Origin of the sequence: Flavobacterium sp. N502536, from assembly GCF_025947345.1 — a bacterium.
Lineage (GTDB): Bacteria > Bacteroidota > Bacteroidia > Flavobacteriales > Flavobacteriaceae > Flavobacterium.
Window position 1 is genome coordinate 1,268,771 of record NZ_CP110011.1, and the last position, 57,671, is coordinate 1,326,441.

53 protein-coding genes and 6 pseudogenes (2 of these 59 running past the window's edge) are annotated in these 57,671 nt (G+C 36.0%); 29 read left to right on the plus strand and 30 right to left on the minus strand.

Annotated elements, in window-relative coordinates; genetic code table 11:
* Together OLM61_RS05730 and OLM61_RS05735 are read right to left on the minus strand one after the other, a co-directional pair.
* On the minus strand, positions 1–99 hold the start of the coding sequence (locus tag OLM61_RS05730) for a deoxycytidylate deaminase (protein WP_264525460.1). 333 nt of this gene lie to the left of the window's left edge; the window shows 99 of its 432 coding nt (coding positions 1–99); the start codon lies at positions 97–99; its stop codon lies beyond the left edge, outside the window.
* 5 nt (positions 100–104) lie between these two features.
* Positions 105–698 carry a HupE/UreJ family protein gene (locus OLM61_RS05735; protein ID WP_173965953.1) on the minus strand — a complete coding sequence of 198 codons (594 nt, stop codon included), beginning with the start codon at positions 696–698 and terminating at the stop codon, positions 105–107.
* Positions 699–870: 172 nt separating this feature from the next.
* On the opposite strand from OLM61_RS05735, the gene OLM61_RS05740 reads away from it, so the two are divergent.
* Positions 871–1,302, plus strand: coding sequence for a TerB family tellurite resistance protein (locus tag OLM61_RS05740; RefSeq protein WP_264525461.1), 432 nt, complete (start codon positions 871–873; stop codon positions 1,300–1,302).
* A gap of 177 nt (positions 1,303–1,479) precedes the next feature.
* Here OLM61_RS05740 and fbp read toward each other — a convergent pair whose 3' ends face one another.
* A complete protein-coding gene (fbp, locus tag OLM61_RS05745) occupies positions 1,480–2,487 on the minus strand; it encodes a class 1 fructose-bisphosphatase (RefSeq protein ID WP_264525462.1) in 1,008 nt (335 codons plus the stop codon).
* A gap of 171 nt (positions 2,488–2,658) precedes the next feature.
* On the opposite strand from fbp, the gene OLM61_RS05750 reads away from it, so the two are divergent.
* Entirely contained in the window at positions 2,659–3,147 is a 489-nt protein-coding gene (locus OLM61_RS05750; protein ID WP_264525463.1) for a GNAT family N-acetyltransferase, read from the plus strand.
* Between the two features lie 169 nt (positions 3,148–3,316).
* Complete coding sequence (locus OLM61_RS05755; RefSeq protein WP_264525464.1) at positions 3,317–4,576, plus strand: aspartate kinase; 1,260 nt, start codon at positions 3,317–3,319, stop codon at positions 4,574–4,576.
* Positions 4,577–4,626: 50 nt separating this feature from the next.
* Here OLM61_RS05755 and OLM61_RS05760 read toward each other — a convergent pair whose 3' ends face one another.
* Positions 4,627–5,001: a helix-turn-helix transcriptional regulator gene (locus tag OLM61_RS05760; protein WP_264525465.1), complete on the minus strand. Its 375-nt coding sequence runs from the start codon at positions 4,999–5,001 to the stop codon at positions 4,627–4,629.
* A gap of 322 nt (positions 5,002–5,323) precedes the next feature.
* Between OLM61_RS05760 and OLM61_RS05765 the strand changes: the two genes are divergently transcribed.
* A complete protein-coding gene (locus OLM61_RS05765) occupies positions 5,324–6,247 on the plus strand; it encodes a hypothetical protein (RefSeq protein ID WP_264525466.1) in 924 nt (307 codons plus the stop codon).
* Positions 6,248–6,350: 103 nt separating this feature from the next.
* On the opposite strand, the gene OLM61_RS05770 is transcribed toward OLM61_RS05765, so the two are convergent.
* Positions 6,351–6,701 carry a helix-turn-helix transcriptional regulator gene (locus tag OLM61_RS05770; RefSeq protein ID WP_264525467.1) on the minus strand — a complete coding sequence of 117 codons (351 nt, stop codon included), beginning with the start codon at positions 6,699–6,701 and terminating at the stop codon, positions 6,351–6,353.
* Between the two features lie 377 nt (positions 6,702–7,078).
* Here OLM61_RS05770 and OLM61_RS05775 point away from each other — a divergent pair, with 377 nt between their 5' ends.
* From OLM61_RS05775 to OLM61_RS05795, 5 genes are all read left to right on the plus strand, one after another.
* Complete coding sequence (locus OLM61_RS05775) at positions 7,079–7,309, plus strand: DUF5808 domain-containing protein (RefSeq protein WP_264525468.1); 231 nt, start codon at positions 7,079–7,081, stop codon at positions 7,307–7,309.
* Between the two features lie 45 nt (positions 7,310–7,354).
* Positions 7,355–7,525, plus strand: coding sequence for a hypothetical protein (locus OLM61_RS05780; RefSeq protein WP_264525469.1), 171 nt, complete (start codon positions 7,355–7,357; stop codon positions 7,523–7,525).
* Between the two features lie 180 nt (positions 7,526–7,705).
* The gene (locus tag OLM61_RS05785; RefSeq protein ID WP_264525470.1) at positions 7,706–11,137 is read left to right on the plus strand and encodes a hypothetical protein; all 3,432 of its coding nucleotides are present in this window, start codon (positions 7,706–7,708) and stop codon (positions 11,135–11,137) included.
* A 63-nt stretch (positions 11,138–11,200) separates the two neighbouring features.
* Positions 11,201–11,791, plus strand: coding sequence for a hypothetical protein (locus OLM61_RS05790; protein WP_264525471.1), 591 nt, complete (start codon positions 11,201–11,203; stop codon positions 11,789–11,791).
* Positions 11,792–12,030: 239 nt separating this feature from the next.
* Positions 12,031–13,107: a glycosyltransferase gene (locus tag OLM61_RS05795; protein WP_264525472.1), complete on the plus strand. Its 1,077-nt coding sequence runs from the start codon at positions 12,031–12,033 to the stop codon at positions 13,105–13,107.
* Here the strand turns inward: OLM61_RS05795 and OLM61_RS05800 are convergent.
* The 3 genes from OLM61_RS05800 to OLM61_RS05810 form a co-directional block, all read right to left on the minus strand.
* Complete coding sequence (locus OLM61_RS05800; RefSeq protein WP_264525473.1) at positions 13,104–14,414, minus strand: OprO/OprP family phosphate-selective porin; 1,311 nt, start codon at positions 14,412–14,414, stop codon at positions 13,104–13,106. The genes OLM61_RS05795 and OLM61_RS05800 overlap by 4 nt on opposite strands.
* A gap of 173 nt (positions 14,415–14,587) precedes the next feature.
* Entirely contained in the window at positions 14,588–15,667 is a 1,080-nt protein-coding gene (locus tag OLM61_RS05805) for a sensor histidine kinase (protein ID WP_264525474.1), read from the minus strand.
* Between the two features lie 241 nt (positions 15,668–15,908).
* Positions 15,909–16,592, minus strand: a complete 684-nt coding sequence (locus OLM61_RS05810; RefSeq protein ID WP_017496206.1) for a response regulator transcription factor — start codon at positions 16,590–16,592, stop codon at positions 15,909–15,911.
* Positions 16,593–16,822: 230 nt separating this feature from the next.
* Between OLM61_RS05810 and OLM61_RS05815 the strand changes: the two genes are divergently transcribed.
* The 4 genes from OLM61_RS05815 to OLM61_RS05830 all read left to right on the plus strand — a co-directional run bounded on the left by OLM61_RS05815 (position 16,823) and on the right by OLM61_RS05830 (position 22,631).
* Positions 16,823–19,597, plus strand: a complete 2,775-nt coding sequence (locus OLM61_RS05815) for a TonB-dependent receptor (protein ID WP_264525475.1) — start codon at positions 16,823–16,825, stop codon at positions 19,595–19,597.
* Between the two features lie 208 nt (positions 19,598–19,805).
* Positions 19,806–20,939: a hypothetical protein gene (locus tag OLM61_RS05820; protein WP_264525476.1), complete on the plus strand. Its 1,134-nt coding sequence runs from the start codon at positions 19,806–19,808 to the stop codon at positions 20,937–20,939.
* A 237-nt stretch (positions 20,940–21,176) separates the two neighbouring features.
* Positions 21,177–21,515 carry a T9SS type A sorting domain-containing protein gene (locus tag OLM61_RS05825; RefSeq protein WP_264525477.1) on the plus strand — a complete coding sequence of 113 codons (339 nt, stop codon included), beginning with the start codon at positions 21,177–21,179 and terminating at the stop codon, positions 21,513–21,515.
* A 135-nt stretch (positions 21,516–21,650) separates the two neighbouring features.
* Positions 21,651–22,631 (plus strand): acyl transferase, encoded by a 981-nt coding sequence (locus OLM61_RS05830; protein WP_264525478.1) that lies wholly within the window; start codon positions 21,651–21,653, stop codon positions 22,629–22,631.
* A 110-nt stretch (positions 22,632–22,741) separates the two neighbouring features.
* On the opposite strand, the gene tyrS is transcribed toward OLM61_RS05830, so the two are convergent.
* Complete coding sequence (gene tyrS, locus OLM61_RS05835) at positions 22,742–24,037, minus strand: tyrosine--tRNA ligase (protein ID WP_264525479.1); 1,296 nt, start codon at positions 24,035–24,037, stop codon at positions 22,742–22,744.
* A gap of 203 nt (positions 24,038–24,240) precedes the next feature.
* Here tyrS and OLM61_RS05840 point away from each other — a divergent pair.
* Positions 24,241–25,241 (plus strand): annotated as a pseudogene (locus tag OLM61_RS05840) (NAD-dependent epimerase/dehydratase family protein).
* Between the two features lie 3 nt (positions 25,242–25,244).
* Here the strand turns inward: OLM61_RS05840 and OLM61_RS05845 are convergent.
* The 3 genes and pseudogenes from OLM61_RS05845 to OLM61_RS05855 all read right to left on the minus strand — a co-directional run bounded on the left by OLM61_RS05845 (position 25,245) and on the right by OLM61_RS05855 (position 27,805).
* Positions 25,245–25,715: a DUF4296 domain-containing protein gene (locus OLM61_RS05845; protein WP_264525480.1), complete on the minus strand. Its 471-nt coding sequence runs from the start codon at positions 25,713–25,715 to the stop codon at positions 25,245–25,247.
* A gap of 9 nt (positions 25,716–25,724) precedes the next feature.
* A pseudogene (locus OLM61_RS05850) lies at positions 25,725–27,065 on the minus strand (dihydroorotase).
* A gap of 10 nt (positions 27,066–27,075) precedes the next feature.
* Positions 27,076–27,805: pseudogene (locus tag OLM61_RS05855) on the minus strand (polyprenol monophosphomannose synthase).
* A gap of 104 nt (positions 27,806–27,909) precedes the next feature.
* On the opposite strand from OLM61_RS05855, the pseudogene OLM61_RS05860 reads away from it, so the two are divergent.
* The 3 pseudogenes from OLM61_RS05860 to OLM61_RS05870 all read left to right on the plus strand — a co-directional run bounded on the left by OLM61_RS05860 (position 27,910) and on the right by OLM61_RS05870 (position 30,108).
* A pseudogene (locus tag OLM61_RS05860) lies at positions 27,910–28,579 on the plus strand (DUF4271 domain-containing protein).
* Positions 28,580–28,593: 14 nt separating this feature from the next.
* Positions 28,594–29,340, plus strand: a pseudogene (locus OLM61_RS05865) (uroporphyrinogen-III synthase).
* 300 nt (positions 29,341–29,640) lie between these two features.
* Positions 29,641–30,108: pseudogene (locus tag OLM61_RS05870) on the plus strand (Lrp/AsnC family transcriptional regulator).
* Positions 30,109–30,328: 220 nt separating this feature from the next.
* Here the strand turns inward: OLM61_RS05870 and OLM61_RS05875 are convergent.
* The 12 genes from OLM61_RS05875 to OLM61_RS05930 all read right to left on the minus strand — a co-directional run bounded on the left by OLM61_RS05875 (position 30,329) and on the right by OLM61_RS05930 (position 36,411).
* Positions 30,329–31,015, minus strand: coding sequence for a zinc metallopeptidase (locus OLM61_RS05875; RefSeq protein ID WP_264525481.1), 687 nt, complete (start codon positions 31,013–31,015; stop codon positions 30,329–30,331).
* 202 nt (positions 31,016–31,217) lie between these two features.
* On the minus strand, positions 31,218–31,745 hold the full coding sequence (locus tag OLM61_RS05880) for a hypothetical protein (RefSeq protein ID WP_264525482.1): 528 nt from the start codon (positions 31,743–31,745) through the stop codon (positions 31,218–31,220).
* 18 nt (positions 31,746–31,763) lie between these two features.
* Positions 31,764–32,204 (minus strand): RNA polymerase sigma factor, encoded by a 441-nt coding sequence (locus OLM61_RS05885; protein WP_264525483.1) that lies wholly within the window; start codon positions 32,202–32,204, stop codon positions 31,764–31,766.
* A gap of 181 nt (positions 32,205–32,385) precedes the next feature.
* Positions 32,386–32,703: a hypothetical protein gene (locus OLM61_RS05890; protein ID WP_264525484.1), complete on the minus strand. Its 318-nt coding sequence runs from the start codon at positions 32,701–32,703 to the stop codon at positions 32,386–32,388.
* A complete protein-coding gene (locus OLM61_RS05895) occupies positions 32,694–32,840 on the minus strand; it encodes a hypothetical protein (protein WP_264525485.1) in 147 nt (48 codons plus the stop codon). Before OLM61_RS05895 ends, OLM61_RS05890 begins: the two co-directional genes overlap by 10 nt.
* A gap of 28 nt (positions 32,841–32,868) precedes the next feature.
* Positions 32,869–33,051, minus strand: coding sequence for a hypothetical protein (locus OLM61_RS05900; RefSeq protein ID WP_264525486.1), 183 nt, complete (start codon positions 33,049–33,051; stop codon positions 32,869–32,871).
* A gap of 498 nt (positions 33,052–33,549) precedes the next feature.
* On the minus strand, positions 33,550–33,897 hold the full coding sequence (locus OLM61_RS05905) for a class I tRNA ligase family protein (protein WP_319800551.1): 348 nt from the start codon (positions 33,895–33,897) through the stop codon (positions 33,550–33,552).
* Complete coding sequence (locus tag OLM61_RS05910) at positions 33,821–34,147, minus strand: hypothetical protein (protein ID WP_264525487.1); 327 nt, start codon at positions 34,145–34,147, stop codon at positions 33,821–33,823. The genes OLM61_RS05905 and OLM61_RS05910 overlap by 77 nt, the downstream gene beginning before the upstream one ends.
* Positions 34,138–35,439: a hypothetical protein gene (locus OLM61_RS05915; RefSeq protein WP_264525488.1), complete on the minus strand. Its 1,302-nt coding sequence runs from the start codon at positions 35,437–35,439 to the stop codon at positions 34,138–34,140. Before OLM61_RS05915 ends, OLM61_RS05910 begins: the two co-directional genes overlap by 10 nt.
* A complete protein-coding gene (locus OLM61_RS05920) occupies positions 35,436–35,522 on the minus strand; it encodes a hypothetical protein (RefSeq protein ID WP_264526363.1) in 87 nt (28 codons plus the stop codon). Before OLM61_RS05920 ends, OLM61_RS05915 begins: the two co-directional genes overlap by 4 nt.
* 5 nt (positions 35,523–35,527) lie before the next feature.
* The gene (locus OLM61_RS05925) at positions 35,528–35,779 is read right to left on the minus strand and encodes a hypothetical protein (RefSeq protein ID WP_264525489.1); all 252 of its coding nucleotides are present in this window, start codon (positions 35,777–35,779) and stop codon (positions 35,528–35,530) included.
* Between the two features lie 83 nt (positions 35,780–35,862).
* Positions 35,863–36,411 (minus strand): class I tRNA ligase family protein, encoded by a 549-nt coding sequence (locus OLM61_RS05930; protein ID WP_319800544.1) that lies wholly within the window; start codon positions 36,409–36,411, stop codon positions 35,863–35,865.
* A 169-nt stretch (positions 36,412–36,580) separates the two neighbouring features.
* On the opposite strand from OLM61_RS05930, the gene OLM61_RS05935 reads away from it, so the two are divergent.
* From OLM61_RS05935 to OLM61_RS05955, 5 genes are all read left to right on the plus strand, one after another.
* Positions 36,581–37,456 (plus strand): cell division protein FtsX, encoded by an 876-nt coding sequence (locus OLM61_RS05935; RefSeq protein ID WP_264525490.1) that lies wholly within the window; start codon positions 36,581–36,583, stop codon positions 37,454–37,456.
* An 80-nt stretch (positions 37,457–37,536) separates the two neighbouring features.
* Positions 37,537–37,788, plus strand: coding sequence for a DUF3098 domain-containing protein (locus OLM61_RS05940; protein WP_173965985.1), 252 nt, complete (start codon positions 37,537–37,539; stop codon positions 37,786–37,788).
* Positions 37,789–37,890: 102 nt separating this feature from the next.
* Complete coding sequence (locus OLM61_RS05945) at positions 37,891–38,688, plus strand: undecaprenyl-diphosphate phosphatase (RefSeq protein ID WP_264525491.1); 798 nt, start codon at positions 37,891–37,893, stop codon at positions 38,686–38,688.
* A complete protein-coding gene (truB, locus tag OLM61_RS05950; RefSeq protein ID WP_264525492.1) occupies positions 38,688–39,383 on the plus strand; it encodes a tRNA pseudouridine(55) synthase TruB in 696 nt (231 codons plus the stop codon). The genes OLM61_RS05945 and truB overlap by 1 nt, the downstream gene beginning before the upstream one ends.
* 86 nt (positions 39,384–39,469) lie before the next feature.
* On the plus strand, positions 39,470–40,768 hold the full coding sequence (locus OLM61_RS05955) for a DUF2268 domain-containing putative Zn-dependent protease (protein ID WP_264525493.1): 1,299 nt from the start codon (positions 39,470–39,472) through the stop codon (positions 40,766–40,768).
* 819 nt (positions 40,769–41,587) lie between these two features.
* Here the strand turns inward: OLM61_RS05955 and OLM61_RS05960 are convergent.
* A complete protein-coding gene (locus tag OLM61_RS05960; RefSeq protein ID WP_264525494.1) occupies positions 41,588–42,025 on the minus strand; it encodes a phytanoyl-CoA dioxygenase family protein in 438 nt (145 codons plus the stop codon).
* Complete coding sequence (locus OLM61_RS05965; RefSeq protein WP_264525495.1) at positions 42,025–42,639, minus strand: thioredoxin family protein; 615 nt, start codon at positions 42,637–42,639, stop codon at positions 42,025–42,027. The genes OLM61_RS05960 and OLM61_RS05965 overlap by 1 nt, the downstream gene beginning before the upstream one ends.
* Before the next feature lie 188 nt (positions 42,640–42,827).
* Between OLM61_RS05965 and pyrH the strand changes: the two genes are divergently transcribed.
* The 3 genes from pyrH (at position 42,828) to OLM61_RS05980 (ending at position 46,873) form a co-directional block, all read left to right on the plus strand.
* Positions 42,828–43,535, plus strand: a complete 708-nt coding sequence (gene pyrH, locus OLM61_RS05970) for a UMP kinase (protein ID WP_264525496.1) — start codon at positions 42,828–42,830, stop codon at positions 43,533–43,535.
* Positions 43,536–43,695: 160 nt separating this feature from the next.
* Positions 43,696–44,259: a ribosome recycling factor gene (frr, locus tag OLM61_RS05975; protein ID WP_264525497.1), complete on the plus strand. Its 564-nt coding sequence runs from the start codon at positions 43,696–43,698 to the stop codon at positions 44,257–44,259.
* Between the two features lie 118 nt (positions 44,260–44,377).
* Positions 44,378–46,873 (plus strand): DUF5686 and carboxypeptidase regulatory-like domain-containing protein, encoded by a 2,496-nt coding sequence (locus tag OLM61_RS05980; RefSeq protein WP_264525498.1) that lies wholly within the window; start codon positions 44,378–44,380, stop codon positions 46,871–46,873.
* A 420-nt stretch (positions 46,874–47,293) separates the two neighbouring features.
* Here OLM61_RS05980 and OLM61_RS05985 read toward each other — a convergent pair whose 3' ends face one another.
* The 4 genes from OLM61_RS05985 to OLM61_RS06000 all read right to left on the minus strand — a co-directional run bounded on the left by OLM61_RS05985 (position 47,294) and on the right by OLM61_RS06000 (position 51,605).
* The gene (locus OLM61_RS05985; protein ID WP_264525499.1) at positions 47,294–49,564 is read right to left on the minus strand and encodes a cation:proton antiporter; all 2,271 of its coding nucleotides are present in this window, start codon (positions 49,562–49,564) and stop codon (positions 47,294–47,296) included.
* Positions 49,565–49,793: 229 nt separating this feature from the next.
* Positions 49,794–50,513: a LytR/AlgR family response regulator transcription factor gene (locus OLM61_RS05990; RefSeq protein ID WP_264525500.1), complete on the minus strand. Its 720-nt coding sequence runs from the start codon at positions 50,511–50,513 to the stop codon at positions 49,794–49,796.
* Positions 50,476–51,234, minus strand: a complete 759-nt coding sequence (locus OLM61_RS05995; protein ID WP_264525501.1) for a sensor histidine kinase — start codon at positions 51,232–51,234, stop codon at positions 50,476–50,478. The genes OLM61_RS05990 and OLM61_RS05995 overlap by 38 nt, the downstream gene beginning before the upstream one ends.
* Before the next feature lie 41 nt (positions 51,235–51,275).
* Complete coding sequence (locus OLM61_RS06000; protein WP_264525502.1) at positions 51,276–51,605, minus strand: DMT family transporter; 330 nt, start codon at positions 51,603–51,605, stop codon at positions 51,276–51,278.
* A gap of 178 nt (positions 51,606–51,783) precedes the next feature.
* On the opposite strand from OLM61_RS06000, the gene OLM61_RS06005 reads away from it, so the two are divergent.
* From OLM61_RS06005 to rpoN, 4 genes are all read left to right on the plus strand, one after another.
* Entirely contained in the window at positions 51,784–54,150 is a 2,367-nt protein-coding gene (locus OLM61_RS06005; protein ID WP_264525503.1) for an efflux RND transporter permease subunit, read from the plus strand.
* Positions 54,151–54,188: 38 nt separating this feature from the next.
* A complete protein-coding gene (locus OLM61_RS06010; protein WP_264525504.1) occupies positions 54,189–55,037 on the plus strand; it encodes a hypothetical protein in 849 nt (282 codons plus the stop codon).
* A gap of 281 nt (positions 55,038–55,318) precedes the next feature.
* Positions 55,319–56,767, plus strand: coding sequence for an asparagine--tRNA ligase (asnS, locus tag OLM61_RS06015; RefSeq protein WP_264525505.1), 1,449 nt, complete (start codon positions 55,319–55,321; stop codon positions 56,765–56,767).
* A 134-nt stretch (positions 56,768–56,901) separates the two neighbouring features.
* On the plus strand, positions 56,902–57,671 hold the 5' portion of the coding sequence (gene rpoN, locus OLM61_RS06020) for an RNA polymerase factor sigma-54 (RefSeq protein WP_264525506.1). The gene runs 691 nt beyond the window's last position; 770 of the gene's 1,461 nt are visible here — the first part of the coding sequence; the start codon lies at positions 56,902–56,904; the stop codon falls past the right edge of the window.

Sequence of the window (57,671 nt, forward strand, 5' to 3'; positions counted from 1 at the left end):
AGCACCTACCTGCTTTCGTTTACAATACGACAATAAACTCCACTCTTTGGCAATCCTCAGATAAGCTTTGTCGTATTTATTTAATTTTTTTATCTCCATTTATTTTATCTGTTCCAAATTGGGCTTTCGATAATCATCGGCACTACCACTCCGATAATGAAAGCCGACATTACAAGTGCCCAATCGCGTTTTGAAAAGCGAAATACGGTTTGTACAATATAGGATAGTATCAAAACCACAAACACCACAACCAGCTGTGCCGCTTCAATTCCTAAAGCAAACTCGCCTAAAGGTAGTAATTTTGAACCAGCCGACCCTCCTAAAATTGTTTTGAAATAATTCGAGAATCCAAGTCCGTGAATAATTCCAAAAAACAAGGTCACAAAAAACACCAAATTCAAACCATCATTCTTAGAATTCTTTCCGGCAGTAAAGAGATTAAAGACCGCAGTTATTAAAATCGTTATCGGAATTAAAAACTCGACGGTATTGACTTTTATCGCAATAATTCCGTAAACAGAAAGCAATAATGCCAGCGTATGACCAATTGTAAAAACAGAAACCAGCAGCAAAATGCGTTTCCAGTCTTTGAACAAATAAGGGGTTGTTAAGGCAATTAAAAAAAGAACGTGATCGTAAGCATTAATATCTAAAACATGCTTCAATCCTATTTGAAAATAAATCCAAAATTCTGACATAAGGGTACTACTATTATAATGATTAGGGGTTGTAAACTTACGATTTATTTTGAAAAATCATTGCGGTCTTAAACTAAAACAATGCATAAAAATTAAGTTAAATTTTATGAGAACTTTAAAATTAATAGTTTAAAATAAAAATTATCTTTGTAGGATAAAAAAAACCATAATTATGTCATTTTCAGATTTATTTGATAGCGAATTCAAACAAAGAAACAAAGGTCACTTTTCAGCTATTGTTCGTGTAGCATTAGCCGATGGAATTGTGCATCCTGAGGAAAAAAATTTCTTGGACAAATTGGCTGCACGTTTAGAGATTTCAGAAACTGAATACGAAGAAATTCTTAACGACCCATTAAAATATCCTATCAACCCACCTTATTTGCACGTACAGCGTTTAGAGCGTTTGTATGATTTAACCCGAATGGTACACGTTGATCATCATCTTGAAGACCAACAAGAAGTGATGTTAAGAAAATTAGGTATCGCTTTAGGTTTTACACCAAGCAACGTAAATTATATCATTGCAAAAGCATTATCATTAGTCGACAAAAAAGTAGACGGTGACACTTTTGTTTACGAAATGCAACATATGCATAAATAGTATTCAGTCGCAATTTTCAGTTTTCAGACTGATCGTTAAAACTAAATAAAAAATAAACCCGACAGGTTTTTGAAACCTGTCGGGTTTTGTATTTTTAATCGAATCTAAAATTTACCCAAAAAGAAACCCGACAGCTTTTTGAAACCTGTCGGGTTTGAATTAAAGGGAAAACAGAGATTACTCCTTTTCTGCCATAAATTCTTCTGCTTTTTCTACCATGTTGTAGCTTCCACAGAAAAACGGAACTCTTTGATGTAATTCAGTTGGCTGTATTTCCATAATTCTTCCAAAGCCGTCTGTTGCTTTTCCTCCCGCCTGTTCTGCGATAAAAGCCATCGGATTGCATTCGTACAACAATCTCAATTTTCCTTTTGGTGCTTTTGAACTGGTTGGATAAATATAAATTCCGCCTTTGATCATATTTCGGTGAAAGTCAGAAACTAAACTTCCAATATATCTTGAAGTATAAGGTCTGTCTTCTTCTTCTCTCTGACAATATTTAATGTAATTTTTTACTCCTTGTGGAAAGTGAACGTAATTCCCTTCGTTTACAGAATAGATATTTCCGTTTTTTGGAAACTTCATATTCGGGTGTGACAGATAGAATGTTCCAATCGCAGGGTTTAAGGTAAAACCGTTTACGCCATGACCTGTGGTGTATACCAACATCGTCGACGTTCCGTAAATTACATATCCTGCTGCTACCTGATTCACTCCCGGTTGTAAAAAATCCTCGCTTGTAACCGGAGTTCCGATAGGTGTAATTCTTCTAAAAACCGAAAAAATGGTTCCCACAGATACATTCACATCGATATTTGAAGATCCGTCAAGCGGATCCATTAAGATCACGTACTTATTATTATGACTGTTGTCGCTCCCCTGAACAGTAATAAAATCGTCGTTTTCTTCTGAAGCAATACCACAGACAATCTCACGGTTAATTAACGTCTGAATAAATACTTCGTTTGCATATACATCTAATTTTTGCTGGTCTTCTCCCTGAACATTTTGTTCGCCTGCAGCGCCAATGATATCCACTAATCCAGCTTTATTTACTTTATAGTTAACAACCTTGGCCGCTAAACGTATAGAATTGATAATTCGGGAAAGCTCCCCCGACGAATATTGAAATGCTTTTTGGTTCTCAATAATAAACTCTCCCAGTGTTTTATTGCGTTCTTCCATTACTAAATCGTTGTAGTTTTGTTTTTAAGTCACAAATATCGTTTTTTTTGTGAGAATGGTTTAAAAATTATTTCGTTAGTTTGCCACTATTGTATATTTGCTAATTAAACCCCTAAAGTTCCGAATAAAAGAATGCTTTTTTGGCTAATAAACACTTAATAATAAGAATATATGAATATTAGAAAAGGGAATCCTGAAGACATGAAATCGGTTCTGGGATTAATACAGGAGTTGGCAATATTCGAAAAAGAACCAGACGCTGTTGTTATAACCGAAGCCGATTTAATACGCGATGGTTTTGGTGAAAAACCACTTTTTCATGTGTTTATCGCAGAAATTGATTCTGACGAACATGAGAAAGAAATTGTTGGAATTGCTTTGTACTATTACCGCTTCTCGACCTGGAAAGGAAAAACAATACATCTTGAAGACCTCATCGTTAAAGAAAAGATGAGAGGAACTGGTTTGGGATCGGCTCTGTATGCCGAAATCATGAAACAGGGAAAAAGAGATAATGTTCGCAGAATTGACTGGAATGTACTGGACTGGAACACTCCTGCGGTAAAATTTTACGAGAATTCGGGAGCAAAAATTCTTGAAGGCTGGCAAGTTGTTCAAATGGACGAAAAAGGAATTGATTCGTTTTTAGAAAAACTATAAAAATATATTTAGCCACAGATTAAAATGATTTGCAAATCTTTTTAATCTTAATAAGCTGTGGCAAAAAAAAAGACGCACTGCAGTGTGCCTCTACAATTGCCATTCCAGGAAAATTGGAGTTTGGAATTTAAAAAATTGGAATTTTATAAAAAACAGTATATATAACAAAATGAGAGTATTTAAATTTGGTGGAGCCTCTGTTAAAGATGCCGAAGGAATTAAAAACGTATACGACGTTTTACAAAAAGTAGGTTATGAAGATGTCATTTTGGTTGTTTCGGCAATGGGAAAAACCACAAATGCTCTTGAAGTGGTGATCAAAAATTACTTTGACAAATCATCAGAGCTGAACTCTTCGGTACAGGAAATAAAAAAATACCACAATCAAATCTTACTGGATTTATTTGAAAACGAAGAACATGAGGTTTTTGCTGCGGTAAAAGCATTGTTTTCAGAGTTAGAATATTTCCTGGCACATAATAAATCTCCAAATTACAATTTTGTTTACGATCAGATTGTGAGTTTTGGAGAGTTGATTTCGACTACGATCTTAAGCCACTTTATGAATTTCATGGGGATTCAGACACAATGGCTTGATGTTAGAAACTTCATAAAAACCAATGCCAATTATCGTGATGCTGAAGTAGACTGGGAAATTACGCAACAAAACATCAGTAAAAATGTACCCCGCAAAATTCTAAACATCACTCAGGGATTCTTGGGTGCCGACGAGAACAATTTTACTACAACTTTGGGTCGTGAAGGTTCTGATTATACCGCCGGAATTTTTGCATACTGCCTAAATGCCGAAAGCGTTACGATCTGGAAAGACGTTCCGGGGGTTATGAATGCTGACCCGCGTTATTTTGAAAATGCCAGTTTATTGAACCAGATTTCTTATCGTGAAGCGATCGAATTGGCGTTTTACGGAGCAACCGTAATTCACCCGAAAACTTTACAGCCGTTACAGAAAAAGGAAATTCCATTATATGTAAAATCTTTTATCAATCCGCTTTTAAAAGGAACCTGTGTTTCTAAAGGTGTAGATCTGGAACCGCAATATCCTTGCTTTATCGTAAAAAGAAACCAACTTTTGATTTCATTATCATCTATCGATTTTTCTTTTATAATGGAAGAAAACATTAGCGAGATTTTTGCTTTGTTTCACCAATTCAAAATAAAAGTAAATCTGATTCAGAATTCGGCGATTAGTTTTTCGGTTTGTGTGGAAGATAAATTTGAAAACTTCAATGAACTGAATGCCATCCTTTCGAAAAAATTCAAAGTAGATTTTAGCGAAAACGTGACTTTGTATACCATTCGTCACTTTACAGAACAAGCGGCACAAACCGTAGAGGAAAACAAAGCCGTTTTACTAAAACAGGTAAGCCGCGAAACAATGCAGATTGTGACCAAAGAAATCGACTAAACTTCTTTGTTTATAAAGTTAATTATATCAATTCAGCACATTTAAAGGTTTCACTTCGTTGTGAAGCCTTTTTTGTTTATACCTTCCTTTAAATGGTTTACTATAGTTTTCAGATCTTCGATCTGCAATTCATATTTCTTTAAAATTTCCTGATAAACACTAAACATTACCTGTTCAGTTCGTTGATTGCTGTTCACTAACCTCCCATAACTCTCGGCAGCTGTCTCTTTTCGAACCAGTTCTTCGGGAGTTATTTCAAAAACCTGACAAATTCTATTAAAATGAGTAGCCCAAGAAGTACTTTCTCCCCGCTCCATTCTGGCGTACGCTGACTGAGAGATTTTTAAATGATCGGCCACCTGCTCTTGTGACATACTTTTTGCTTTGCGCAATATTTTTAAATTATTTCCTACGGTTTTATTCATAACAAAGATTATTACAAACATAAAACTAAGAAATATTTTACAATTATTCGAATTTAGGTTTTAAATAACCGATTTTCGACTAAGACAACAGCTCCGTAAAATTATATCTTCGAACTTGGATAAACCACTCCATTAATATCCGACAGGCACTGCTAATTGAACATCCTGACTGAAAGCAAAAACAATATTCCTTCCTCTTTAATTAGTGCCCTCAAGAACTAATTAATTGTAACCTACAATTCCTTTATCAGCTACTATTTCATATTACAATTGATAAACCGGAAGAATAAAACTTTTTTGCAAACCGAAAAATATTCAAGTCATGAAATCAACTATTCTGAACCAACTATTGTTCCTGATCCTAACCCTCCACTCCTTAAATGCGGTGTCGCAAAACAGAGCAGAATTATCTCAGGAAGAAACTAATGCCAGATTATTAGCTACTGCAAAAGAAAGAAGTGGTCAGCTTGCCATACTGCCGTTTGATTATATCTCTAACGAAAACTCAAACAATATGGATATTATGGCTTTAAAACTACAAGGAGATTGTTACCAAACGCTTAGAGAGCATACTTCAATGTTGGAAATACAAGATCCAGTTACTACAATTGCTATTTTACAAAAAGCGGGATTAGGACCGGTTGAAATAAAATCTAAAACACCAAAAGAACTAGCCCTTATTCTGAATGTACAATATGTTGTTTACGGCCGTGCAATGATTGATAATGTTGGCGTTTCCTCGACCTCACACGGGTGGGAAACCACTACAGGTTCGCAAACAGTCCACAAACCAAACAATACAAAATCGCAAGAAAAGCAAAAATCAAACACCCCAAACCTTTACACAAGAGGCTTTGATAATTATCAATTCTCCTATGATGCAGGAAACAACAAACTCAAAGAAGCTGTTACTACCAACTACGGAAATTTACAGGCAACGAATGAATATGAGAATGGACAGCTGGTAAAAAATCAACTTTCTTTTAACTCTAATACTGCTCCCTTAAATTACAGAAAAGATATTCCGCAACAAACGACAAATTACTCTAGTACATCACAAAATTTCTCCAACAATTCTACAGTTGTCAATTACAATAGCGTTATTGACCTTAGCTTTTATGATGATAGTGGACGTGTTTTATACTCTAAAACAAGAAAAGCATTTGGTAGCGGCATCGATTCTTATATGGCAACTTTAAAGTACCTTATAAAAAGGTGTCCCTTTGGCGAAAAACATAAAAAGTAAAGCTTTTTGCACCTAATATGCTATATTGGAAATGGGTTTTATGATTTTTTTACAGCGTCAGCTGCTTATAAAATTGAGAAACATTTGCTACTAATCAAAAGCCTTACTTTGACTTTCGTTCCTTCTTCAGCTTCTTAATTATTTTTCTCAACTCTTTTATTCGCTGTTCATATTGCTCGATTACTTTATCAGACAAATGAGTCCCGGTTTCTCTGGAAGGATCTTCTTTTCGATCTGCATCCGGTGTTAAATCCTCTACTTTCAATAATTCTTCGGGAAATATTGCAAAAACCTCACAGATTTTTAAGATATAATTGGCCCATGAACTGCTTTCCCCGCTCTCCATTCTCGCATAAGCGGATTGTGATATACCAAGAAAGTCTGCCACTTCTTCCTGCGACATTTTTTTATTCTTCCGAAGTATTTTAAGCTTGTTTCCTACAAGGTTATTCATGATTAAGCAAAGTTTTCCGTCCAAAACAATAGAGGACAACTTTTCCAATTTATACTCACAAAAAACACATTTTTTTTAAAATAAAAGAAACACACCCCAATTTCTTATTAAAATACCCGATATTCACATAATATAAAACCTTACAAAACACTAAATTAGTCGCACCAAAAAAACAAATAAATCATGTAGCGTTCATCAGACCAACCAGCTGATCAACACTAAAACCAAAAAAACCAAAAAACTATGATCCGTTCTGTCTTACTACTAACGCTTTTAATTGTTATTATAGCCTTAGGGTATCGCTTTAGCAAAAAAAACACCTAGATTATTTTATCACAGTTGCCCCGCCTGATAAAAAACTTAGCCCCTTAAAACATATGGATTTCAATACTAAACCTACAAAAGAGACCCAAAAAAAATGGAACCGTGATCCTAACAATTGGATTTTGGGAATTTTCTATTACAACCCTCACGACAAAAGATTGTTCCCTGCCAAAAGAATGAAACTACTTGGATGGACTATCAATTTTGCAAACCCTAATTCAATATGCACCGCTATTGCAGCAATCGCCTTTGTATTGATTCTCATCGGAGATTCTAAACCATAACCCCAAAACTACTAACCGCTATTTTACTTAACCTTCATTGAAAACATGAAATTCTTTATTTTCAAATACAGTATTGCAATTGCAAGCTGTCTTTATCTGGCCTACTTTTTTTACAATCCGGAGCGTACGGGTAACATGATCAAAATGGGCACTGCGCTTGTTTTGGCGCTTTCTATTTTTATTAGCATGTACAATCAGCTCAAAAGCAGGAGATAGTCTCTGGACACAAGTATAAAAAGTAACACGAATTACACGAATTGTCACTAATTTGTGCTCAGCCGTTAGTTCCTATTGTCGTCTTTTACAATTGAACTGGCATGCTCGGGGGCTGGAATCACAGACGCTTTATTTCCCAATTATAAATACTACTTTTGATTTTTGAGAGTTAAAGTATTTATGTTGAAAAAATTACTGGTTCTAACATTTTTGATTTGGTTTTCCGGGCTCCAGGCTCAGGAAACGATATCATCGTACAAAACCAAAAAAATAATTGCCAGCCGCGATACTATTCGTCTCGAAGAAGTAAGTATCAATTCGGGATTCTTTCAGCTTTTCAATACCAAAAACGAACCTCTCGATTCCACCTATTATAAGGTTGATTTTAAAAAAGGAACTTTACTTCTCAATGAAAAACTCGCCACAACAGGTGATACTTTACTCGTCAATTATTTAAAGTACCCCGATTTTCTCACCAGGGAATATACTTTATACAAATCCAATCAGGTGGTATCAAACGACATTGGCTCTGAAAAACTGTACAAAATTGACAACGCTGTCGCTAAAAAAGTAACTCCTTTTGATGGTTTGAATACTTCCGGAAGCATCACCAGAGGTGTCACCGTTGGAAACAATCAAAATACCGTTTTGAACTCCAATCTGGACCTGCAGATTACGGGAAAAATATCAGATAAAATTAGTTTGCGGGCTTCGTTGCAAGACAGCAACATTCCGCTTCAGGATGGTGGTTACTCTCAAAAACTGGATCAGTTTGACAATATTTTCATGGAGCTTTTTACAGATGACTGGAACATCCGGGCAGGAGATGTTTTTTTAGAAAACAGAAAAACCCAGTTCTTAAATTTCAATAAAAAGGTTCAGGGACTTTCGGCCAATTTTAACTTTGGCGGAGAAGAAAACAAAACCAATATTTTCGCTTCGGTCGCTTTTGTAAAAGGACAATATGCCAAAAGTACGTTTACGGGTCAGGAAGGAAATCAGGGACCTTATAAATTAAAAGGACAAAATGGAGAATTGTATGTACTTGTAATTTCCGGTTCGGAGCGTGTTTATGTAAATGGCGTTTTATTGAAACGCGGAGAAAACAACGATTATGTGATCGATTATAATGCCGGGGAGATTACTTTCACCTCGCTTTTTACGATTACTTCCGAAATGCGAATCAATGTAGAATATCAATATTCCGAGCGAAATTACAACAGACTCGTGACCTATGCGGGCGGAACACATGAAAGCAAAAACTGGAGTTTTGGAGGTTATCTCTATTCGGAGAATGACATGAAAAATCAGCCTTTACAGCAAAACCTGTCAACAGCACAAGTTCAGGTTTTAAGTCAGGCCGGAGACGATCCGAATTTAATGAAAGCCCCGTCAGCCTATGAAGATACTTATGCCGATACTAAAATATTGTATAAAAAAATACTGCTCAATTCCGTTGAATATTATGAATATTCAAAAGATCCGACTGCTGTTTTATACAATGTAAAATTTAGTCTTGTTGGAAACAACAGCGGTAATTACATCATTCAGAACAATAACTCGGTAGAACGTATTTACGAATATGTACCGCCCGTTAACGGAATTTTGCAAGGAAATTACGAACCAATTGTAAATCTGATTGCACCAATTAAATTACAGGTAGCGACTTTTTTAGGAAAGTACAATCCGGATGAAAAGACTTTGGTTGACTTTGAAATTGCGATAAGCAACAACGACAAAAACCTGTTTTCGAAAATAGATGACGCCAACAATGACGGTATCGCTCTTAAAACCAATATTAAAAAACGTCTTTTTACACGCAACTGGACTTTAGATGCCTTTGCCAATTATCAATTTGTTCAGGAAGATTTTCGATCTGTAGAGCGTTTGTACAATATCGAGTTTAATCGCGACTGGAACTTAAACGAAACACTTTTGGGAAACCAAAGTATGTTAAGCACCGGACTTAACTTTGATTTATTTGCTAAAAAGGAAACCTCTGACATTGGTTTGTTTACCTATCAATTGGAGAAGCTCGATTATTCTGAAAGTTATTCCGGATCCCGTCATACTACAACGGCATTGTTTAAACTACGGCATTGGACCATCGAAAATCAGGGCAGTTTCCTGAAGTCAGATGCCACAAGTTCTACTTCCAAATTTATTCGAAATCAAACCAGAGCTAAATATCATTTTGGTAAAAACTGGATTGGTGCAAGTATGCAGCTGGAAGACAATCAGCAGAAAAATAAAATCACCCATCAGTTTTCGGCATTAAGTCAACGATTCTCTGAATATGGTGCCTTTATTGGTCGCGGTGACAGTACTAAGGTTTTTGTGGAAATTGGCTATCTGCAACGTCGAAACGACAGTTTGCAAAATGGACTTTTACAACACGTAAACAACTCTCAAACCTATTTCTTAAAATCGAAATTGATTCAGAATAAAAAAACAGATCTGGCCGTATATGCCAGCTATCGCAAATTAGATTTTACGGATGAAGCCCGAAAAAATGAGCCTTCCTTAAATTCAAGAATACTTTATAACGATCGTTTTTTCAATCAGCTGCTGCAAATTGGCAGCGCTTATGAAACCAGTTCGGGAACAATTGCCCAACAGGAATTTACGTATATTGAAGTTCCAACGGGGCAGGGAGTTTATACCTGGAATGATTATAACGGAAACGGAATTCAGGAACTCGAAGAATTTGAAATTGCCGCCTTTCCAGATCAGGCGCGGTTTATCCGAATCTTTCTGCCCAATCGGGTTTACATCAAAACCAATCAAAATAAATTCTCCCAATCTATGGCTCTAAATCCATTGCAATGGCAGAACGAAACCGGTTTTAAAAAACTCCTGTCCTACTTTTACAATCAGACTTCCTTTATTATGGACCGAAAAGTAAAAAGTCAGGGAGAACGTTTGGAGCTCAATCCTTTTAATTCTTCAGAGGAAAATATACTCGGACTCAATTCGAGTTTCAGAAATAGTTTATACTACAATCGCGGCAAGCAAAAACATTCCGTAACCTACACTTATCTTGTCAACAAAGGAAAAAACCTGCTTTCGATTGGGTCACAAAATGTTCAGAACAATTCTCATCAATTGCAATACACCCATCTCTATCAAAAAAGCTGGCTGTTTAATTTCTTCACCAAAACGATTAAAACCAATTTGGTTTCTGAAGATTTTGTCGAAAAAAACTATGACATAACAGGCTATCAGCTGGCGCCGAAAGTGAGTTATTTGTTTTCGAAAAACACCAGTCTGGATTTCTTTTTTGAATTTCAGAATAAGGAAAATCAAATTGGAAATTTTGAAACTCTGGTTCAAAACCGACTCGGAACTTCCTTTTCGTTTGCGGGAGAGAAAAAAGTAACCCTAAACGGAGAATTTTCCTTTTACCAGAATAAATTCACCGGAAATGAATTTTCATCTGTCGGTTTTCAAATGCTTGAAGGACTTCAGGCAGGTCAAAATCTGGTGTGGAAATTCCTTTTACAGAAAAACATCACTCAGTTTTTAGATGTGAATTTAAATTATCAGGGAAGAAAAAGCGAGACAGGATCAGTGGTTCACACCGGAAACATACAGCTTCGCGCTTATTTTTAACACTTTACCGAAAACCTATTTAAAAATTGTTTAATTTTAATTGAAATTTAAACTTGTAACATTATGAAAAAATTATTAGTACTTTGTTTTGTAGTTCTTCTGTCTTCTAATTTCTATGGACAAGAGTCAATTACTAAAGCAGCGAAAAGTAAAACGGAAGCCGCTGCTAAAAAGAAAAAAGCGGAAGCTGATAAGGCAGCAACAGCTGCAAAAAAAGAAACTGCAAAATCTAAAAAAGCAGCTAAAGAGGCCAGCGATGCGGCAACAAAAGCCACAAAGGAATCTGCAACTGCTGCTAAAAAAACGGCCGACAAGCAGGCTACTAAAGCCAAAAGTGAAGCCACAAAAGCAAAAAGTGATGCTGTCAAAGCAACAAAAACTGCTGACAAAGCTGCCAGTACAAAAGCCGCAAAAACAAAAGCTGATGTAACAAAAACAGCAGCAAAAGCGACTGAAGCATCAACAGCAGCTAAAAAAGAGGCCACTGCAGCTAAAAAAACAGCCGCCAAAACCATAAAAGAAACGAATGAAAAAGCTCCAAAAGTAGCCGACAAAGTAACTGGCGAATACAATGGAAAAAAAGTATATACCGGACCTAAAGGCGGTAAATACTACATTAATAAAAATGGCAATAAAACTTATATTCAGGAATAAAGTTCATTTTACCAACATCTGAAAGGGGTTACTTACAGTAACTCCTTTTTTTTGTCTATTGCGAAACCAAATATTCGTTAACATACAAGTAACTTTTCCTTCCAAACACCACTAATTCCATAACCTAAGCAGCGAATTATATGGGCTGAACGGCCTTATAGAGTTAATAATTTAGTAATACGTGTGAAATATCATAAAAAGCATATTTCTTTATCTTCGTTTTTAAAAAGCGTTACACCATGAGCATTGATTATTCAGCGAACAAAACAATTTTAGTTGCTCCACTAAACTGGGGATTGGGCCATGCTACAAGATGTATCCCCATTATAAAAGCGCTTCAAGAAAACAATTATATTCCTATAATCGCTTCCGACGGTATTGCACTGGCATTGCTGCGAAAGGAATTCCCATACATTCAAACCCTTGAATTGCCATCTTACCATATCGAATATGCCAAGAATGCCAAAAACTTCAAATGGAAGCTGATTAAAAACCTGCCAAAAATGATTGTGGCTATTCTTGACGAGAAAAAAATAGTAAAGAGCTGGATCAAAAAACATGGAATAGACGGAATTATCTCGGATAACCGACTAGGTGTTTTTAGTAAAAAAGTTCCCTCTGTTTTTATGACGCATCAGCTGAATGTTATGACCGGAAACACGACCTGGTTTACCAGTAAATGCCATCAGCATATTATAAAAAAATATACCGAATGCTGGGTGCCAGATACTAATGATGCCGTTAATCTAACCGGTGAGTTAGGCCACCTGAAAACAGATGAGCTGAACTTAAAATATATTGGACCGTTAAGCAGAATGCGCAAAAAGGATACTCCAAAAGTATACGATTTGATGATCATCCTGTCGGGACCTGAACCTCAGCGTACTTTTTTGGATGAAAAACTACAGAAAGAAGTCGCCAATTATAAAGGCAAAGTGGTCTTTGTACAAGGTATCGTTGAGAAGACACAAAACAAATGGCAGGCCGGAAATGTGACCTATTACAATTTCATGAATTCTAAACAGCTGGAGCAGACTTTTAACGAAAGTGAATTTGTATTATGTCGTTCAGGTTACACCACCGTTATGGATCTGGCTAAATTGGGCAAGAAAGCCTTTTTCATTCCAACTCCGGGGCAATACGAACAGGAATATCTGGCGATAAAACTTCAGAAAGAAAATTTGGTACCCTATGCAATGCAAGACGACTTTACCATTGAAGATCTTTCAAAAGTAAAGTCGTTTAAAGGTTTGACTCAATTTAACGATACTATAGACTGGGATTCTTTGTTTACCGTTTTTGAGGATGAAATCTAGAAGTTAAACTGCGCCTGTAAACGCAATAAATTTCCTTGCTGCCTGTTGATTGGAAGTGCACTGTCCTGGAAAGTTCTGTCAGCAATCACATATTCGGCAGTAAGTTCAAAGGCTTTTAGAGGCTGCCATTCTATACCAAATTCATAATCTCTAACGACATAACTTCTGGCGTCCTTCTCGTATTTTTTTCCTCCGTCGTAATATTGAAATTTGGCGAAAGGATAAATATGCTGTTTTTTAACGTCCAATTTGTAGCTAAACAATACATAACCTCCGTTTAAATCGGTTTCATCGACTGCGTTAGTTACTGAATTGTATCTTGGTCCTTTACCTACATTGTACTCGGCCTGGATTCCAAAAGGTCTTGGATATAGTACAAATGTTGCTCCTACCCTTTGATCTTTTACGTGCTGTGAATTGTTCACTTTAACTCCTGGTGAAATTTCACCTGAAAAAGCCCATTTTCCGGCATAAGCCTGAATTCCGGGTTCGATAATCTGACTTCCAATTACAAATGGGTACGTTACTCTTGTCACCACATTCAAATCTCTGTTTCCATCTAATCTATTCGCAATTTGACCATTGTAAACTCCAAAAGCGAAAACACCATAATCACCTGATCCTTTATAACCGTCTTTTACCAACATTTCAAAACGCTCTCTGATTTCGGCCGGTGCCCAGTAAAAGAACATTCCTAAATCACGCTCGTTTAATATGGCACTGTTCAACGCATCGTTTCGATCTAAAGTTAAACGCTGTCCGCTTGACTGCATATTCTCGAAACCGTATGGTATTTTACTCTGCCCGACACGTAATCTGTACTCTCTCTTTTTATCAAAAGAAAGGTCAAAATACAAATCCCGAACCTGAACAAAATTCTGAACTCCTGTAACCGGAGAACTCGCAAAATCAGGTTGAAAATAGAAATATACATTGGGATGAACCTGACCAGAAAACACTAAACGTGCACGTCTGATAAATAAACCATTGTTTGCTTTTGCACCCGGAGCTGTAGAAGTTGTCCCCCAGGACCTGTCACACTGGTCACAGGAAACTTTATCGTTTGTAGAAAACAAACCGTTGTATCGTATCTGTGCATAACCTCTTAAAGAAATCTTGTCGTACCAACGGTCCTTATCCTTTTCATCATCACTATTCCCGGATTCCGATTCGGTATCCGGTAACTTTGCTTTGTTGATTGAATCAAGAAGACGAATTACTTCTTTTTTTACATCTTCTTTCTTTAAGTCCTGTGCAGTTGACACACAAGTAATTAGCAAAAAAACTGCTATTAGCTTTATTTTCATTCTTTCTATTTTCTTATGCCTTATTTTTCGAATGCAAAGATCCACCACCTATGTTAAGATATCATTAACAAGGTGTTACCATAACAAAAAGGAATTGTTGCCAAATAGTTACGTAAATTGAATTAGTGTTAAAACGCTATACTTCACAGTACTTCGCTCAAACAAGCTTACAATTATTTAACTTCAGCTTTTATTGTTTTATTTGCTTTTTCAAGCGTAAAAGAAAATTCAGAACCAATTCCGAACTCACTTTCTACATATACTTTCTCTTTATGTGCTTCAATAATATGTTTTACAATGGCCAACCCTAAACCTGAACCGCCTTCTGAACGGGTTCCGCTTTTATCCACTCTGTAAAAACGTTCAAAAAGCCTTGGGATATTTTGTTTTTCAACACCTTCTCCGTTATCACTAATACGGATTAAGACTTTTTTCTTGGTCAGATTAACCACTCCTACTTCGGTCAAACCGCCCTCTTTACCATACTTGATAGAGTTTACGATCAGGTTTTCTAAAACCTGCTGAATTCTGTCCTTGTCTCCGCGAATGATCACCGATTTAATGTTCTTGCTTTCAAAAGCCAATTTGATTTTCTTCTTGTCGGCTTTCATTTCCAGCAAATCAAAAACATTCTGAATCAGCTCTACAATATCAAAATCAGTCATGATTAAATCGAGGTCTCCGGATTCTAATTTGGTGATCATGTCCAGATCTTCAACGATATAAATCAATCGTTCCACTCCTTTTTCAGCACGTTTTAAATATTTTTTTCGAATATTTTTATCTTCCATCGCACCATCCAGCAAAGTAGAAACATATCCCTGAACAGTAAACAAAGGAGTTTTCAGCTCGTGCGATACGTTACCCAGAAACTCACGTCGGTATTGTTCCCTGATTTCCAGCATTTCAATCTCCAGCTTTTTATCTGTTGCAAACTTTTTCACCTCACGTGAAAGTGTTTCCATATCTGTAGTGATCGGCTGATTGATCAATGTGGTGGATTCTAATAACGAAACCTCATCGTAGATTTTCTTAACTCTTCGATAAATAAAACGCTCTACACGATATTGCAAAACCAGGAAGGAAAAAGCGTAAATTGATATTATAAAAATTATTCCAAAGGCAACCTGATGCTTCAATTGGTTTTTATAAAATAAAGACAGTAGTATCAGTACAAACCCTGTCGCAAAAAGACTTATATATAATGCTGACTTTACAGCAAACTTGTATGTTTTTTTAAAATTAATTTTCATTTGAAATTATTGAACCATTAAGAGATTAAGAAAATTAAGTTTTGTTTTTGAGCGCTATTCTTTTGAGTAAAAGCAAAAAAGGAATAACTCAAAAACCATATAAGAAAATGAAGATTGCACAAACTTCAATTCTTATATGGTTTAAATGTATTGAATACTTTTAAAGTAATTGGAATGATTTTAAATTCTTAACTAAAATTCGTAGCAACTTAACCTCTAAGAATCTCATCAGCTTAAAAATCTAAACTTCAAATTTATAGCCTACTCCTTTTATAGTTTTAAAAAGGTCTTCTCCTATTTTTTCACGAAGTTTTCGAATATGAACATCAATGGTTCTTCCTCCTACTACAACTTCGTTCCCCCATACTTTATCCAGAATTTCGTCTCTTTTAAAAACTTTTCCCGGTTTTGAGGCCAATAAGTAAAACAATTCGAATTCTTTTCTTGGTAAGGCAATCTCCACGTTTCCTTTGATGATTTTATATTCTTCGCGGTTGATCTCGATTCCGCCCACATTTAAGGTGTCACTTACAACTTCTTGTTCTTTTAACCTTCTTAACAGCGCCTTTACTTTGGAGACCAATAATTTCGGTTTTATAGGTTTCGTGATATAATCATCTGCACCTGCATCAAAACCAGCTACTTGTGAATAATCCTCACTTCTTGCCGTTAAGAATGTTATGATAACATTATTTAATTCTGGAATTTTTCTAATGTGTTCACAAGCTTCCATTCCGTCCATTTCAGCCATCATTACATCCATAATAATCAATTCCGGCAATTCTTTCTGAGCCTTTGCAATTGCTTCTTTTCCGTTAGAAGCAGTCACAATCTGGTAGCCTTCCTGAGCAAGGTTATAGCCAACGATTTCTAAGATATCTGGTTCATCGTCAACTAGTAAAATCTTGGTTTGTGTTTTTTTCATAAATAGCAAAAATTGAGATTTTTACATCAAATTTTCTTTATTATACATTCGATGATTTTCATTTGAGATGGTAAATATACTAATAAAACGACCGTTAAAAATTACGGTTAACGGTAATTTAATCTGGTAACAATTTGATAATCTAGACAACACGAAAACATAACAAGTGGCTAACATGAACTTTACACAGCGTCTCTTTCTTTGCACAAAAATTTAAACACAACACTGAAATGAAATTCAATTTAAAATTTCTATTTATCACATTATTCATCTGTACGATTTCGATCGCACAAAACAAAGGTACGATTTCTGGTGTATTAACCGACAAAGAAACCAACAATGAAGCTTTACCTTTCGCAAATGTTTTATTAAAGGGAACTAACATGAGCGCGAACACTGACATTGAGGGGAAATATTCCTTTAATGTAAATCCAGGAAATTATATCATTATTTTTAGTTTCGTTGGATATGAATCTGTAGAAAAGCCAGTAACTGTTAAAGCAAATGAAACTATTACAGTAAATCAGGTACTTTCATCAGGAAATTTTACACTTAAAGATGTTGTTGTAAAATCATCTGCAGTAAACAAGCAAAAAGAATCGGCATTACTTTTAGATCAAAAAAATGCAGTTTCATTTAAAGCTGCCATTGGAGCAGAGGAAATCTCAAGAAAAGGAGTTAACGACGTTGCAAATGCTGTTGCTAAAATAAGTGGTGTTTCTAAACAGGATGACTCCGGAAATGTTTTCGTAAGAGGATTAGGAGATCGTTATAATGTTACGACTTTAAACGGACTTCCTTTACCATCAAACAATCCGGCAAACAAAAATATTTTGTTGGAAATTTTCTCTACAAATATTGTAGATAATATCGGAATTAGCAAAACTTTTGAATCTCAAAATTATGCCGATTTCGGAGGAGCAAATATTGATATTAGCGCAAAAAAATTCAATGGAAAACCATTCGTTACTTTTTCAATTGGAACAGGAGCTAACACAAACGTATTAGGTCAGGATCATTTTTACTTGCAAGACGGACCTACTTATACCGGATTTAAAAAAGTTGGCGTTCCTAATGCTCCACTTCAGCCATATAGCTATGCAACAAGCTGGGACAGACAAGAAAACAAGAATGTATTAAATGCTTTCTATACGTTATCTGCCGGTAAAAGATTTACTATAAATGACGAAAGTTCAATCGGTACTTTTGTTACTGGTTCATTTAGCGCAAAAAACAAATACACAGAAGGATACAGCAGAGGAGGAATTACTTCTGATGGAGATATCTTTTCTGACTTTATCAGAACATCATACAAACATAGCACTACTACAACTGTTATGGGTACTGCTGATTATAAAATCAATAATAAAAACTCAATCTTCTTTACTTCTTTATTCTTAAATTCAAGTGATCAGGATTACAGTGAGTACGAAGGAACAAACCAGAATTTTGACGGTGGCGGAGACGCTCTTCAACAAATTTCAGGTTTTATCAAACGTGGAACTTTTGAAAGAACTCAATTAATTGTAAACCAATTAACAGGAAAAAACAAATTCAACGATCAGTGGAATTTAAACTGGGGAGTAGGGTATAGTATGTCTAACAGTTCAATTCCGGATCGTATGCAAAACTCTTTTGTATATGCTCCAAATGCTAAAGATTATACATTTTTTACCAACTCTAACATCAACAATCACCGATTTTTTCAGGACTTAAAGGAAAATGAAATCGCTGCAAATATTGCATTATCATATAATTTCAACAAAAAAAGCGATGATACCTACAAAGGAAAAATAACTGTTGGTTATTCAGGAAAGTTCAAGGATGTAGATTACAAAATGGAACAATATTCATTCTTCCCGAACAGAACTACCGTTTCTTTCCCTAAAGAAGATATTCATCACGTAGACAACTATTTAAATCAAGCAAATTGGGGTTCCGCTTACTCCAACAGAATTAACCAATTGTACAATGGAAATTTAGATATTAATGCTGCATTTGCAAATGTTCAATATTCCTTAACGGATAGATTAAGTGTAATACTTGGAGCAAGATTAGAGCAATTAACTCAAAATGTTTTCTATATCACCACTACAGTTCCAAATGGTGATAATTCAAATGATTCAAAGTTTAACATTCTACCAAGTTTAATCTCGAAATACACCTTGACAGATAAGCAAAATTTAAAATTCTCTGCAAGTAAAACGTATACACTTCCTCAGTTTAAAGAAAAAGTGCCAATTATTTACGAAGATGTTGCACAAGCCTACGAAGGAAACCCAAGATTATATGCTTCAACAAATTACAACTTCGATTTAGGATGGGAATTTTTCCCAAAAAGTTCAGAATTAATCTCTGTAACCGCTTTCGGAAAAATTATTCAAAATCCAATCAATGAAATGTTCTTAAACTCTTCTTCAAATGATATTTCTTATGCAAATACAGGTGATAAAGCAACAGTAGCAGGAGTTGAAGTAGAATTTAAAAAAGAAATTTTTGAAATTGAAAAAGACAACAACTTAAAGACAAAACTTACTTTTGACGCAAACGGATCTTATTTATACACAAACCAAGACCTAAGCAATGATAAAGTAAACAACGAAAATGATTTTGGAGCAAACTTTACTTTTACAGAAAGTAAATTAACAGGAGCTTCTAATTTCTTAGCAAATGCTAACTTATCATTTTTAAATGAATACAGAGAAGGAAAGGATTTCAGCGCAACAATATCTTATTCTTATTTTTCAGATAAATTAGCTGTTATTGGAACTTCAAGAGTAGGTAACCTGGTTGACAAAGCTGTAAACAAATTAGACTTTATCGCTAATGCAAGTTTAACCAAAAACTTAAAATTAGGTCTTATCTACAACAACATCCTGAATCCGACTTTCAAACGTGTACAAGAGCAAGGAAAAGTACCAGGAAAAGAATCTATTGGTGATATTACAGCTGTTTCATACAAAGCAGGTTCAGATTTCAGACTTACTTTAAGCTACACATTCTAAAAGAAAGCAAAACCATAAAAACTCAAGAGGTGATTAGCATTGGCTAATCACCTTTTTTTATTCATCATAATCCAATGTAAACTTTACATTAAGCAGTTTTATTTTTTAACAGTTATACTTAATACATTGTTAATGCGGTCTTAACTCAGCAAAAACATATGTTCACTTACTTTGCCATGAATAAATAAAACAATAAAACACAACAACAATGAAAAAATCATTATTTGCAATGGCTGCAATATTAGGACTTGCTTTAACAAGCTGTAGTTCTGACGACAACAATAAAAAGAACGAAAACACAAGTACTTTTGTATTGAAAGTTGACGATTTACAAGGAAACATTAATGACGGTACTGTAACTTTAGACCCAACTAAAACTTACACTTTAACTGGAGGTTTAGTTGTTAAAGGTGGAGCTACTTTGGTTATTCCTGCTGGAACTACAATTAAAAGTTCTGCTACTGCACTAGCTACATCTTTATATATTGCTGTAGAAAGAAATGCTAAAATTAACATCAACGGTACTGCCGCTAAACCAGTTATTATGACATCTGGAAAAGCTACTCCTGCTCAAAGTGACTGGGGTGGATTAATTATCGCTGGTAACGCTAAAGTAAACACTGGAGATAACGGTACAACTGAAGTTGGTGGTTTAAGCTACGGAGGTAATGATAATGCAGATTCTTCTGGAAATATCAACTTCTTAAAAATATCTTATACAGGTTCTAAATATACTGCTGAAAAAGAATACAATGGAGTTTCTTTCTTCGGAGTAGGTTCTGGAACTGTAGTATCTGACATCTACACTTTTGAAAGTGGTGATGATGGAATCGAATTTTTTGGTGGAGCTGTAAACGCTACTAACCTTACAATCATTAACTCTTATGATGATTCATTAGATTTTGCTGACGGATGGGTAGGTACTGCTACAAACGTTTACATTAAAGGTGTTACTAAAGCAGGTGTTGAAGGATCTACAAACGCAAAAGATCCAAGTGGAGCTGTTCCAATGACTAACGCTAAAATCATCAATATCTCTATCGTTAAAGGTGATGCTGCTTTCTTAGCAGACGAAAAAGCAATCAACTACAAAGAAGGTGGTGGAAAACAAGCTTACACAAACTTATTTGTTGCAACTGGAATGCCTGCAGACTTAGCTAAATTGTCTACTGATGCTGGTGCAACTGCAAACATTGCTGCTGGTAACTTTACCATCACAAACTATACTTTTGGAGCTTCTATAACTAATTTAGTTGGTCCTAAATTATCAGGAACTACAACTGGTGCTGTTGGTGCTGGTGCTGGTGCTGACTTACCAAGTTGGGCTAACTGGACTAAATAATTAAATACATAAAATAAAAATGAAGCTGCCTGAATTCAATTTCAGGCAGCTTTTTTTATACCATCGGATTCCTAATATCACGAGGTACTTCTATAGTCGATAGTTATCAGCCTAGTAGTTGATTTCTAATTACTTCGAGCCTAAATTGTTAAAAACATCCTAAAAATTTAGGATGTTTTTTTTTGGCGTAATTTTTGTAATTTTTTTTTGTACATTTACAGTAACCAAAATAACGCGATGGCAAAAAATTACTTTTATATTACTTTCTTATTGGCTTTTTTCTTTACTGTTAGTGTTTCAGCACAAGACAGCAAGCAATTACCAAAACCTCAACAGGCAGCAACCATTGAGGGTCTAAGCTTGTACCCTAATCCAGTAACTGGTGGAAAAGTAACAATCTCTTCTAAAAATGATTTAGAAAAAGAGATCATTATCTTTGATGTTTTGGGTAAAAAAGTACTTCAGACACATTTAAGTTCGCGAGAATTAAACGTTTCGGATCTGGTTCCCGGCGTTTACATCATTAAAATAAGCGAAGAAAATAATTCGGCAACACGAAAACTCATTATTCGATAAAAAAAGCTCCTTTTGGAGCTTTTTTAGTTTTCAGTCGCGGTCACAGTTTTCAGTTTCTGTGAAACCCTAAAATGAAAACTGTGACTGAATACTGTGACTAAACACTAAAAACAATATCTTTGCACAAAAAAAGTTTTGATCACAGCCAACGATATCTTTACCATTTCAAGTCAGAAACAATTTGAAAAAATAGCACTAAAAGTGTTTCGTTTTCAACATGAGAATAACGTTGTATATCGTGATTTCTGTGATTTTTTAAAGGTAAATCCACAACAGGTAAAAGCCCTCGAGCAAATTCCTTTTTTACCCATTCAGTTTTTCAAAAGCCACAATGTCGTTTCCAATACTGATCCGACTCAGGTCACTTTTACGAGCAGCGGAACAACCGGTACGATTACCAGCAGGCATATCGTTACCGATGTTACCCTTTACGAAGAAAGCTACCGCAACGGATTTTCACAATTCTATGGCAACATAGAGGATTACGTTGTTTTAGCACTTTTACCGTCCTATCTCGAACGCGATGGATCTTCGCTAATCTATATGGTCGAAGATTTAATAAAACTCTCCAATCAGCCTGACAGCGGGTTTTACCTGCACAATCACGACGACCTGATTAAAAAGCTTACCGCTTTAGACGAATCCGGTCAAAATGTGATCTTAATTGGGGTTACCTATGCCTTACTGGATCTGATTGAGAAACACCAATTCAAGCTCCAGAATACCATTATTATGGAAACTGGCGGTATGAAAGGTAAACGTAAAGAAATGATTCGCGAAGAATTACACGAACAGCTTTGTGCAGGGTTTGGTGTATCGGCCATTCATTCAGAATACGGCATGACCGAACTTTTAGGACAAGCTTATTCTCTGGGCGAAGGTATTTTTGAGTGTCCGTCGTGGATGAACATTTTGGTTCGCGATCCCGAAGATGCGCTCACTTACGTGAAAGACGGAAAAACCGGCGGAATCAACGTTATTGATTTGGCCAACATCAATTCATGTTCCTTTATCGCCACCCAGGATTTAGGCAAAAAATATCCCAACAACTCTTTCGAGGTATTGGGACGTTTTGATAATTCTGATATTCGTGGCTGTAACCTGATGGTACTTTAAGATGTTGAATCGTTGATTTGTTGAATCGTTTAATCGCTCTCTAAAAAAAACGATTAAACAATTAACCGATTAATCAAATTAACGGTTAACCGATTAAACAGTTAAACAATCTAAACCACTCTAATTACGAAATAGTTCTTCTTTCCACTTTGTAATAACACAAACTGATTATTGATTAAATCATTTGTAGTTAAAACAAAATCTTCTTTTATTTTTTCTCTGTTCACCGAGATCGAATTTGCTGTTAAGGCACGTCTCGCTTCTCCGTTTGATTTAAAGAAACCTGTTTTTTCGTTTAAAACCGTGATAATCTCCAAACCGTTTTCTAGATCTGCTTTTGCGATTTCGGCCTGAGGAACACCGTCAAAAACTTCCAAAAAAGTTGCTTCATCCAATTTTTTCAAATCTTCAGCTGTAGAATTTCCAAACAAAATATTCGAAGCCTGAATCGCTTTTTCTAATTCTTCTTTACTGTGCACAAAAATGGTGATCTCTTCAGCCAGTTTCTTCTGTAAAACTCTTAAATGCGGAGCTGTTTTGTGCTCTTCGATTAAAGCCTCGATAGTATCCTTGTCTAAAAACGTAAAGATCTTAATATATTTCTCAGCATCAGCATCCGTTGCATTTACCCAAAACTGGTAAAATTTATATACCGATGTTTTATCAGCATCCAACCAGACATTTCCACCTTCCGATTTCCCGAATTTAGATCCGTCAGCTTTTGTAATTAATGGTGTAGTCAAGGCAAAAGCTTTTGCATTTTCTCCTCCCATTCTGCGCACTAATTCTGTACCCGTGGTAATATTTCCCCACTGGTCCGAACCTCCCATTTGAAGGATACAATTGTTATTTTTATATAAATGATAAAAATCGTAACCCTGAATTAACTGATACGTAAACTCTGTAAAAGACATACCTTCGCCTTCTCCGGCAAATCTCTTTTTAACAGAATCCTTAGCCATCATATAATTTACTGTGATACGTTTTCCAACTTCACGTGCAAAATCAATAAACGAGAATTCTTTCATCCAGTCATAGTTGTTCACCATCACAGGAGCATTTGTATCGCTTGAATTAAAGTCAAGAAAACGAGACAAAACACTTTTGATACCCGCCACGTTTTTAGCCAGCGTTTCTTCGTTCAGCAAATTTCTTTCATCAGATTTTCCGGATGGATCTCCAATCATTCCGGTTGCACCACCCACCAAAGCGATAGGCTGATGTCCAAAATTCTTTAAATGAACCAATAAAATAATCTGAACCATGCTGCCAATATGCAGCGAATCTGCCGTTGGATCAAAACCTATATAAGCTGTAGTTACCTCTTTTAGCAATTGTTCTTCCGTTCCTGGCATGCTATCATGATATAACCCGCGCCATTTTAATTCTTCAACTAGATTCTTCATTTTTTTAATAATTTGTGCAAATATAATCAATGGTAACGGCAATGGCAAAAAGCAGTTTCATTATCAGCAACAAAAAGTAATTTCAACCTCAAAATTCTTAGCTACAAACGGCTAGCTTTGATCACTGACAACAAAATAAAACCTTTGCAACTTTGAGCCTCTGCCCCTTTGTACCTTAAAAACAAAAAAGTTATCTTTACAAAATGGTATTAGTAACAGGAGGTACAGGTTTAGTTGGCGCACATTTATTACTTCATTTGATTGAAAATGGGGAAAATGTCCGGGCTATTTACCGAAATCTGAATAATATTGAGAAAACCAAATCGGTTTTTGAATTGTACAAAAAAGGAGAACTGTTTGAAAAAATCGAATGGGTTGAAGCAGACATTTTGGATGTCTCTTCTTTAGAAATCGCCTTTACAAACATTGATTATGTGTATCATTGTGCTGCACTGATTTCATTTGATCCCAAAGACGAAGAAGCCCTTCGAAAAATCAATATCGAAGGAACTGCTAATATGGTTAATTTTTCGATTGCCAGAGCGGTAAAAAAGTTCTGTTATATAAGTTCTATAGCAGCTTTAGGAGATCTGGCAGCTCACGAAACGTACATTACAGAAGAAACCGACTGGAATCCCGAAAAACCCCATAGTGATTACGCCATTTCTAAATATGGAGCCGAAATGGAAGTCTGGCGTGGCTTACAGGAAGGTCTAGACGTCATTATCTTAAATCCGGGCGTTATTATGGGTCCGATCCCGAAGAATAAAACCAATGTACAAGGAAGTGCCGAACTTTATGTCAAAGTAGCCAACGGACTTTCTTTTTACACACTTGGGAGCACCGGCTTTGTAACCATAACCGATGTGACACGAATTGCCAATGCATTGATGAAAAGCGATAAAAAAACGAACGCTTTACTTTAATTGCCGACAATATTGTTTTTCAGGATATCCTAAACACAATTGCTGATACGTTAAAAGTAAAAAGACCCAGTATTCATGCTACACCAGTATTCATGAACTTCCTTTGGGTTGCCGACGGAATTTTTTCAACTTTGTTTTTCCAAAAAAGACGCCTGACAAAAGCAACCGCAAAGGCCTCCTATTCTAACAATCTGTATTCTAATGAAAAAATAAAAACCGCTCTGGGAACGGTTTTTCAGGATGTACATACGTACATCAATACTATTTCGAAGCTTTAACAACTATCGGCTCAACCGTGTTGTTTTTCGGATAGAATCCAGACGCATCTTTTTCAGGTCTCTTTTGATTTTATCTTTAAGTGTATCCTTAAGTTTGTTTTTCTTTTCTTTTGCTGCATTTTTCTCTTCAATTTTCAAAATCGAATCGACAGCTCTTTGATTAACAGCCAAACGTTTTCCTACTTCGTCAAACATGCTTTTGTAATTCTCATAATCGGCAGCATAATAACGATTGCTCTGTGAAAATTGCAGACTATCGATTTTATACTTTTTCAGAATAAACGCCGTAGGGCTTGTTTCGACTGAGTCTACTGAAACGGGATGCTGATATTTCATAGCTTCAATAAGAGACAAATCATACATAATATCAATCATTTTGTCTTTCTCAATAAGCTTTGCAGGCTGTTTGACCAGCTCTTTTTTACAACTTACAGAAAAACACAATACCAATACGATTACTATAAAATTTTTCATTTCAGCTTTTTATCTGTCAAACAATAAACGTTTTCCTGCGCGAATATCTTTTACCTTAAAGTTATTGTAAACCATTTCACCGTTTACAAAAGTATGTGTAATTCTCGACTTAAAAGTAAAATTCTCAAAAGGTGACCATCCACATTTTGCTAAAATATTCTCTGGTTTTACACTCCAAGGCAAACTTGGATTCACAATCACTAAATCGGCATAATACCCTTCTTTGATAAAACCTCTTTTTTCTATTTTGAAAATTTTAGCCGGATTGTGGCACATTTTCTCTACAATTTTCTCTACGCTGATTTTTCCCTGATGATGCGCTTCAAACATAGCCACAACAGCATGCTGTACAAGCGGCCCGCCAGATGGTGCATTCAGATACGGCTGCATTTTCTCTTCTTTGGTATGCGGTGCATGGTCGGTTGCAATTACATCAATACGACCGTCGTTTAAGGCTTCCCAAAGCGCTTTTCTGTCGTTTGCTGTTTTTACAGCAGGTTCCATTTAATAAAATTCCCTTTGGTTTTATAATCTTCATCCGTGAACCATAAATGATGCACACAAACCTCAGCGGTAATTTTTTTATCCTCCAATGGAATTTTATTGGTAAACAGTTCCATTTCTTTCGCCGTAGAAAGGTGAAAGATATGCAAACGCGCTCCTGTTTTCTTCGCTAATGCTACTGCTTTTGAAGAAGAAATATAACAGGCTTCTTCGCTGCGTATTAAATGATGCGCCGTTACCGGAATATCATCACCATACTGCTCTTTAAACAGTTTTAAATTATTTTGTGTATCGTCGTTTCGTCTTCACAATGTACTGCGATCAACATTGGGGTACTTGAGAATATCTTTTCTAAAGTTGCTTCATTATCTACCAGCATATTTCCGTTGAAGAACCCAAAAAGATTTTTACTCCGGCAACATTCTTTGGATTTGTTTTCAAAACTTCTTCCAGATTATCATTGGTAGCGCCCATCATAAACGAATAATTCGCAAATGACTTCACGGCCGCAACCTGATATTTATCTTCAAGAATTTCCTGAGTTACTGCATTGGGCACAGTATTAGGCTGCTCGATAAAAGAGGTAATTCCTCCGGCCACAGCTGCTCTTGATTCTGACTCAATGTCTCCTTTGTGCGTTAGTCCAGGCTCTCTAAAATGCACCTGATCATCAATAGCTCCCGGAATTAAATAATTTCCTTCGGCATCGATTACTTTACAGTCAGATGTTTTTAAACTGATGCTGTCTGCCACTTCAACAATCAGGTCGTTTTCGATCAAAACATCTCCTTCAAAAATAGATCCTTCGTTTACAATTCTGGCATTTTTTATTAGAATCTTATTCATTTTCATAGCTTTATAAAGTATTGACTAATTTTTTCAATCGAAGTGAAATTACTCCCAGTATCGCTTCTTTGATAATGGCATTGCTCATTTTAGAAACTCCTTTTGTACGATCTGTAAAGATAATTGGAACCTCCTTAATTTCAAATTTAGCACAATAAGTTCTGTACTTCATCTCAATCTGGAAGGCATAACCCACAAATTTAATTTTGTTAAGATTGATTTTTTTTCCAGCACTTCTCTTTTATAACAAACAAAACCTGCTGTTGCATCGTGTATTTTTCATTCCGGTAATAAATTTCACGTAAACCGAAGCGAAATACGACAACAAAACACGGCTTAATGGCCAGTTGACAACAATTACTACCCCCGTACATAACGAGAACCAATAGCTAAATCAGCTCCACCAAAATGGCAGGCATCAAACAGCTTTTCGAGATCATTTGGATTGTGTGAAAAATCGGCATCCATTTCAAAAATGAAATTATACTGACGTTCCAGTGCCCATTTAAAACCATGAACATAGGCCGTTCCTAAACCTGATTTTTTAGCTCTTTTTCTAAAAACAGTCGGTCCGGAAATTCTTCCTGTAACGCCACTACTTTATTGGCAGTATGATCAGGCGAATTATCGTCAATGATTAAAAGATGAAAAGGTTTGTGTTGCGAAAGTACAGCTCTAACTATGCTTTCAATATTTTCGATTTCGTTGTAAGTAGGGATTATGACAATACAATCATTCATTTTTCTGAGTAATTTCACCGCAAAAGTAAACTTTTTATAGCATTTGATTCATAATAAATATATAATAAAAGTATTGATACAAAAAATACTAATTTTGCATCGCTATGATTGAACAACTTCATCCCCGAATTCTGGAAAACAAAGACTGGGCGACACTTTTATTTGTGTTGCCCTTTGCCGTTGTTGCTATGACAAAATCAGCTTATGAAACCCGATTTAGCGAATTCAGCAAGCTTATTTTTTCAGACAAATACGCCAAAATCTATCGCGACAATAACCATTTAAGAAGCAGCTTTACCGTTGGTTTATTTTTTGTGCAAATTGTTTCGTATGCTTTTTTCATACAACTGACGATGCATATTTTTGGATATGCCTCTAAAACAGACTGGTTTTTATTCATTCAGCTTGCCACATTTTTTACTTTATTTTATTCTCGGAAAATTTTTAATTGAGAAAATTGTAGCAACCTCCTTCAATATTGACGAATTTGCAGACCTTTTTAACTTACAAAAAGTCACTTATAGAACTTATATAGGCGTTTTGATCCTTCCTATCAATGCTGTTTTGTTTTATTATGACAATATTCCGAAGATTGTACCCCTAGCAATAATAGCCATTTCACTGTGTATAAGCCTATACTCATATTTTATTTCAATAAAAACGTATCAAAATGCAATAATCAGCAAGTTATTTTATTTTATTTTATATCTTTGCGCTCTTGAAATAGCCCCTTATTATTTCATGTATTATTGGATTACAAAAGAGGCGGCTTAGTAAATGTTTATAATATGAAAGTGAAAACAATTTTGGTGTCACAGCTGAACCTAAAGTGGAAAATTCTCCTTACTTTGAGCTCCAACAAAAACACAAAATAAAAATTGATTTCAGACCATTTATTCATGTGGAAGGGTTTAATGCAAAGAGATACGATTTACAAAAAATCGATCTTAATCATTATACTGCAATCATTTTGACGAGCCGTAATGCGGTAGATCATTTTTCAGAGTAGCAGATGAAATGCGTTATAAGTTCCTGAAGGATTGAAATATTTCTGCCAATCTGAAGCTGTTGCATTTTACCTGCAAAAGTATGTTGTGTATAGAAAACGTAAGATTTACGTTGGAGCAAAAGATTTTGCAGATTTATCACCTCTTATCAAAAAGTACAAAGACGAAAAATTCTTGTTGCCAGCATCTGATCAATTGAATGCCGACGCACCTATAACTTTAAACAATCTAAAAGTAGACTGGGCACAAGCTGTTTTTTATAAAACAGTTATGAGTGACTTATCTGACTTAGCAGATGTTTATTATGATGTTTTGGCCTTCTTTAGCCCAACCGGAATCAAATCATTGTTTAAAAACTTCCCTGATTTTAAACAAAACGATACCCGAATTGCAGTTTTTGGAAGCACAACTCAAAAAGAAGCGCTTGATCACGGATTAAGAATCGATATTCTTGCTCCAACTCCTGAGACGCCTTCGATGACTATGGCTTTAGAAAAATACATTAGCGAAGCAAACAAAGGAAAATAAAAACCTTTTAGGAAATAACAATATTTAAATTCCAAATTCCAACTTTAGAGTTGAAATTTGGAATTTTTCTTTTTTATCCTGTCGCAATTTTTCAAACGCAGCCCATGATTGCAACACTTGCAGATCATTTCATTATCAACTCCAGCATCCCCACGATCGAAACCAAACCATAACTTATTCCAAATTTGAATTTTGGATTTGGAATTTGAGATTTGGAATTTTTCTTTTCAAATCATTATGAGTACATTTGATTTACATCTAAAACCAAATAACTAAATTTAGTTTCAAATCACAACTCCAATGAAAATCAACTCCCTTATAATTGAAAATGACGGTATCGATAAAGAAATCCTGCGCTACCTGATGGACGATGCCCGAAAACCCATTTTACAAATTGCCAATAAAATAGGCATTTCAGGAGCTGCGATTCACCAGCGTTTAAAAAAACTGGAACAATCAGGTTATATTCAGGCTCAAAATTCACCGTTAACCCGAAAGTACTGGATACAACACCATGGCATTTGTTGGTGTTTATCTGGACAAAGCCTCCAGAAACTCTGAAGCCGTAAAAGATTTAAAGAAGATTCCCGAGGTTTTAGAGTGCCACTACACGACAGAAACTGGTCAGTTTTGATTAAAATCATCTGTCGCGACAACGAACACCTAATGCAGCTTTAAAACACCAAAATCCAGGCAATAGAAGGCGTTTCAAGAACAGAAACTTTTATTTCGCTGGATCAGCAGATTGACAGACAAATTCAACTTTAGAGATCTTAAATGCGGTAAAGAGAAAATTAGATAATTTTACTTACGTTTTTTTAAACAACAAACCGGACAGGTTTTGAAAACCTGTCCTTTTAAACTTTTTATATATCAAGTAGATAATTCTTCTACCCTTATAAATAATTAGGCCCGAAAGGTTTTAAAAACCTGTCGGGCCTAATTTCTATCAAAAATTATCTAATTAACAAATTACCTAATTATCCCATTAATTCCTTCTGCTTCCGGAGTAAATTGAGATATAGTACAACAGCGTTGCGATTGATCCGATTGCAGCTACAACATAAGTTCTGGCAGCCCATTTTAAAGCATCCTTAGCTCCCGCCTGCTCTTCTTGCGTTAGCATATGTTTATTTTCCAACCAGGCCAGCGCTCTGTTACTTGCATCATATTCTACCGGCAAGGTAATAATCGTAAACAATGTGGTTGCTGCAAAAATGATAATTCCAATCAGCAACAGCCCCGGAAAAGTTCTGATCATCAAAATTCCGGCTAACAGAATCCACTGTACATAATTGGAGGCTACACTTACAATGGGTACCAATTTAGAACGCATCGTAAGCCACTCATACCCCACAGCATGTTGCACGGCGTGTCCACACTCGTGCGCAGCTACTGCGGCAGCGGCGGCATTGCGCTGATTGTAAACCGCCTCACTTAAATTGACTGTTTTATCTGCAGGATTATAATGATCGGTCAACTGACCCGGTGTTGAAATGACACGAACATCCCTAATACCATTATCGGCCAGCATTTTTTCGGCGATTTCGGCACCGCTCATTCCGTTTCTCAATTGCAGTTTAGAATACAACTCAAATTTACTCTTGAGTCTCGAACTCACTAACCAGCTGAACAACATAATTGCTCCGGCAAGAATTAAATATCCACTTCCCATATCTTTTTTTTTTGATTGATTATTAAATTTACAAAACAAACCGCAAATTCTGAACCAAATTCAAAAATTGTCATTTTGACATCTTAAAGTCAGGATATTATCATAATATTTTCATAAATACGGCAAAGTCATTTACAACTCCAGCTGCTTGTTAACCTCATCAAACTTGTCAATCAGGCTGTTTATTTTTTCCTGCTGTTTTTTAATTTGTTTCGGGCGAATGTAAAACCAGTTTATCCCCATCCAACAGCAATGTAACTCCGTAGACCAACGCCGCAGAAAGAGATCTCATTCTCGAAGCGTATTCGTACATGTACAGACAGATTCCAACACCCAGTAAAACAAAGTACAAGTTCAGAACCGTAGACTGCAGGTATTGCTGTTTTTTTCGAATTAAAATCAATCGCTGCAGGTAGTCCTGATTGGATTGTGTCGCATCAATATTTTTATAACCTGCCAACAATCTGTTGTAAACACCTACATACATAATCATTGCCAAAATCACCAGTACAATTCCTATTTTGGTCGAAATGAATTCCGGCTGATAATAGTACCAAACAAAAATAATAAAAGCAGTGGTTGCTAAAAGCAGTATATTGGTGATCCACAATTGACGTAAACCGGCAGCTTTAAATTGTTTCAGTCTCAGCAGCAAATCCTTCATGTCGGGTTGACTTACGGTTTGTTTTTTCCATAAATCTTTAAAGTCTATATTGTTATTGTCGTCCATTTTCCTTAAATTTTTGAGTCAGTTTTCCTTTATCCTGTGAATTTTCACTCTTGTATTCGCTTCTGAAAGCCCCACGATTTTGGCAATTTCAGCCTGCTTGACCTCCTCAAGTTCGAGCGAAATAATAATACGTTCCGTTTCCGGCAGTTCAGCAATACACTTGTACAAAAACTGGATTTGCGGTTCTAACGATTGTTGTTTTTCTTCCTGCAAATTAACCGGAAGATCTGATTTAAGAAAACGTTTGTTTTTTTCAATTTGCCGCAAACAGTTATTAGAGGCTATCCTAAAAATCCAGGTCCCAATACCCGACTCACTTCTAAAAGTATCCAATTTTTGCCATACGATAACAAAAGTCTCCTGAGCCAGATCCTGTGCGATATCATAGTCGTTTACAAAACCCATGCAAAGCCTGAAAATTCTATCCCAATATTTTTTATAGATAACTTCAAATTCCATTATTACGATTTTACGAAATTACTCACCTGATTTAAATACCATGCTGCATCATCATACATGATAAAATGTAACCCTTTTAGCAGCATATTGAAAGTTTGCATTTTTTAAATTCTGATACTGTCCTTCAATAGCAGGTTTAAATTTACAAAATATGACTCCAGTAAAATTAATGACGGGCATTTTACGTTCGAAATTTTTCTCTCAAATCGGTATTAGAAAAATCACAGTACATTTCAGCGAATGTTTTTCGGTCTGATTTCACACTCCAGTCTACAATCATATCGATTTTTGAAGCATCCTGAACAAGGCGTGGCATCGTTTTTTTCTGCATGTCCTGAAACTGAGTATCTGTCATCGTCGTCATTTGATTCACCATTGGCGAACAATCGTTATTTTCTTTTGCTTTGAAAGCAGGATCCATTAATGCAGCCATACATGGAAGCGCATCGACTACCACAATTTTACCAACCAATTCCGGATAATCTGCTGCTAAAGCCAATGCAAATCCTCCACCCAACTATGACCAACTATGATTGGTTTTTCGATTTTATTTGTTTTGATAAAACTGGCAATTTCGGTTTCCCAGTTTTTAAAAGAGGCATTCGGTTGTGGTTTTACTCCGGCAAAACCAGCCATTGTAAGTGTATAACAGGTAAAGTCTTTTTCAAATTAGCTCTGGTATCCTTCCACACATCCCCTGAAGAAGCAAATCCAGGAATGAAAAAATTGTTTGTTTTCCTTTTCCGGTTTTAAGAACTTCAAACGGATAGGCTTTTGTTTGTGCAAATACATTTAAACATACAGCTGAAAATAATAAGGCGATAACTAAGATGATATACTTTTTCATTTTTAATAGATTTAAGTTGTTAAATGGTTTATTAGTTAAATTCGCCTTTTGGATACGAGAAGTTTCAAATGTTACAAATCGTTTTAAAAAAAATAAAAATTAATCTCCAAATTCCAAATTCCAAACTTCGTATACATACCTAAACCCCAATCTCTACAAGGGATGACGTACACTGAGGTATCGATTATTTTTTTTTAAAATTATTTCAAGTTTTTTTTCGCAGCTAACATTTTGATCGTCCATTTAAAAAAAAGCAGCAGCAAATGCAATAGAAAAATCCCAAATCTCAAATTCCAAATTCCAACAAAAAATGAAGCAACCCCACAATCTTGTCATTTCGAGGAACGAGAAATCACACAAGGAACTCCGCAAACTATATCAACAATCTTTGTCGATTAACTAGTGTGATTTCTCCTTTGGTCGAAATGACAAGCAAAAAAAATCCCAAACCCCAATCGTAAAATTGGAATTTGGGATTTATAGTATTGAAAAATTTATTTATCCTACAAGATTGATGATCTTACTAGGAACAATAATCACTTTATTTGGAGTTCTTCCTTCTAACTGACGTAAAGTTCTTTCGTCCTTCATGACAATTTCTTCGATTTGCTCTTTGGTTAGATCCAAAGGCAATTCGATAGTGAAACGCATTTTTCCGTTGAAAGAAACCGGGTATTCCTTGCTCGTTTCTACCAAATGTTTTGCTTCAAAAACCGGGAAAGAAACTTCTGAAATCGAAGTTGTATTTCCTAATTGCTGCCATAATTCTTCAGCAATATGTGGTGCATAAGGCGAAACTAAAATCGCTAACGGCTCTAAAATAGCTTGAATGGCAATTTTGAGCAGACAATTCGTTTACACAAATCATAAACTGAGAAACGGAAGTATTAAAAGAGAAACTCTCAATGTCTTCTGCTGCTTTTTTAATGGTTTTGTGCAATGATTTTAAGTTGTCTTTTGTTGGCTCGTCCTTGTTTACGATTAAGCCATTATTTTCATCAAAATACAATCTCCATAATTTTTTCAGGAAACCAAAAACTCCAGAGATTCCGGCAGTATTCCAAGGTTTAGCTTGCTCTAATGGTCCTAAAAACATTTCGTACAAACGTAAGGTATCTGCTCCGTACTCATTACAAATATCATCGGAGTTACTACATTATAGTACGATTTCGACATTTTCTCCACTTCACGTCCAACGATATATTTTCCGTTTTCGTCAAGAACAAATGCTGCAGTATTAAAATCTTCTCTCCAAGCTTTGAACTTTTCAGTATCCAATTCATCTGAAGAATTTACAAAATTTACATCCACACGTAATGGCTGTACATTTTGATCTCCAATTTTATTTTTAGACACAAAAGTATTCGTTCCTCCCAATCTGTAAACATAGGCAGTCGTTCCCAAAATCATTCCCTGATTGATCAGTTTTTTGAATGGCTCTTCGGTTGGAGCAAAACCTTTGTCTTTTAAGAATTTGTTCCAGAAACGGGAGTACAATAAATGTCCGGTCGCGTGTTCGCTTCCTCCAATATACAAATCAACACTTTCCCAATACGCTAGCGCTTCTTTGCCTGCAAACTCAGTTTTGTTGTCCGCATCCATATAACGCATCCAGTACCATGAACTTCCTGCCCAACCTGGCATGGTATTCAATTCTAAAGGAAAAATCGTTGCATGATCTACTAAGTCGGTAGTAACGACTTTATTGTTTTTTGTATCCCAGGCCCAAACCGCTGCGTTTCCTAATGGAGGCAAACCGTCTTCGGTTGGTAAATACTTTTCTACCTCAGGCAAAATGATTGGCAAATGCTGCGCCTCGATCATCTTTGGCAAACCATTTACATAATATACCGGGAATGGCTCTCCCCAATAACGCTGACTGGAGAAAACCGCATCGCGCAAACGATAATTGGTTTTTCCGACACCCTGCCCTATTTTTTCCAACTCGGCAATAGCGACCTGAGTGGCTTTTTTATAATTTAATCCGTTTAAGAAATCAGAATTAGCGATCTCCATATTGTCTTTTGAACCGTATGCCGCTTCTGAAATATCAACGTTTGCAAAAATATTCTTGATTTCCTGCATTCCGTTCTGACCCTTAAAGAAATTCGCAAAAGCATAATCTCTTTCGTCTCCACAAGGAACCGCCATTACAGCACCTGTTCCGTAACCTGCCAAAACATAATCACCAATCCAACCGGAATTGGCTCTTTTGTAAACGGATGTTCTGTATAAGCACCGGTAAATACGCCCGATATTGTTTTTTACATCGGCCATACGCTCACGCTCTGAACGTTTTGCTGTTTTCTCGATATACGCCTCAACCGCTTCTTTTTGCTCCGGACTTGTAATTTTAGCCACCAAATCATGCTCGGGCGCCAAAGTCATAAAAGTAACTCAAAGATGGTATCAGGACGGGTTGTGAAAACGTCAATTACTTCATCGTGATTTTTCAATTTAAAAGTAACCATTGCACCTACCGATTTTCCAATCCAGTTTCGTTGTGATTCTTTATAGATTCACTCCAGTCGATCTCGTTTAAACCTTGCAACAAACGCTCCGCATAAGCCGAAATTCGCATGCTCCATTGGGTCATCTTTTTACGGATTACCGGATAACCTCCACGTTCTGACACTCCGTTTACGATTTCGTCATTGGCCAAAACAGTTCCCAAACCAGGACACCAGTTTACTTCGGTTTCTGCCAAATAAGTCAATCTGTACTGCAAAAGAATTTTCTCTTGTTTGTCAGCCGAAAAAGCATTCCATTCCTCAGCCGAAAAAGCTTCGATATTATCATCAGAAACCGCATTTACCGTTGCATTTCCTTCTTTTTACAAAGAGCAATTAAAGTGGCTATATCTTCTGCTTTATCAGCATTCTTATTGTACCATGAATTAAACAACTGGATAAAAATCCATTGTGTATGCTTGTAATAATCCGGATTTGAAGTTCGCACTTCACGGCTCCAATCAAATGAAAAGCCAATTTTATCCAACTGCTTTCTATATCCTGCAATTTGCTTTCCTTCTTTGTCTACTCCCCCGTCAATATTAACGCGTGTTGTATCTTCAGGACGCTGTCCAGTTTGAATCGCATATTGTTCTGCAGGTAATCCAAAACTATCATAACCCATTGGGTGCAAAACATTGAATCCCTGATGTCTTTTGAAACGGGAATATACATCTGAAGCTATGTAACCCAGCGGATGTCCTACGTGTAATCCCGCTCCTGACGGATAAGGAAACATGTCTAACACATAATGTTTAGGTTTTTCAGAATTGTTTTTCGCCGCAAAAGTTTGGTTTTCTGCCCAATACTGCTGCCATTTCGTTTCGATTTCGTTTGGATTGTATTTCATTTCTTGAGTTGCTGAGTTACCAGGTAACCTAGTTGCTAAGTTTTGTTGTACTGAATAATTAAGTAAGTCCGCAAATTTACATTTATTGTACGAAAGTTAAAACTTTGAACGTTATTAACTTCATTTAAAGAAATTCTTTATTATTTTTACCCCATAATTTAAGCAAACTATGAGTTCTAACTTTGATAAATTTCAAAAGCGCAGGTTAATTTCCTCTTATTTTTCGGTTGTATTAAGTGTATTTCTGGTTTTATTCCTTTTAGGGGTACTGGGATTATTCATTATCAACTCTAGAAAACTGGCTAATGATTTTAAAGAAAAAATCGCGATGACGGTTTTCTTTAAAAACGAAGCCAATGATAGCGTGATAAAAGCTTTCAATACCGAATTAAAAAGAGCTCCTTTTGCAAAATCATTCGTTTATGTAACCAAAGAGAAAGCGGCAAAGGAACACACTGACATTATTGGAGAAGATTTCCTGACATTCTTAGGAGAGAATCCACTATTGAACTCTTACGACATTCACTTAAAAGCGGACTATGTTGAAAGAGACAGTATCCTTAAAATAGAAAGCAAACTACGTCAAAATACCATGATTGAAGACATTGTTTACGACAAACAATTGGTAAATCTGGTAAATGACAATATCAAAAAAGTAAGTATGTGGATTTTGATTATTAGCGGTTTCCTTGCGATAATTGCCGTTTTATTAATCAACAGCTCCTTGCGTTTATCCATTCACTCTAATCGTTTTATCATTAAAACCATGCAAATGGTTGGAGCAACAAAATCGTTTATTCGTAAGCCTTTTGTAATGCGCAGTGTAAAACTGGGAATGTTAGGTGCCGGTTTGGCCATTATCGCTTTGGTTGGACTTTTACTTTATGTAGAAACCAATTTCCCGGGCTTAGGCATTATAGAAGACAAAGCCTTAATTGGATTGGTATTAGTAGGCGTATTCGGATTAGGGGTTTTGATTACCTGGGTAAGTACGCACTTTGCAACACAACGTTTCCTGAATTTAAGAACCGACGATCTGTATTAATTTTAGATCGCAGATTATAGATTTTAGATTGCAAATTTTTAAAAAGCCTTGGCTACGCTCAGCGGCACAAAAGAAATAAAATGAAAAACAACAATAAAGAAGAACAGGCACCAAAACAAGAATTCCTTTTTGACGGAATCAACTACAAAATTCTATTAATCGGAATTGGAGTTATCGCTTTAGGTTTTATCTTAATGTCTGGCGGAGGAAGTAACGATCCGAATGTTTTTAATGAAGATGTTTTCAATTTCCGACGCATTCGTCTGGCGCCAACAACCGTTTTAATCGGCTTTGGAATCACTATTTACTCTATTTTCAAAAAATCCAAATAGACTTTATTTAGATTCCTTAAACTTCTTAGATCTTTAGATTATTAGATAATCTTTTATAAAATCTAAGAAGTCTAAGGCGACTAAAATCTAACAATCTCATAAATGAATACATTACAAGCTATCGTTCTTGCTATTATTGAAGGAATCACTGAGTTTTTACCCGTTTCTTCAACAGGTCACATGATTATTGCCTCTTCCTTTTTTGGAATTGCTCACGAAGATTTTACCAAACTTTTCACGATTGTCATCCAGCTTGGTGCTATACTTTCAGTAGTTGTTTTGTATTTCAGACGTTTCTTTCAAACACTTGATTTTTACTTTAAACTTTTAGTAGCCTTTATTCCGGCTGTAGTATTAGGTTTATTGCTAAGCGATTTTATCGATGGCTTATTAGAAAACCCTGTTACAGTTGCCATTTCTCTTTTAATAGGAGGGTTAATTTTACTAAAAGTTGACGAGTGGTTCAACAATCCGAATGCTACCGAAAGCTCTTCAGAAATTACGTATTTACAAGCTTTCAAAATTGGTTTGTTTCAATGTATTGCCATGATTCCGGGAGTTTCAAGAAGCGGAGCCAGTATTGTGGGGGGAATGTCTCAAAAACTATCCCGCACCACAGCAGCGGAATTCTCTTTCTTTTTAGCTGTTCCGACAATGTTGGGTGCCACGGTAAAAAAATGTTACGATTATTACAAAGCCGGATTTGAATTATCTCACGATCAGATTAATATATTAGTGATTGGAAATGTCGTTGCTTTTATTGTAGCGCTCCTAGCAATCAAATCCTTTATTGGATTTTTGACTAAAAACGGTTTCAAAGTTTTTGGTTACTACCGAATCATCGCCGGAATTGTTCTGCTGCTGATTCACTTTTTCATTCATCCCCTTACGATTATATAATGACTCCTGAAGAATATTTAAACGGACAGGTTTTACTGATTGACAAACCTTTAAAATGGAGTTCGTTTCAAGCTGTCAATAAATTAAAATACCTCTTAATTAATAAAGTTGGACTTCCTAAAAAGTTCAAAATTGGTCATGCGGGAACTTTAGATCCGTTGGCAACAGGGTTATTGCTTATTTGTACCGGAAAGTTTACCAAAAGAATTTCGGAACTGCAGGGTCAGGCGAAAGAATATACGGGAACTTTTTATATTGGAGCCACCACTCCATCTTATGATTTAGAAACCGAAATCGATCAGACTTTTCCAACTTCTCATATCGACGAAGCGTTGATTCACGAAACAGTGAAACAGTTTTTGGGCGAAATCGATCAGAAACCGCCTATTTTCTCTGCCATTAAAAAAGACGGTGTTCGCTTGTACGAGCATGCACGTGCCGGAGAAACGGTAGAAATTGCCAGCAGAAAAACCACTATTCACGAGTTCGAAATCACCCGAATTGCTTTACCTGAAATCGATTTTAGAGTCGTATGCAGCAAAGGAACCTACATTCGTTCTTTGGCTTTTGACTTTGGAAAAGCGATGAACTCCGGATCGCATTTAACCGTGTTGCGACGTACTAAGATTGGCGATTACGACGTAAAAAACGCAATCGACATTACTCTTTTTGAAGAAAGCCTTCAGTCCGAATAAAACGTACCTTTTTTTTCAGGGAGATTTAGCAAACCCATATTTTTCATTTTTTTTGTATTTTAGACGGCAGACTAAAAAACCAAACCATGAAAAACCACTTTTTGCTAGTACTGTTTGTCTTTGCGATATCCTCCTACAGTCAAACCGGCAATCAAAAAATTGTTTCCGTTGATATTGATAATTTCTGGGATGCCTACAGCAAAATCAGCATTGAAAAAGACAGCGTAAAACAATATTCTCTTTTACAGGAATTCTACCTCGACAAAGCCAGTCCGGGTTTAAAAAGCTTAATCGAAGTCCGCAATTACACCTCTAAAGATTTTATCAATGCGATAAACAAGTATCCCAAATTCTGGAATTCACTAAAACCAAACACTTTAAACTCGAGCGAACTTTACCCGGAGATCGATGCCGACATCAACAAACTGAAACAAGCCTATCCCGATTTAAAACCATCAACCCTTTATTTTTCCATTGGAGCTTTCCGAACAAACGGAACGGTCCAAAATGATCGGATTTTAATTGGAAGCGAAATGAGCCTAGCCGACGAAACCACTGTTATTGATGAACTCCCTGCCTGGAGACAGTCTTTTTACAAAGAGTACCATCCAAGAAAAAACATAGCTCTGCTCTGCACACATGAATACATCCATACACAGCAAAAAGAACTGGTCGAAAATTTACTTTCGATGTGTTTGTATGAAGGTGTGGCCGAATTTATTTCCTGCAAAGTAACCGGTAAAAAGTCTAGCGCATCTGCAATTGAATTTGGGAAAAGCAACCAACAAAAAGTAATCGATCAGTTTATTGCCGACTTATACCTCAGAAGCAACAATTACAATTGGATCTGGGGTGAAAACAAAAACAGCTTAAAGGTTAGAGATCTGGGCTATTATGTGGGTTATGAAATTTGCGAACGTTACTACAATGCTGCCCAAGACAAAGCAAAAGCGATAAAAACGCTTATCGAATTGGATTACCACAATGAAAAAGAGGTTGCCCGCATTGTTGACGGTACAAAACTATTCCCTCAAAGTCTGAAAAAATTGCAGCAGAATTACGAAAAACAAAGACCAACTGTTGTTTCCCTATCCGCATTTAAAAACGGCAGTCAAAAGGTAAAAGCAGGAGCTGTCGAAATTACCATTACATTTTCGGAACCTCTAAACGGACGCAGTACAGGTGTAGATTTCGGCCCTCTTGGCGAAAACTATTTTCCAAGAATAAATACGGAAAGAATCTGGTCTTCGGATATGAAATCGTGGACTATTAAAGCCGATTTAGAACCCGATCATCACTATCAAATTCTAATTTCGGATAATTTCAGAAAACAAAACGGAACAAGATTGAAGCCTTTTTTAATAGATTTTAAAACGGATAAGTAATACAATGGATAAATTTTACAGCAGTGTTTCTGTAAGAGAAGAAAACCACTTGTTTTTCAATTCACTTCTCTAACAAACTAAATTGCCTTGGGGGTCAGAAATAAAAAAGCACATTACTTCATGTATATCCATAGTAATGTGCCAACTTCTTGCAAAGTAGTTCTATTTCATAAGCTCCCGTTTTTTGAAGTTAGTAATGAGATACATTCTTACCTCCAAACAACAAGCCCGAAACAAAATCGTAAAATCTTTCGAATAACTTTTTCATGATAGTGTATTTTTTAATTGTTAAACATTAAATAAACACCAATAAAAAGAGTAAATAAGAAAATGAATAATAGAAGTGGGATTACACTGCCAAGGTACAAAAAATTAGAATAATACAAAATATTTTAATATATTTTTTATTACTAAAATTCTTATTTACAGCAGATTGCCCGAGAAATAAGGGGTTTCAACGATTTATTTTTTTTACCTGCCAGATCGCATCTTTTCCTACTTTACTTTTCAATAAAACTTACAAAAAATCAAAAAACGCTTTGTTTTTAAGCGTTCCGAGTATTTTCGCCGACGGCAAATTGTCTCTGTTTACAAAACTTTTTATTTCGGGAATGTTATCACAAAAAATGACATCAAAAGAAAACCGATCGTTTCCATAAATTCCGCGATGAATCATATTGGCAGAAAAAATAAAAAGATCACCACGATTCAGTTGTATAATTTCTCCCCGTTCTAAAGCATCATTTGGACGGCAACCGTTCAACGCATTCCGAACCTCAAACTCCTTTGGTAAATCCCATTCGCGATGCGTTTTCGGAATCAGTTCGATCCCGGTTCACTTTTCATCGGAATCCTGAAATGAACTACATTTTGAGTTTGGATGGCTTTCTTTTGATCGTCGACGGTCATGCCTGTGTATTGAATATCGCGATGCCAATAATTTTTCTGATCGGCATTCTTTGGATCAAAGAAAAGCTGTGTGTTCAAAAAAATTGGAGTCTTCGGAAAGATCGCTTTCAGCAATTCGGCCAATTTGTCCTGCGAAATAAATTCAAAAAGGGCTGCTTTCTCTTCTTCGTTAAGATATTTTCCTGAGGTAAGACTATGGCTGTTTAAAATTCCCTTTTCATAATCCGCTACATGATCAAATAACCAGCGTTCATGAAATTGAATCAGTATTTTTTCAATAGCAAGAAGTTCCTTCTCGGAGAAGAAGTTCTCGAGACAGGCATATCCGGTTTGCTCATATTCTTTCATTACTCCCGAATTTCAACCAAACGCATGATTTCCATAAGTTCGTTTTGGGTACTCAAACCTTTATCGGCCAAATACCACAATTGCAAGTCGGTTTTGATCTTTTCATCAATTACACCGAACTCCTTTTTATAATTTATCATCAAGTCGGCTGCTCCTTTGGGTCTTGGTCCCCAATCAGCACGGGCAATTCCGGTTTCTTTACAAATCACGATGACTTTTGGAATCGCTCTGCCGCCATTTGTGAGATACTGATTCATTAATACCTCATTTTCATCGCGAAAAACAATTCGCAGATCGATTTTTTTGTGTGAAACCAAAGCCATTTTATGAAGTATAGGAAGTATTTGCGCCGCATCACCACACCAGCCTTCCGAAATTACCAGCCAGATATAATTGTGCTTTAAATTTTCTAATTCTAAAAGTACCTCATCAGCAACTTTCATGGTTTTCTCCAGTCGATTCATTCTGGCTTCATTGAGCTTGCTGTAATTGGTTAAGCTTTCAGATTGTTCATTACCGGTTGACTTGCCCTCTATTAATAAATCGGTGACTATTTTTCGATATTCGGTATACGAGTGACTGTTGAATAATGCTTTGGCTATACTATTTTTCATATTTAGCGTTTTTTGGATTGTATAAATTTACAACTTTTAAGAGGACTTAGAGAATGACTTTTGTCACATTCAAAGAAATCCAAAAAATCTGTATTGATTTAAAACGAAAAGAACTATTATTTTTTTTGAAACATTATTTCTAAAAATCAGAATATGTCTATATTTGCACAAATTAACGCAACACAAAAATGAAATATAAAAGAATTCTTCTAAAACTTAGCGGCGAGGCCTTAATGGGTGATTTACAATACGGAATTGACCCTAAAAGATTAGCTGAATATGCTGAAGAAATTAAGCAAATTCATAACAAAGGAGTAGAGATTGCTATTGTTATTGGCGGAGGAAATATTTTTAGAGGCGTTGCAGGTGCAAGTGCCGGTATGGATAGAGTACAAGGTGACTACATGGGAATGCTTGCTACTGTAATTAATGGAATGGCTTTGCAGGGTGCACTTGAAGACAAAGGAATGAAAACGCGTTTGCAGACTGCTTTAAAAATGGAATCTATTGCAGAACCTTATATCAAAAGAAGAGCAGACCGTCATCTTGAAAAAGGAAGAATTGTAATTTTTGGTGCCGGAACCGGAAACCCTTATTTTACAACCGATACAGCAGCCGTTTTAAGAGGAATTGAAATCAATGCAGATGTGATCTTAAAAGGAACCCGTGTGGATGGTGTTTATGATTCTGATCCTGAAAAAAATGCAGCAGCTGTAAAGTTTGATTTTATTTCGTTTGATGATGTCCTTAAAAAAGGATTGAATGTGATGGATACCACTGCTTTTACTTTAAGTCAGGAAAACAAATTACCGATCGTTGTTTTTGATATGAACAAAATTGGTAATCTTTTGAAAATCTGTGAAGGTGAAAACGTTGGAACAGTAGTGAACATCTAGACTGCTTAGATTGTCAGAATTTTAGATCATTCCATTTTTCTAAATTTTGACAATGTTTACAAAGTATTCATAAAAATAAAATATATTAGTTAGTAAATTAGAGGTGTATTTTCTTTAAAATTTGAAAACCTAATCCTCTAAAATCTAAAAATCTAAAAAAATGACGGAAGAAATAGAATTTATATTAGATAGTACTGAAGAATCTATGAATGGTTCGATTGCACATTTAGAGAAAGAATTTCTTAACATTCGTGCAGGAAAAGCTTCTCCGGCAATGTTGGGAAGTGTTTTTGTAGATTATTACGGATCTGCAACACCTCTTTCTCAGGTGTCAAAAATTAGTGTTCCTGATGCGAGAACGATCACTTTACAGCCTTTTGAAAAAAACATGCTACAAGTTATCGAAAAAGCAATCATGGTAGCCAACATTGGTTTTAACCCAATGAATAACGGAGACGTTATCATCATCAGTGTTCCGCCTTTGACAGAAGAGCGTCGTAAAGACTTAGCTAAACAAGCAAAATCTGAAGCAGAAGATGCTAAAATTGGGGTTCGTAACGTACGTAAGGATGCCAATACGGATATCAAAAAATTAGAAAAAGAAGGAACTTCTGAAGACATTTGCAAATCAGCCGAAGATCAGGTTCAGAATTTAACGAATACGTACATCAAAAAAATCGATGAATTACTGGCAGCAAAAGAAGCCGAAATCATGAAGGTGTAATCCTATTCAACACAAAATAAAAATCCGTTTAGTTAAATTGTACTGAACGGATTTTTTTATTCTTATTTTTGCATACCATTTTTACATTTTGTCCGTTTTTGAAACTATAACATTCTCTATGAAGCTATTTTGTTTGTTGACTTTGTTTTTCACGCTTACCATTCAGGCGCAATTTCAAATAAACGGAATTGTAACGGACTCTAATAATAAACCACTCCCTTTTGCTACCATTACAACTTCTGACAGCAACAATACGATTACGGATGTTGACGGGAAGTTCATTCTGAAAATGTCTGTAAAACCAGCCGCTTTTACCGTTTCGTATATTGGCTTTCAAACCAGAACGATTTCAGTTGCGGAGCATAAAACTTTTTATCCCATCTCTCTTTCTCAAAAGACCGACGATTTAAAAGAGGTGGTGGTTTCAAACGAAAACCCGGCCCTGACGATTATTAAGAAGGTCATTGCGAATAAAAACAAAAACAATCCGCAGAAAAAACTCAACAGTTTCGAATATAAAAGCTACAATAAACTTATCGTAACCGCCAATCCGGATTCGATCGACGGCAGAATCGACTCTACGGCAGCTTACAAAAATCTCGACAAAAAACGCATTAACATTGATTCTTCTGACTATAAATTCAAAGAAATAATCAGCAAGCAGCATTTGTTTCAAACCGAAAAAGTTTCCCAATATCAGTTTGGCAATCATAAATTAAAAGAAACCATACTAGGAACTAAGATGGCGGGGTTTAAACAGCCTATTTATGAAATTATTGCTTTCAACCTACAGTCGATTTCGATTTATGATTCGAAGTACGAACTGATTGAAACGAAATACGAAAATCCAATTTCAAACGACGCTCCGCAAAGTTACAATTACAAGATCCTGGATACCGTAAATATAAAAGGGCGCGAAACCTATATGATTTACTTTAAAAACAAGCAAAGAAGAAAATCATCGGGATTAGAGGGCGTTTTGTACATCGATCAGGAAAATTTTGCTGTTGCCAAAGCCGTAATGCGGATCAAAGGAGTTCTGGACATTAGCGGAATTCATGAATTTGAATACGTACCCAGCGAAAAAATATGGTTCCAAAGCAATACCACTTTTAAGATTGTAAAAGGAAAAAGTGACGATGACATTAAGATCTTAGGAGGAACGATTCAGTTTGACGGAGATGTTGAAGATAATTTTGAACCCCGAAAAAAATCGGCATCCGATTTTACGTATCTGTTATCTGAGAGTAACAATTTCGATATTCATTACAACACCACTCCATCTATAAAAAACCCGGCGCTTTACATCGAAATTAAAGACGATGCCAACAAAAAACCGGAAACGTTCTGGGAAGCCTACAGAAAAGAAAGTCTGGACCTAAAAAGCCAAAAAACATACCAGTTGATAGACAGTCTTTCAATAAAGAAAAGAATCGAAAATCGCTTGGGATTGGGCCGAAAAATAATCAATGGCTATTTTCCGATTGGTCCGGTCGATCTGGACTTGAAGAAAATCATCAGTTACAACAATTACGAAGGTTTCAGGCTCGGGCTTGGCGGTATTACCAACGATCGTTTTTCTAAAAATTTCAGAATCGAAGGATATGGGGCTTACGGAACAAAAGACGGTGCGTTTAAGTACAGTCTTGGCACAGGAGTTTTATTGGATAAAAATACCAATACATGGGTAAATGGTTATTATACCGATGATGTTCGGGAGATTGCGAGTACCGTTTTCGCAGTGGACAAACGTGTTTTTAAAATTTACGACCCACGTCCTATCAACATCAGCACTTTTTATCAGTATGTGGGCTGGAAAGCCAATATTCAGACTAAAATCATTCCGAAAACGGAAGCAATTCTGGAATTTTCGAGAACTGCTGTAGAACCTAAATTCGATTATCTATTTAATTACAATGGAAAGTTGTACTCGGATTATGTCATGACTACCGCAATGGTTTCGATTGTTTGGGCGCCCTTTAGCGCTTTTATGCAAACCCCAACCGGAAGAACGGAAACCGATAAAAGATTTCCAAGGTTTACTTTTCAATACACACAGTCGCTACCCAATGTTATGGAAAACGATTTTACTTTTGGGAAAATAGATTTCAAAGCAGAGTATGAAAAGAAATATCTGGACGGTCAAAAAACGAGTTTGCTCCTGCAGGGCGGTTATGCTACGGGCGATGCACCCCTTACCCATTTGTACAACACCATGCCCAACAACTTAACGAAGGAAACCGTGATTCAGCGTATTACTTTTGCCGGACGAAACAGTTTTGAAACGATGTTTTTTAACGAGTTTTTCTCCAGTCAATATGTGTTTTTCCAAATCAAACATGGTTTTGACCGAATCAGAATACTCAAAAAAGTCCGTCCTTCCCTGGTACTGGTTACAAGAATGGCATGGGGAAATATGGAGAATCCGCAACAGCACGTAGGTCCAACCTATAAAACCCTGGACAAAGGTTTTTTCGAATCGGGAATCGAACTTAACAAGATTTATAAAGGTATTGGTTTAGGTGGCTTCTATCGTTATGGCCCGAACCAACTAATGAGGTTTGAGGATAATATTGCCGTTAAGATTTCCTATGTACTGGATTTGGGACTATAAATGTTAAATTCCAATTCTTTTAAATTCCAAATTCCAAAAACTAAATCCCAAATCTCAAATTCCAAATTCCAATGTGACGTATCGTTTCATTTCGGTAAAAGGAGAAATCACAAATAAGGAAACAAAAGATCCGTGTAAATCCGCGTTTTCGCAAAGCGAATCAGCGTCATCCGCGAGTCAAACAAAAAAACAAATTCCAAATTCCAATGTGACGTATCGTTTCGATGAAAGAAGGAATCTCCGTAAGTAACTCCGCAGCGAAAACACAAGTTTTGTCGAGTTTCTCGTGGAGACTCCTCGTTCCTCGGAATGGCAAAAATGCGAACAAAACTCAAACAAAAAAATCCCAAACCCAATTATAAAATTGGAATTTGGAATTTTAAAGATTGTAATTTTAAAAAAATTGTAATTTAAACTCTTTTATGGTTTCAAGATCAATACCGAAGGTGTATTGTTCAACCAGGTGCTTTGAGATTCTATTAATTTCTTCCAGCTGTCCAAACTAATAATCATTAAGTTCTGATTCTCCAGAAACTCTTTTTTAATTGTTCGGTCGTGCATAATCATAATGTGATTGGGTGCAATTTGCTCAATCGAACGAATCGTTTCCTGAATATCTCTGGTGTTTTTTACTTCACCGCTGGCATCCAGAACGGTAATCTGAGAGCCGTTATTGTTAATTAACTTTTTAGCATAATCAATCAAAAAAGCATCTTCCTTACTAAAAACCGGCATAAAAACCTGATTGACTTCTTCCAGTTTCTTATCGATAAAAATCCCAACAGGCATTTTGCTCTTTGCAATAATATGACGTGTTCTCTCGTCAAAAGGAGAATTCTCAAACAATCCTTCTTTACCGGTAAACTTATCAATCAAACGATCCGGGTTTACAATTCTGGTGGTAAATCCGAGAATTTTCCCCAATAGGGTTCCTTCAAAAATGGACTGCCCTAACCCCACTAACAATAAGTCATATTCGCCTTGATTTGCAGTATCAATAATATCCGTATCGATATCATTTGTCACTTTAAAAACACTCACCATATTCTGATTCAGACGTTCTGATTCTTCAATCACCGGCATGAGCATTTTACGTTCGTGATCTTTCACATCAAACGAGTGTATCTCGGTACTCAGTGATAAATGCATTGCCGTTACTATAGAGTTATCGGCTTGTTTCTTCACCAAACTATTGGCCAGTTTTAGTAATTTTTTTCCTTTTTCAGGAGTGGCAAAAGAAAGTAGAATTTTATACTTGCTTTTATTTCCAATTTCCTGTGGAATGGCCGTTATTTTATCTTTAAAAATAAAACCTATTAAATCCAGTGCAGGCCCTGTCATGAAGGTGGTTACCAAAGCCATAATTACCATCATGGTAAAAATTTCTGTGGATAAAACGCCCAAATCATAACCTATGTTTAAAACAACCAGTTCCATCAAACCACGGGTATTCATTAAAGCTCCAATGGCTAAACTGTCTTTCCAGCTTTGGCCGACGAATTTTGCAGCAAAAGCACTTCCAAAGAATTTTCCGGCTACGGCTACTCCAATAATTACAGCAGTTACCTTCCATAAATACGGGTCGTTCAGTAAACCAATCTGAGTACGCAAACCGGTAAACACAAAGAACAATGGCAATAAAACGATAATGGCTACATCTTCTACTTTCTCGATAAAGATATTTCTGAATTTATTGTTTTCAGGCATAATTGCTCCGGCTAAAAAAGCACCAAACAACGCATGAATTCCGATTAACTCGGCAGCATAAGCAGAGAATAAAAGTGTTAAAAAGAAAATAGCAACAACCGGTTTGTTCAGACTCTCACGTGTCGAATTTAAATCACCCACACGTTTCAGGAACGGACGAACTATTTTCAGCATGATAATGACATACAATAAAGCCAAACCAATTACGTACAAAGCACTCGTAAACGAACCTGCCTTTACAATGGCAATTACCAATGCCAAAATACACCAGGCCGTAATATCATCGGCAGCGGCACAGGTAATGGCTATGGTACCGAGTTTTGTTTTTTGCATTCCGCGCTCCTGTACAATACGGGCAAGAACGGGAAATGCCGTAATACTCATAGCAATTCCCATAAACAATCCGAAAGAGGCAAACTCAACCCCAACCGGCGCAAAAGTATGGTAGATAAAATAAGCTAATGACAGACCCAGGGCAAAAGGGATTACAATACTTGCGTGACTTATAACTACAGCATCATGTGCTTTATTTTTCAAAACTTTCAAATCCAATTCCATTCCAATCACAAACATGAAAAAAATCAAACCAATCTGACTTAAAAATTGCAGGTTTCCTAAAGATTCTTTTGGGAACAAGGCTCCTGAAAATTCAGGAAAATACATTCCGATCAAGGAAGGTCCCAAAACAATTCCGGCAATCATTTCTCCAATTACAGAAGGCTGTCCGATTTTTCTAAAAACCCACCCGAACAAACGTGCTACTAAAATAATAGTCACAATCTGTGCTAACAAAATAGCCAAAGGATGCTGAAGGTTATCTACCATCGAGTGAAGAAAATCATTCCAATGATTGCTTTCGATTTTTTTATGAACGATTCCGCGTCCGGCCTCAAGTGAAGCTCCCTTTGAGATTACCCAATATATCAGGGCCGTAAAACCTCCAATGACAGTAACGTAAAACAAGGAGTTTTTAATATTATTCATAACTCGTTTTTTTGATTTATTGCTGCAAATATCAACACTCCAATTGTAGTGCAAAAGTAAATTTACCGCTAATTTTCAATCCATGTAACAAGTCCGAAAAACTTTGTAATAAGTTAACAACAACCTCTAAAACGATTGTCATCTTCAGTGAAGTAGAGTGCTTTTGTAATTAAAAAGAGGGGGCTTCGACTTCGCTCAGCCTGACAGGACTTCGTCCTTAACTAAAATCTTATAGTTTGACTCTTTTCAGGAAATCGGCACGATAAGTTTCACTCAGAATTAAAGAGCTGTTTTTACCGTCTTTTTCTAAATGGTGCAATACAATTTCATTATGATTAAAAAACTTTATTGCCTTTACGGCCACAATTTCTTTTTTGTTGACACGGCAAAAATCAGTCTCGGGAAGTTCCTGTAAAAGGGTATCAAATTTCACATTCTTTAAGTTGAGCAAACTTCCGTCAACCAGCAGTACGGTTTTATCCCGACTGTCACTAATGGCCGTCTTGATGTACTGAATCTGATTAAAATAAAGTAACGTTTTGCCTTTATCGGTATTCAACTGAATGAATTTTTTAGCGGCATCCGGTTTGTCGAAACGTTCAAAAGCTTTTGAGATCGCTTTTTGCAAACGTTCGAGTTTTACCGGTTTTGTAATATAATCGACCGCATCAATATTAAAAGCATCAGCGGCATACTCTTTATAAGCTGTGCAGAAAATAACCAACTTATTGTCGAGAGTTTCTGCCAGATGCAAACCGTCGATTCCGGGCATTTCGATATCTGAAATCAACAAATCAAAATCGAGATTCGGAATTTCAGCGAGGAGTTTTTCGGGATTGTTAAACGTTTTTACAATTTCTACTTCGGGAATCTGTTCGCAAAGCATTTTCAGATACGTTAAGCCCGGCAGCTCATCGTCCAGCAGCAAGCATTTCAGTTTTGTATTCAAGTAAGTCTATTTTTAGATGAGCAATATAAATGTCATTTTCGACAAATCGGTCGAGTTTGAAGTTGTTTTTGTAAATAATTCGCAAGCGGTGTTCTAAGGTGGCGTGGCCAAAACCGCTTCGTTCTTTTTTCAATACTTTTTTATCCGATATTTTATTGGAAACGGTCATCGAAAAAGCATTGTCCCTAAACTCAAATACAACCGAAATAAAAGCATCGGCACTCTGTAAGTCGGCATGTTTAAAAGCATTTTCAATTAAATCAATCGAAATTAACGGTGCCAGTAAAGGCTGCTCGTACAACTTATCTTCTTTATTGATGTTGGTTTTGATTTTCAATTCAAAAAGCGGACTGATTTTGATCTTATTGATTTCGATTAAATTGAGTGCAAAATCAATTTCTTCTTTTGCCGTGACAAATTTTTTCTTACTCTCGTAAAGAATATAATCCAATACATTCGCCAGTTTATCTAAGGCAAAATAGGTTTGATAAGCATGCGACTGAATCGAATTTAAAATATTCTTAAACAAATGCGGATTCAGTTTTGACTCTAAAGTCTCCAACTGCAAATCGTTCACCTTCATTTCGAGTGCATAAAAGCTTTTCTCGGCATCGTCTTTTGCTTTTTTGAACTGCAGCAGTTGATACATCAAAAAACAAATGATAACGATAAGCAATAAGAGAATTGCCAGAAATATAAAAGTGATTGTATTGTCTTGCATTGTTTATGTAAAGTTTAAAAGTTTTTCTTGCCCACAGATTTTTAATGACTGGAAACAAACTTCAATCCAATAATCGAAGCAATTAAAGTCGAAAGAAAGAATATTCTCCAGAAAGTGGCTGGTTCTTTAAAAACTAATATTCCAACCAAAACAGTTCCAACTGCTCCAATTCCGGTCCAAACCGCATAGGCAGTTCCAATGGACAATACCTGAGTGGCTTTATACAACAAAAACATACTGATGGAAAGACAAACAAAGAAACCAATCATCCAGTAGGTCGAAACCGTTCCTGTCGTTTCTTTGGCTTTGCCGAGACAAGAGGCAAAGGCAACTTCAAAAAGTCCTGCGATTATTAATAGAATCCAATTCATTTTCTACCTCTTTTTAAATTAGATACAAATATGAGAAAAGCTAACGTAGAATTCTATAAAATATCACATTTTTAAACGACGGCATCGTTTCAATTGTGTTAACAAACCGTAAAAACCAAGCCGAATATTTAAGATTTCGAGCACTTTTCACTACATTTGCATCCATTTTACAAATTTTATGAAAAACGTCACACAAGTTGGATTTTGGGAGAAATTAGCCAGAATCATACTTAAAAACAGAATTTCTATACTCGTTGGGATCGCTGCCCTGACTATTTTCCTTGGTTACCAATGGAAAAACCTCTCTATGACTTATACTGAAGCAAATTTGCTTCCTAAAAACCATATTGCCAATAAAGATTATCAAAAATTTCTGGATAAATTTGGAGAAGAAGGAAATCTGGTTGTGATTGGTTTTCAGGATAAAAAATTCTTCACGCCAAAAAATTATGCTGCCTGGAATGAGCTTATGACGGGTCTTAAAAAATCGAAAGAAGTAGACTTAGTGGTTTCCTTAAACGATTTGAAGAAACTGGAAAAAGACACGGTTAACGAAAAATTTGTTCTGGCTCCGTTTATCGATCAAAGCAAAGCAACTGATCCCGAATATTTGAAAAAGGTGCAATATGATTTATTTCATAATTTACCTTTTTACGAAGGATTGCTTTATAACAAAGAAAGCGGTAGTATCCGTTCAGCAATTTACATCAACAAAGCACTTGTAAACACTGCTGAAAGAAAAACATTTATTCTGGAAAATCTGGTTCCGAAAATTGATAAATTCGAAAAAACCACAGGAATTGATTTGCGTGTGTCGGGAATGCCGTACATCAGAACGATCAATGCTGACAATATGAAAGGCGAAATCGGACTTTTTATTGGTGCGGCCTTACTGACGGTTTCTTTGATTTTCTTTTTCTTTTTCCGTTCGTACCGAGCCACCTTTATTTCTATCTGTATTTTAATTGTGGGGGTAATCTGGTCTTTTGGAACTTTAGGATTGTTTCATTATAAAATTACGATTCTAACCGCTATTATTCCACCATTGATTATTGTAATCGGAATTACAAACTGTATTTTCCTGATCAACAAATACCAGCAGGAAATCAAACTCCACAACAATCAGGCAAAAGCATTACAGCGTATTATTTCTAAAATTGGAGTTTCGACTTTAATGACCAATTTAACCACGGCAATTGGTTTTGCAACGTTTATGATTACCGGGAATGACTTGCTTTTTGAATTTGGTCTGGTTACCTCGATCAATGTAATTTCGGTGTATTTACTAACGCTTTTAATTGTACCGATCGTGTACAGTTTCATGTCGGTTCCGGGAGAAAAACATTTGTATCATTTAACAAAAACGTACATTTCGACCTTACTGGATTTTGTTGAATATGCGGTAAAAAGCAAACGAAAAGTAATCTATACGATTTATGGTTTACTATTGATTTTTAGTGTTATTGGAGTTACTCAAATGAAAGTTTCGGGAAGTTTGATTGGTGAAATGCCAAAAAGCGCTTCTTTCTTTAAGGATATCCTCTTCTACGAAAAAGAATTCAATGGTGTGATGCCGCTTGAGATCATGATTGATACCAAAAAGAAAAAGGGTGTCATGAAAGCATCGACCATTCGTAAAATGGACGAATTGCAAAACACCATCACAGAAATGCCTGAACTGGCAAAACCGGTTTCGATCGTAAATCTGGTTAAGTATTCGAAACAGGCTTTTTATAACGGAAATCCTGAATATTACCAATTGCCGACTTCGCAGGAACAGACTTTTATTTTGTCGTATGCTAAAAATGCAACCAAAAACAGCAAAGAAAATCTGATGAAAGCCTATGTAGATTCGACCGGACAATATGCCCGAATTACCACTTTCATGAAAGATATTGGTACGGATGAAATGGCAAAAGTGGAGAAAAAACTTCACAGCAAGATTGATGAAATTTTCCCGAAAGACCGTTACGAAGTTACGATAACCGGAAAAGCACTGGTGTTTCAAAAAGGAACTTCATACCTGGTTGACAATTTAATTGAGTCTTTGATTTTTGCGATACTCGTCATTGCCGCGTTGATGCTTTACTTGTTCCGATCGTTTAAAATGGTTTTTGCCTCGGTAATTACGAATATTTTACCGCTGTGCATCACTTCAGGATTGATGGGGTATTTTGGGATTCCATTAAAACCTTCGACGATTTTAGTGTTTAGTATTGCATTTGGTATCTCGGTAGACAATGCGATTCAGTTTATGGCGAAGTACCATCATGATTTATTGCAGAATAACGGAAAGGTAAAAAAATCAGTTTTCAGTGCTTTAAGAGAAACCGGAATCAGTACTTTTTATACTTCGGTGGTTTTGATTCTTGGATTTGCTACTTTCACGCTTTCGAGCTTCAGCGGAACCATTGCATTGGGAGGTTTAATTTCATGCACATTGGCCTTTGCGATGTTTGCCAATTTATTGGTTTTACCGGCTTTGGTCTTGACTTTCGAAAAAAAGAAGGCTAAGAAAGAGGATTTGGAGGGATTGGAAAATTAAGGTTTCATAAAGTACACTAATAAAAGTCACTCAAAAGTATGAAAAAGATAATCCTGTTAATTCTTATATTGAATATCAACTCAACATTCTCTCAAAATTATGTTGCGAATCTAAACTTAATGTCTTCTCAAAATTATTTTGAGGGAAAAAATTTATACTGCAAATCTGAGAATTCTGAATCAATCAGACTTTTTAATCTCGGAATTGAAACTCTTTATCTAAATAGATCTTTAGATAAAAAATATCTTAAGATTACGTCAAAAGTTTTTTTTGATGCATATAAAAAAGACACAACATTTTGTGACGCTTTGTTTTTTACCGGATATACATTAAGATTATTAGGAGACAAGAATGCATTGCCCTTGTATATAGCAGCAGATAGCTCGTATAATAAATCGCTTGAGTTTAAAACAAATTTAGCCGCTGAATGTTTAAGATATGCCAATGAAAAAACCGTCAAAATTGCCAGAAAAAAATATACTGAAATAATAAAGCTATTTCCTGAAAACCCTGAGGGTTATTACGGATTTGCAATTACTTCACCAATTCTTGGAGATCACGAAAAAGGATTAGAAAATGTAAATATTGCCATTGAAAAATACAAAAATGTAAATCCAAAATTAAAGGATGATGTGATTTACTTACTGGGAATTTTACTTTCAATGAACAATAAGCATAATGAGGCCGTGAAAAACTTTGACAAAGTTTATTCTTCTTACAAAAAAGACTTTAATTTCAAGGTTTATTATTCTCTATCACTTTTAAAAGTTTCCGAAGAAAAGAAAGATGACAAAATGAAAAAGAAGGCATTAAGTATCTACGAAAAAATAAAAGAGAAAGATCAAATTCCGAAGGAAATAAAAGATCAATTAGTTTTTTCTTCTTAATTGACGAAAAAATAATTCCACGAGAAGTCCGACAACGATTAGCGAATTTCTTTACAGGCTTACTAGTGCGATTCCTCATTCCTCAGAATAACAAAAAAGAGAATAACTGACTTTATAAAAACGATCGCCCTAGCCCTGATAGCAGCGGTATCCTTTTTCTGACTTCTTTAGGAAGAAAAAGATATAGCGGATAGCAGGAAACAGCTTCTAATTTTAATTATTATCGTTTATATTTGCAGTTATTACACAACAAATAATTTAATTTCAATAGTATATATAAAATGAAACACACAAAAGTTAAAGACTTATTAAACAGTACGACGACGCTTCAGGAGGTTAATGCAAAAGGATGGGTGAGAACTTTTAGAAATAATCAGTTCATCGCACTTAATGACGGTTCTACCATTAATAATATACAATGTGTTGTTGATTTTGAAAATACACCTGACGAAACTTTAAAAAGAATTACGACCGGAGCTGCGGTTTCTGTAATTGGAACCTTGATCGAAAGTAAAGGTGCTGGTCAGAAATACGAAATTCAGGTGAATAAATTGGAAATCTTAGGAGATTCTGATGCAGAAAAATTCCCGATACAACCAAAAAACAAACCTAGTTTAGATTTCTTACGCGAAAATGCACATTTACGTGTTCGTACCAATATGTTTGGTGCAATTATGCGTGTGCGTTCGGTATTGTCGTTTGCGGTTCACAATTATTTTCAACAAAAAGGTTTTGTGTATGTAAATACGCCAATCATTACCGGTTCTGATGCTGAAGGTGCAGGAGAAATGTTTAAAGTTACGGCTTTGCCTTTTGACAACACGCCAAGAACTGAAGACGGAAAGGTAAACTATAAAGAAGATTTTTTCGAAAAAGAAACAAACTTAACAGTTTCAGGACAGTTAGAAGGAGAAACGTATGCGATGGCTTTGGGTCAGATTTATACTTTTGGACCAACTTTTAGAGCTGAAAACTCTAATACTTCTCGTCACCTTGCTGAGTTTTGGATGATCGAGCCGGAAGTTGCTTTCAATAACTTGGATGACAACATGGATTTGGCTGAAGATTTTATTCAGTATGTAATTAAATATGCTTTAGACAATTGTCAGGATGATTTGAAGTTTTTAGAAGGAAGACTTTTAGATGAAGAAAAATCAAAACCTCAGGCAGAAAGAAGCGAAATGGCTTTGTTAGAAAAACTGAACTTTGTATTAGAGAACAACTTTAAACGTGTTTCTTATACAGAAGCTATTGACATCCTGCGAGATTCTACTCCAAACAAAAAGAAAAAATTCCAATATCTTATCAACGAATGGGGAGCTGATTTACAGTCAGAACATGAGCGTTATTTGGTTGAAAAACACTTTAAATGTCCGGTAATCTTGTTTGATTACCCAGCAAACATTAAAGCGTTTTACATGCGTTTGAACGACAACACTGAACCGGGAAGAGAAACGGTTCGTGCCATGGATATCCTTTTCCCTGGAATTGGAGAAATTGTTGGTGGATCTGAAAGAGAAGAGCGTTACGACGTTTTGATCGAAAAAATGAAAGCTTTAGAAATTGACGAAGAAGAATTATCATGGTATTTAGATACCCGAAGATTCGGATCGGCAACTCACGCAGGTTTCGGACTTGGATTTGAGCGTTTGGTATTGTTTGTAACCGGAATGACAAACATCCGTGACGTAATTCCTTTCCCGAGAACTCCTGGAAATGCAGAATTCTAATCAAAGGTTCTAAGCGACTAAGATGCTAAGGCTCTAAGATTTTGAAACATAAATAAAATAATTTTAACACGAATTTAATTCGCCAACATAAGATGCTCAGTACCTTAGTACCTCAGTATCTTAGCAACTTTTTTATGCTAAAGCAATTTTTAAATTTAAAATTATCCCAAAAATTATCTCCACAGCAAATTCAGCTGATGAAGTTAATTCAATTGCCTACGCAAGCTTTTGAGCAACGTTTATTGGAAGAAATGAACGAAAATCCGGCACTGGAAGCCGGTAAAGAAGACGAATACGAAGCGGATGAATTTGCCAATGAAGACTACGACGATTACGATGATGCTGAATCTGACAGAATCGAAGCAGACGACATTAACATAGACGAATATCTAAGCGACGACGATACACCCGATTATAAAACTCAGGTGAACAATTACAGTGAAGACGAAGAACGCGAAACTCCTTTTGCTTCGCCGATTAGTTTTCATCAGGATTTAATCAATCAGTTGAATACTTTTATTCTGAATGATGAAGAACGTGAAATTGCCGAATTCCTTGTTGGAAGTATCGACGATATGGGGTACATCCGCAGAAGCGTTCCGGATATTGTAGACGATATGGCCTTTACTCAGGGAATTTATACCGATGAGAAAATGGTCGAAAAAATGCTTCAGGTGATTCATGAACTCGAACCTTCGGGAGTTGGAGCACGTGATTTACAGGAATGTTTATTGCTGCAATTGAAGCATAAAACCCCAACAGAGTATATCGATTTAGCGATTGATATCATCGAAAATCAGTTTGATGCTTTCACCAAGAAACATTACGACAAGCTTTTACAAAAATACGGCGTTTCGAACGAGCAGCTTAAAAAAGCCATTCACGAAATCGAAAGACTGAATCC

What these genes read in the sequence shown, in the direction of transcription:
- OLM61_RS05735 (WP_173965953.1), bottom strand. Translation starts at nt 698, where the DNA reads ATGTCAGAATTTTGGATTTATTTTCAAATAGGATTGAAGCATGTTTTA.
- OLM61_RS05740 (WP_264525461.1), top strand. Translation starts at nt 871, where the DNA reads ATGTCATTTTCAGATTTATTTGATAGCGAATTCAAACAAAGAAACAAA.
- fbp (WP_264525462.1), bottom strand. Translation starts at nt 2,487, where the DNA reads ATGGAAGAACGCAATAAAACACTGGGAGAGTTTATTATTGAGAACCAA.
- OLM61_RS05750 (WP_264525463.1), top strand. Translation starts at nt 2,659, where the DNA reads ATGAATATTAGAAAAGGGAATCCTGAAGACATGAAATCGGTTCTGGGA.
- OLM61_RS05755 (WP_264525464.1), top strand. Translation starts at nt 3,317, where the DNA reads ATGAGAGTATTTAAATTTGGTGGAGCCTCTGTTAAAGATGCCGAAGGA.
- OLM61_RS05760 (WP_264525465.1), bottom strand. Translation starts at nt 5,001, where the DNA reads ATGAATAAAACCGTAGGAAATAATTTAAAAATATTGCGCAAAGCAAAA.
- OLM61_RS05765 (WP_264525466.1), top strand. Translation starts at nt 5,324, where the DNA reads ATGAAATCAACTATTCTGAACCAACTATTGTTCCTGATCCTAACCCTC.
- OLM61_RS05770 (WP_264525467.1), bottom strand. Translation starts at nt 6,701, where the DNA reads ATGAATAACCTTGTAGGAAACAAGCTTAAAATACTTCGGAAGAATAAA.
- OLM61_RS05775 (WP_264525468.1), top strand. Translation starts at nt 7,079, where the DNA reads ATGGATTTCAATACTAAACCTACAAAAGAGACCCAAAAAAAATGGAAC.
- OLM61_RS05780 (WP_264525469.1), top strand. Translation starts at nt 7,355, where the DNA reads ATGAAATTCTTTATTTTCAAATACAGTATTGCAATTGCAAGCTGTCTT.
- OLM61_RS05785 (WP_264525470.1), top strand. Translation starts at nt 7,706, where the DNA reads ATGTTGAAAAAATTACTGGTTCTAACATTTTTGATTTGGTTTTCCGGG.
- OLM61_RS05790 (WP_264525471.1), top strand. Translation starts at nt 11,201, where the DNA reads ATGAAAAAATTATTAGTACTTTGTTTTGTAGTTCTTCTGTCTTCTAAT.
- OLM61_RS05795 (WP_264525472.1), top strand. Translation starts at nt 12,031, where the DNA reads ATGAGCATTGATTATTCAGCGAACAAAACAATTTTAGTTGCTCCACTA.
- OLM61_RS05800 (WP_264525473.1), bottom strand. Translation starts at nt 14,414, where the DNA reads ATGAAAATAAAGCTAATAGCAGTTTTTTTGCTAATTACTTGTGTGTCA.
- OLM61_RS05805 (WP_264525474.1), bottom strand. Translation starts at nt 15,667, where the DNA reads ATGAAAATTAATTTTAAAAAAACATACAAGTTTGCTGTAAAGTCAGCA.
- OLM61_RS05810 (WP_017496206.1), bottom strand. Translation starts at nt 16,592, where the DNA reads ATGAAAAAAACACAAACCAAGATTTTACTAGTTGACGATGAACCAGAT.
- OLM61_RS05815 (WP_264525475.1), top strand. Translation starts at nt 16,823, where the DNA reads ATGAAATTCAATTTAAAATTTCTATTTATCACATTATTCATCTGTACG.
- OLM61_RS05820 (WP_264525476.1), top strand. Translation starts at nt 19,806, where the DNA reads ATGAAAAAATCATTATTTGCAATGGCTGCAATATTAGGACTTGCTTTA.
- OLM61_RS05825 (WP_264525477.1), top strand. Translation starts at nt 21,177, where the DNA reads ATGGCAAAAAATTACTTTTATATTACTTTCTTATTGGCTTTTTTCTTT.
- tyrS (WP_264525479.1), bottom strand. Translation starts at nt 24,037, where the DNA reads ATGAAGAATCTAGTTGAAGAATTAAAATGGCGCGGGTTATATCATGAT.
- OLM61_RS05845 (WP_264525480.1), bottom strand. Translation starts at nt 25,715, where the DNA reads ATGAAAAATTTTATAGTAATCGTATTGGTATTGTGTTTTTCTGTAAGT.
- OLM61_RS05875 (WP_264525481.1), bottom strand. Translation starts at nt 31,015, where the DNA reads ATGGGAAGTGGATATTTAATTCTTGCCGGAGCAATTATGTTGTTCAGC.
- OLM61_RS05880 (WP_264525482.1), bottom strand. Translation starts at nt 31,745, where the DNA reads ATGGACGACAATAACAATATAGACTTTAAAGATTTATGGAAAAAACAA.
- OLM61_RS05885 (WP_264525483.1), bottom strand. Translation starts at nt 32,204, where the DNA reads ATGGAATTTGAAGTTATCTATAAAAAATATTGGGATAGAATTTTCAGG.
- OLM61_RS05895 (WP_264525485.1), bottom strand. Translation starts at nt 32,840, where the DNA reads ATGGCTGGTTTTGCCGGAGTAAAACCACAACCGAATGCCTCTTTTAAA.
- OLM61_RS05900 (WP_264525486.1), bottom strand. Translation starts at nt 33,051, where the DNA reads ATGAAAAAGTATATCATCTTAGTTATCGCCTTATTATTTTCAGCTGTA.
- OLM61_RS05910 (WP_264525487.1), bottom strand. Translation starts at nt 34,147, where the DNA reads ATGTTTTTAGGACCATTAGAGCAAGCTAAACCTTGGAATACTGCCGGA.
- OLM61_RS05915 (WP_264525488.1), bottom strand. Translation starts at nt 35,439, where the DNA reads ATGACTTTGGCGCCCGAGCATGATTTGGTGGCTAAAATTACAAGTCCG.
- OLM61_RS05920 (WP_264526363.1), bottom strand. Translation starts at nt 35,522, where the DNA reads ATGGTTACTTTTAAATTGAAAAATCACGATGAAGTAATTGACGTTTTC.
- OLM61_RS05930 (WP_319800544.1), bottom strand. Translation starts at nt 36,411, where the DNA reads ATGAAATACAATCCAAACGAAATCGAAACGAAATGGCAGCAGTATTGG.
- OLM61_RS05935 (WP_264525490.1), top strand. Translation starts at nt 36,581, where the DNA reads ATGAGTTCTAACTTTGATAAATTTCAAAAGCGCAGGTTAATTTCCTCT.
- OLM61_RS05940 (WP_173965985.1), top strand. Translation starts at nt 37,537, where the DNA reads ATGAAAAACAACAATAAAGAAGAACAGGCACCAAAACAAGAATTCCTT.
- OLM61_RS05945 (WP_264525491.1), top strand. Translation starts at nt 37,891, where the DNA reads ATGAATACATTACAAGCTATCGTTCTTGCTATTATTGAAGGAATCACT.
- truB (WP_264525492.1), top strand. Translation starts at nt 38,688, where the DNA reads ATGACTCCTGAAGAATATTTAAACGGACAGGTTTTACTGATTGACAAA.
- OLM61_RS05955 (WP_264525493.1), top strand. Translation starts at nt 39,470, where the DNA reads ATGAAAAACCACTTTTTGCTAGTACTGTTTGTCTTTGCGATATCCTCC.
- OLM61_RS05960 (WP_264525494.1), bottom strand. Translation starts at nt 42,025, where the DNA reads ATGAAAGAATATGAGCAAACCGGATATGCCTGTCTCGAGAACTTCTTC.
- OLM61_RS05965 (WP_264525495.1), bottom strand. Translation starts at nt 42,639, where the DNA reads ATGAAAAATAGTATAGCCAAAGCATTATTCAACAGTCACTCGTATACC.
- pyrH (WP_264525496.1), top strand. Translation starts at nt 42,828, where the DNA reads ATGAAATATAAAAGAATTCTTCTAAAACTTAGCGGCGAGGCCTTAATG.
- frr (WP_264525497.1), top strand. Translation starts at nt 43,696, where the DNA reads ATGACGGAAGAAATAGAATTTATATTAGATAGTACTGAAGAATCTATG.
- OLM61_RS05980 (WP_264525498.1), top strand. Translation starts at nt 44,378, where the DNA reads ATGAAGCTATTTTGTTTGTTGACTTTGTTTTTCACGCTTACCATTCAG.
- OLM61_RS05985 (WP_264525499.1), bottom strand. Translation starts at nt 49,564, where the DNA reads ATGAATAATATTAAAAACTCCTTGTTTTACGTTACTGTCATTGGAGGT.
- OLM61_RS05995 (WP_264525501.1), bottom strand. Translation starts at nt 51,234, where the DNA reads ATGCAAGACAATACAATCACTTTTATATTTCTGGCAATTCTCTTATTG.
- OLM61_RS06000 (WP_264525502.1), bottom strand. Translation starts at nt 51,605, where the DNA reads ATGAATTGGATTCTATTAATAATCGCAGGACTTTTTGAAGTTGCCTTT.
- OLM61_RS06005 (WP_264525503.1), top strand. Translation starts at nt 51,784, where the DNA reads ATGAAAAACGTCACACAAGTTGGATTTTGGGAGAAATTAGCCAGAATC.
- OLM61_RS06010 (WP_264525504.1), top strand. Translation starts at nt 54,189, where the DNA reads ATGAAAAAGATAATCCTGTTAATTCTTATATTGAATATCAACTCAACA.
- asnS (WP_264525505.1), top strand. Translation starts at nt 55,319, where the DNA reads ATGAAACACACAAAAGTTAAAGACTTATTAAACAGTACGACGACGCTT.